The following is a 56,129-nucleotide window of genomic DNA, read 5'->3' on the forward strand; positions in this document are numbered from 1 at the left end:
GTCCATGTCGAGTAAACCCGGCAACAGTTCGGGATTGAACCAGCCGTCGTCCACGCTCACCGGCTCGCCGTCGGCAAGGCGCAAGCGCTTGACGTGGTAACCGTCGGAACCCGGTCGCATATTCAGTGCGGCAGCAGTGTTTTCGGGGACCGGCCCCTGTTCGCTGACCAGGACCACTGTCGTGGGGTGATGCCCCTGGGCGCGCATTTCCTCGGTGAAGGATGCAAGGTGCAGCTTGGATTGGACAGCACGGTGCGCAACGAAGGTTCCCTTGCCACGCACGCGAACGAGGTGTCCGTCATTGACCAGTTGCCCGATTGCCTCGCGAACGGTGATCCGACTGACGCCGTAGTCCTGCATCAGGTTTCGCTCGCTGGTCATCAAGTCGCCAGGCTGGAGTTCTTGGGTGCACTTGCGCAGGAGAATGGTGCGCAACTGTTCGTGTTTGGGTATTGCGCTGTCGCGCAAATGAACGGGCATCACAGCGACTGTCCCTCCGAGAAATGAATAGTCGTCTATTCGCCGACGACAACGACCTGAAATCGCAGGCAGGTCCCGACCGGACCGGTCCAATTAACGATACTGGAATTTACGACAGGAAACTAGCACCAGTCCGGAGTTGTCCGATTTCAACCGTCCAACCGTCGGTAGATGGACCGTATTTCGTCCAAGGCGACGTTCTGCTGAGCCATGTCCAATCCCAATGCCGCAACCGCCTCGCGCAACCGCCTGATATCCAGATCGTCGATCGCCGCGCGAAAAGGCACCTTCGGTAGCGCAGGAAGGGCAGCCGCGATTCCGAACCAATTCTCGACGTCCACCGAAACAGTCGACTCGTCTTCCACTCCCCCGATCAACTGCTCCAGGTCGACCCCGCGAAGTCTCAGCAACCTGAGCGGATCGGTGTCGATTCGCTCCGCGGTCAAGAACGCCACGGCCGCAGCGTGTTTGCACGGCCAGCCGACATCGGGGCAGGTGCAGTCGAATCGGAAAGCCGACGGGCCGTCCGGTATCAGTTGGGCAGCAAGCATGTCCGGGACAGTGCCGGACACCAGCGCGGCAAGGCTTCCCGGCACTCGGCGGATCTTGGTGATGATGTCGTCGATATCCGATTGATCAAGAGTGTCGATCGACAGCGTGGAAACGAAAGGTTGAAGTTGGCTGCCCTGAACCTCGGCCGTCACCACTCCCGGTTCGATGTCGAGCGCCAAAACCTGACCCGAACGCGCATACGTTCGCCCACGCGTGACACGAGGTTTGTCGCCGATCTCTTCGACGACGCGGACAAAAGCCTTGCCCCAGAATGTTCTCCCGAACGCTGGACGAGGTTTGACCGGCGCGGGTGCTCGCCGTCGGGACCCGGTGTACTCGCTGAAATCGGGGCCCTTGCCGCGCGGACTCATTCGCCCACCGCGTCGTCGCCGAGTCGCAACAACTCGTCCAATTGCTCGACGCTCATCTCCGTCACCCAGTTCTCACCGGTCCCGACTGCAAGTTCGGCGAGTTCACTTTTACTCGCGATCATCGAGTCGATTCGCTCTTCCAAGGTTCCGACGCACACCATCTTGCGTACCTGAACGTTCTTTCTCTGACCGATGCGGAAGACACGGTCCGTCGCCTGGTTCTCTACCGCCGGGTTCCACCATCTGTCGAGGTGAACCACATGGTTGGCCGCCGTGAGATTCAGACCCGTGCCGCCGGCCTTGAGCGAGAGCACCATGATGGGCGGGCCGCCTTCACCTTGGAATGCCTCGACCATGGCGTCGCGCCCGGCTTTCGACACTCCGCCGTGGAGAAACGGAACTTCGGTGGTGAACCGGTCGGCCAGGTACGGCACCACCAATTCGCCGAACTCACGAAACTGTGTGAACAACAGAACCTTCTCGTCGTCGCCGATGACCGACTCGACGATGTCCTCGACCAGTCCGAGCTTTCCCGAACGGTGTTGCCCGCGGCGCATCACCGGCGAACCGTCGCGCAGGAAGTGCGCGGGATGATTGCACACCTGTTTGAGTTTGGTCAGCGCAGACAGGACGGCGCCCTTGCGCTTCATCCCTTCCGTCCCCTTGATCTGCGCCATCATCTCGTCCACCACGGCGCGGTACAACGCGGCCTGCTCTTCGCTGAGATTCGCTCGAACCGTCATCTCCAACTTCTCCGGGAGATCCGCGATCACGGCGGGATCGGTCTTCACGCGCCGCAGCACAAAGGGGGACGTGACGGCTCGCAGTCGCGAGACGGCAACCTGATCTTTTTCCCGCTCGATCGGTACGACAAACCTTTTGCGGAACATCTGCTCCGAGCCGAGTACACCGCGATTGGCAAAATCGAGGATTGACCGCAGCTCGTCCAGTCGGTTCTCCACCGGCGTTCCGGTCAGAGCAACGCGATGATCCGCGGGGATGCTGCGAGCAGCGCGGGCCTGAGATGTCTTGGCGTTCTTGATGTGTTGAGCCTCGTCGAGCACTACGCGCCGCCAGTCGAGATCCTTGAGGGCCGCGACGTCGCGGGTCATGAGCGCGTAGGTGGTGATCACGAGGTCACTCTCACGAACTGCCTGTTCCAACTCCGCCCCGGTAGCGCGATCCGAACCGTGATGAACGTAGACGCGCAAGCTCGGCACGAATCGCGCCGATTCACGCTGCCAGTTACCCACAACCGACATCGGGCACACCAAAAGGGTTGCTGTCTTGGACTTCTCGTGCGCAAGTAACGCCAACAGTTGCAGCGTCTTACCCAGACCCATGTCGTCGGCCAGAACGGCGCCGAGCCCGAGAGCACTCATGTACGCCAACCAGTCGAGACCGCGTCGTTGATACGGACGCAAAGTCGCGTTGACCGTCGACGGTACCGCGACCTGCCGCGGAGCCACCGACTGGTCGAGCAGTGCAGAGGCCCATCCGGTTGCCTTCACTTCCTCGACCGGCAGGTCTTTGAGGTCGTCGGCGATCAAGTCCTTGATCAGATCGACGATCGCTCGGTCCCCGCTCGAATGCCGCTGACTGACAAAACGAGCCGCGCGGGCCAGGACGTCTTTGTCCGCCTGAACCCACTCGCCGCGCAACTGGACCAGATCGGACTTCGCATCGACCAGTCGGGTCATTTCCTCGGCGGTGAGTACCTTGTCTCCGAGCGCCAATTCCCAATCGTATTCCAGCAATTGGTCCATACCGACCGTACGATTCTCCGCAACGATCGGAGACGCCGCCGAGGTCACCCGCACACGCAGGGATGGAGACACCACGTTCCAGGCACGCGGAAGCAGCAGCGTGATCCCTCGCTCTCGCAGGACTATCGCGCCGTGTCCGACCAGGTCCATCACGACAGGAGTGGGCAGCAACAGGTCGAGACTGTCCTCGTCGCGCGGCACGTCGCGAAAACGTGGGTAAGCCTTGATTGCCTCTTCGAGTTTGCGGCTGCCGAGCTGGATACGTTTGGGATCGGCCCGGTGCAGTCGAACACGTTCGGGCGCTTCACCTTCAGGACGCAAACACACGTGCAGACGCCACAGCGCATCGTCGTCGGGATCGGAATTGTCGTCGAGTTCAGGCTCGATCAGCCGCAGAACCAGATCCGGCTCTCCGGCGGTGAACGTCGACCCCCATTCGGCGAGTCCCTCGGCCGCTCGTACCGACACGTCGTCGAAAGCATCCCCGGACAACACGGCCTGCCACAGCGGGGTCTGCACCACCGGATGCGAGTCCCCGAGAGCACGACGGACGATCGGGTCCGTGAGTTCGTTCGTGATGTCTTCGATCGTCGCCCTCGGCGAACCGACCGCCCGCTGCACCGGCGGCATCGCCACTACCAGTTCGCCGATCCAGGCGCGCTGGCGTTCCCCCACCGACAACTGCCAGCGTGGCCACCAACTTCCTTCAGCCCGCGTCAGTGCGGGGACCACCCGTCCGGCGCGCACCCACCGGTCTATTCCTCGCGCCACATGTACGAGAAAGTGCAGGTCTCCCGCAATTCGCTGATCGTCGGCCTTGAACCGCAGCAGGAGATCGACTGCGTCCGGCGGCGCTAACGCAACAGCTGCGTACTCACTCTGCAAAGGCCCGCCAGGTACGGGCGGCATAGCGACATTCACACGATGACGGAACTTGCGATGCAGGACAGCACTGACCGGATCACGGGGATCGTCGGTCCCGGCACTGTCGTGCCCGTCGACCCACAGTTTGAGCCCCGATCCCGGTGACCAGAGTCCATGCAGCATCCGACCATCCAATCAGGTGCCACCGACACCACTTCCCGCCTACCGGGCAATAGGCTGGCAGGCATGACGACGGCATACGGCTTCACCGAGTACGGCGGACCCGACACACAGTCCTACTTCGACGTCACCTTGCCCCCACCGGGTGCCGGCCAACTGCTGGTGTCGGTCCGAGCGGCGGGCGTCAACCCCGCTGACTGGAAAGTTCGCGCGGGTACTCGAAAAGATACTGTCCCGGTGACGCTGCCTGCGGTTCTGGGCCGCGAAGTGTCCGGTGTTGTCATCGGAGTAGGTCCGCGGGTCACCGAGTTCGAGGTCGGCGACGAAGTGTTCGGCGCTACCGCGACCGGCTTCGGCGGCTACGCCGCGTCGACATTGCTCAACGTCTCCTCGACAGCACACAAGCCGCCTACCGTGTCCTGGGCCGATGCCGCAGTGCTGACGGTTGCGGCAGGAACGGCCTACGACGCACTCCACGATCTCGGTCTGAAACCCGGGGCGACACTCCTGCTGCTCGGCGCCGGCGGCGGCGTTGGTCGCAGCACGATCGCGCTTGCACTGGCGCGGAGTATCAACGTGATCGGTGTCGCGAGCGAGTCCAAGAGAACCGCGATCGAGGAAGCGGGAGCACGTTGGGTTGCGTCGGGGGACGGCTTCGCAGACGACGTGTCCGCGTTGTCCCCAGTCGGAGTGGACGCGGTTTTCGACCTGGTCGGCGGGGACACTCTCACTCGCGGCGCTGAGCTCGCCCGACCGGACGCACCGATCCTGAGCATCGCCGATCCTCTGGCTGCGAGCCGACTCGGCGGCGGTGGTGTCGAACGCCGAAGAACTACAGCAGTATTCACGGAGGTCGCGGCGCTCGTGGCCGACGGGATCCTCGACCCGTCCGTGTCCGGGCGGTACCCATTCTCCCGCGCTGGGGAAGCGCTCGCTGCAGTCGAAGACGGCCATGCCGCCGGCAAAGTGGTGATCGAGTTCGGCTGATTCCTGTCGGCCCACGATGGTTCAATCACCGTCTACGACGGGCGGGGGCACAGGTGGTTGCACGGTTATCTGCGATCCTGTCGACGCTCGCGCTCGTATGTCTCGTCGCGTCCTGCGGATGGTTCGGAGACGAGCGTCTCGAGTCGGCCCCTGGCAGCCCCACGCGATCGGAACTGGAAGAGTTGCTGTCCCGGACAGCGATTGTCGACACCCGACCACATCCGGGTGGATACCAGCGCGGCTGCGGTAACGGCGAGGCCTGCGTCTTCGGCCCCGCGTGGTCCGACGACCAGGACGCTCCAGGTGGCCACGACGGGTGCGATACCCGCAACAACGTTCTGGCCCAAGATCTCTCGGACGTGGTGTTCAAACCGGGAACACGTGACTGCGTCGTACTGTCGGGCGCGATGACCGACCCGTACTCCGGTAATCGCATCGAATTCGAACGCAGCCAGGCCAAGTCCGTCCAGATCGACCACGTCTTCCCACTCGCCGCGGCTTGGGACTTCGGCGCGAACTCCTGGACGCCCGCGCTTCGGATGAGGTTCGCGAACGACACGTCACTGAACCTGTTGGCCGTCAACGGCCCCGACAACCAGTCGAAAGGCGACAGCACGCCCAGTGAGTGGTTGCCGCCCAATCCTGCATACCGATGCTTCTACGCCGGCAAGTACTTGACCGTCGCGATTTCCTACGGCTTACCGGTCAGCCGGGCGGATCACTCGGCGTTGACAGAACTCGCCACTCGCTGTTGAGCTACCGGCCGTCCTTCACCACTCGACCGCTCTGAATGACGAGTGCGATGCGCTCACGATCGGCGAAGATGGACGGATCCGTCAACGGATTGCCGCGGAATGCAACGAGGTCGGCGAACTTGCCGACTTCGATGGTGCCGACCTCGTCGGCGATACCGAGAATGTCGGCGTTGATCCGGGTAGCGGAAACCAATGCGTCCATCGGGGTTTCGACCTTGGCGCGCAGGACTAGCTCCATTCCCCGGCCCGTTTGATCGGTACCGATGAGGTCCGATCCCAAGCCCACTCTGACGCCGGCATTTCGAGCAGCAAGAAGCCCGTCGATCTGACCCTGCATCATCTGGCCGATCCGAGCCGAAATCGATTCGGGTAGACCTGCTGACGCCGCGCTGTCCGAGAGCGCCTGCACCACAGCCAACGTCGGCACCAACGCGACGTCGTGCTCGGCCATCAACTTGGCGGTCTCGTCGTCGATATCGGAGCCGTGCTCGACGCATTTTGCCCCGGCAGTGACAGCGTTACGGATTCCCTCGTTGTTGTGAGCATGCACCGTGACATAGGTACCGCGCGCATTGGCTTCCTCGACGGCAACTTCGATCTCGTCGACCGTGAACTGGGTATCGGTGAGCTTGTCATGAGTGGATACCACTCCCCCGGTAACACACAGTTTGAGGAAGTCCGCACCCCTGCGGAACGTCTCGCGAACGTTCTTTCGCATTTCGTGCGGACCGTCGGAAAGCAGAGACATACACCGTAATCCGGGGATGTCATGATCGGACCAGTCCGAAGTCGGCTCCCATTCGGCCGCCAGGTGCCCGTGTCCACCGGTCTGGCACTGGATCGGGCCGCACTGAATGATCCGCGGACCCGGAATCTTGCCCGAGGCGACAACTCCGGCGAGTCCACCGTCGATTCCGCCGCAGTCACGAACAGTGGTGAATCCCCCGTCGAGGGTCGATGCGCAGGTCGCGAACATGTCTGCAGCGAGCTCGGCTACCGAGATCTGACGCCGCAGACTCGGTGCGAGATCGCTCGATCCACCGAGATGAACGTGCGCGTCGATGAGGCCGGGCGTGATTGTCAGCCCGGTGCAGTCCAACACCTCCGCCCCCGCAGGTGGCGTGCCACCGAGTGCACTGATCCGCCCGTTTTCCACAGCAACAGCGCAGTTCTCGAACGGGTCGGCGCCTGTCCCGTCGATGATCGTTGCACCGGTCAGCCATACGACAGACATATTGAATGTTCCTCCGACGTGTACCGATCGCCGGAAGATTCCGCCGACATACCGAATAGGGTTCGGTTAGTATGATGCATATCGGCTCCCGAAATCAAGGAGTTGTCATCACTCGATGAAGTCCGAGATTGCTGACGAATCCCTCACCAGGAGAATCGATGCCGCGTCCCACCCAGCCGATACTGTCCACGCGAAACATCACCGACGCGGCTCTGGATGCTGTCGACGCAACCGGCGACTTCACCATGCCCGGGATCGCCAAGCAATTGAACGTGACTCCGTCTTCGCTCTACACACATATTTCGGGTCGATCCGAGATCGTCGAACTCATGCGCATCCGCGTGATGTCGTCGATCTCTGTCCCCCACCCACCGGCAGGGTGGAGCGAACGGATCAGCGCGTGGGGGTGGGCCTATCGCCGAGCTGCGGTCGAGCACTGGCGCCTCATCCCGCTGCTCATGACACGAAGTGTCCGCACAGAGGTAACTTTTGCTATCGATACTGCACTGGTTCAAGCATTTTCGGACGGGGGTTTCGATTCGACCGACACTCGTCACGCAATCTCCACGCTGGACAGTCTGGTTCTCGGATCCGTCGTGAAACTCTCGACGCCGGATGTCGCGTGGACTCAATCCTCCAACCCGAGCGAGATCACGCGCGAGGCTACGACCCCACTGCGAACCGACGACACCTTCGACTTCGGCCTGCGAACCCTGATCGCCGGATGGATGGCTCAGCGAGTCGTCCGCCTGTATACCGAACCCCATTCGGATTTTCCTGTCACTTCACGGTGAACGACCTGGTGTGCCATCCCGTGGCTCCACCGGGGATCGGCGGAGTGCGCTCTTCCACCTGAACGTTCCCGTCCAAATCCGTCGCTCTGACCTGCACGGTGTGCAAACCTGAGCCTGCATCCCACATCCACGACCATTGACGCCACGTGTCGATCGAGTACTCCTGAGCCAGCGTCGCCGGTTGCCATTCACCGTTGTCGACGCGAACCTCGACCTTCTCGATCCCGCGATGCTGAGCCCAGGCCGTTCCCGCCACCAGCACCTGGCCCGGCTCGATCGGCGCCAAAGCTGCCGGCACCTCGATACGCGACGACGTCTTGATCGGTGCCTGCGCACCCCAACCGCGCTGGGTCCAATAGGCCTCGACCTTGTCGAAACGCGTCAACTCCCACTCCGTCACCCACTTGGTGGCGGACACGAAACCGTACAGCCCCGGAACCACCTGCCGAACGGGATAACCGTGCTCGAACGGCAACGGCTCACCGTTCATCGCCACGGCGAGAATCGCGTCACGGCCGTCGGTGACTATCTCGACCGGGGTGCCGACTGTGAAGCCGTCGACGCTGGTCGAGAGGAGCATGTCGGCGTCGGGATGGACACCGACTTCGTCGAGCAGGTCCTTCATGGGATAACCGATCCACTTCGCGTTCCCGGCCAGAACGCCGCCCACCTCGTTCGAGACACACGTCAGCGTGATGACCCGCTCGATGGGCGTTCGCGCCACCAGATCGTCGAACGACAACGTCATCTCGCGGTCCACCATTCCGTGAATCCGCAGTTCCCACGAATCCGTCGTCAATTGCGGAACGAGGAGTGCCGTGTCGATTCGGTAGAAGTCGTCGTTGGGCGTGATGTACGTCGACGCACCCGCAATTGCGATATCCGCACCCGCCGGAATCGGCGGCGCCGGGTCAGCGGCGGTGGGCACGACAAAGTCTTCACGATTCGCTACTGCTCCGGCGATTCGCTGACCCACGAACTTCCCGGCGGCACCCGCTGCCGCAGCCACTGCCAACGCCGCACCTGCCAGCAGAAGGAACTGACGACGAGGCAACCACGAGTCGGCGACGCCCGGCGAGAGCGGCACTTCGAGTTGTGTGATCAGCAACCGCAAGGTTGCGACGCCCGCCACCACACCGACCAGCGTCGGGAACACGTACATCGCATCGGCAGTCGGGCGCTGCATCGCCGCATACACACCAACCGCGCCCAGAAGAACGAGAATGACGCTGCCGATCGGGCGGCGTCGCCGTTCCAGGAGCCCGGCCACCGCACCGAGCAGAACGATCAAGATCGACATTCCGATGAACAGCGCCGGCTTGTCATTGGTACCGAAAGTATCGATCGCGAACTCGCGAGCCCACGCCGGCGTTCGGTCGACGGTAGTCGCACCTACCGCGTAGAAGGGCGACGCGTCCGGGTTGATCGGCAACGCAACCAGTTCACCGACGCCCAGGACGACAGCCGCGGCCAAGACCCCGGAGATCGCGTGAGCAGCCCATCTACGACGCGGTGGACGAGATTCGGTGCTCGGGTGCTCGTCGATGTTCTGTGTGACCATGTCGTCTCGGCTCTGTCGGTGCGAGTGGTGCTTCGATCGGATACCCGACATTCGGCGCTGCGGGCCATCCGGATGGGTGCACTCCTCCATCAAGAACTACTCCGAACTCGCGATTAGAGTGGGAACGATGACCGTCGACCTCAACAAGGACACGCTCCTGTGCATGTCGCTCTCCGGGCGACCGAGCAACATCGGCACCAGATTTCACAATTACCTCTACGAAGAATTGGGCTTGAACTTCGTCTACAAAGCCTTCACCACCGAAGACGTGCCAGCCGCGATCGCAGGCATACGAGCACTCGGGATTCGAGGCTGTGGGGTGTCGATGCCGTTCAAGGAACAGGTCATCGAGCACATCGACGTCATGCATGATTCGGCCAGCGCCATCGACTCCGTCAACACGATCGTCAACGAGTCCGGAGTGCTGCACGCCTACAACACCGACTATCAGGCGGTGGCCGATCTACTGCGTGACAACAACGTCGACACGAGCCTGTCCGTCGCTGTCGCCGGCAGCGGTGGCATGGCAAAAGCAGTCGTCGCCGCGGTGCGCGACACCGGATTCACCGACGTCACCGTGATCGCCCGCAACCAGCAAGTGGGGTCATCGCTTGCGAAGCAGTACGGCTTCGACTGGCAGGCCGAACTCGGTGAGCTTCGTCCAGGTGTGCTGATCAACGCCACCCCGATCGGTATGTCCGGCGGCGCAGAAGCAGATGCACTGTCGTTCCCCGAGCACGCAGTGCGCGCAGCCGATGTCGTCTTCGACGTCGTCGCGATGCCCGCGAAGACGCCACTGATCGCGTTGGCGACCGAACTCGGCAAAACGGCGATCACAGGAGCGTCGGTCATTGCCCTTCAGGCCGCCGAACAGTTCGTGCTCTACACCGGCGTGCGTCCGAGCGCGGAGCAGATCCAGCGAGCGTCGGAATACTCACGGGCGTAGGAACCACGTCGCCGTGAACGAGACCGGGGAGACTCCACCTCAACAACTCGCGCGGAACTTCAACGAGTTGTTGCAAGAACTGCGCGTCGCGCTCTCTGGTGTTCAGATCCTGTTTGCCTTCTTGCTGGCCGTGGCATTCACCGAACGCTACGAGGAAGCGTCGGCGTACATCCGCGGCATCCACTTGGTGACGGTGATCCTTGTTGCCATCTCGTTCGGGTTCCTGATGGCACCCGCGGTCTGGCATCGCATGCTTTTCCGCCGTGGGCACCGCGAGAACATATTGCCCGTGGCCAACCGATTCGCCCTGTGCGGCATAGCCTTTCTGGCCGCCTCCATGACCGGCACGGTCCTGTTGATCGCCGAGGTCGCCGTCGGCGGAGTTGCCGCAAAGGTTTTGGCAGCGTGCGCCGCGATCATGTTCACGGCGCTGTGGTTTCTCGTGCCGTCATTCATCGATCGCACCAAGAGCTGACTCAGGCTCCGGTGTCGACGGCGCGAGTGCTGTCGTTGGACCACTGTGACCACGAGCCCGGGAACAGCGTCGCGTCGTAACCAGCGATCGCGAGCGCCGCGATCTCGTGCGCTGCAGTCACTCCGGATCCGCAGTACACCGCCACCTTGTCTCCGACGCCCAGTCCGGCGAATCGCTCACGCAGGTGGGTCGTATCCAGGAATCGCCCGTCGCCGGTGATGTTCTCCGCGGTCGGCGCGCTCACCGCACCGGGGATGTGCCCTGCGACGGGATCCATCGGCTCGACCTCGCCGCGGTACCGCTCCCCGGCTCGGGCGTCGAGAAGGACACCGCCCTCGCTCGTCCAGTTGCCGACACCGTCGATGTCGACAGTCGGCATGTTGCCGCCGGTGAAAGTCACGTCGCCCGGGCTGACGGACTCGCCGATACCGGCCGCCAACGGCAGTCCTGCGGACTCCCAGGCCTGCAGCCCGCCGTCGAGCAGTCGGACATCCGAGAGTCCGGCCCACCGCAGCAGCCACCAACCACGAGCAGAGGCCGTGTTGCCGGTGGCGTCGTAAAGCACCACCGAATCACCGTCGTCGATTCCCCAACGACGCGCCGCGGCCTGCAGGTCTTCGAGACTCGGCAGCGGATGCCTTCCCTTGCCCGGCGACGGCGGCGAGGCAAGTTCCTCGTCGAGGTTCACGAATACCGCACCGGGAATATGGCCGTCGCGAAAATGCTGCTCGCCGTTCGAATCACCCAGCGCCCATCGGACATCGAGCAATCGCGGCGCAGCGCCGGCCTCGATGAGAGCGGACAGTTCTTCGACGTCGATCAGCACGGGAAGTGTCATGAACCCATCCTGACACGACCACTCATGCAACCCCGAAGAAGGCACCGAGACCCACCAACAACACTCCCGTCACCACGTCGATTCGCTTGCCGACGCCAGGACGACGCAGCTTCTTGCCGGCTCCGGCCGCCAACACCACCACGATCGCCCACCACAGTGCCGCGGCGACCACCGTCGCGCCCGCCAACATCAACGTCCGCAGCCCTGCGCCTTCACCCGGCTCGATGAATTGCGGGAGTAGCCCGAGAAAGAACAACAGCGCCTTCGGATTCAGCAGGTTCGAGAGGAAGCCGTAGCGAAATGCCGTGGTGACCGCGATCGGTTCTTTCGCTGCCGGAATTCCCTCGTCCGAGGCTCGGGCTTTGAAAGCACTTCGAATCGCGGAGATGCCGAGCCAGGTCAGATATGCCGCCCCGGCGTATGTGAGCGCGGAGAGCAACTGCGGCCGTGTTGCCACAAGTGCGGAGAGACCAAGTGACGCGGCAGCGGTGTGAACGAAGAGCCCGGAAATCACACCGGCGGCCACCACCGCGCCGGTCCGACGATCTGCCAGAGAATGACGCAGGATCAGGACAAAATCCGGTCCCGGCGTGAACAGGACGATGGATAGCAGGGAGCCGAAAGCGAGCCATTGACCGACACTCATCCGAAATACCTCACACCCGAGCTGATTCGAGACACATGTTCATGCCAGGAGTGTGCAACTGGATCCGGGAAGTTCAAAACGACTCCGGATATAGTTCGGCAAATGACGAAGAATGAGCCTCTGGATCCGGTGGACTGGAAGATTTTGGCCGAATTGCAGAACGACGCGTCGATCACCAACAAGGTGTTGGCCGATCGAGTCGGCTTGGCGACGTCCTCGTGCCACGAGCGCGTACGACGCCTACGTGCCAACGGAACGATCAGCGGTATCCACGCGGTTGTCGATCCGGCAGCCGTTGGCCGGTCGATGCAGGCGATCATCGCCGTTCAACTGCGACCACACCGCCGCGACCTCGTCGACCGGTTCACCGCCGACGCCCTAGCACTGCCGGAAACGCTTGCGCTCTTCAACGTCTCGGGGCCCGAGGACTTCTTCCTCCACGTCGCGGTCCGTGACAGTGCTCATCTACAGCGAGTATTGATCGACCACCTCGCCGCACATCCCGAGGTCTGGCACGCCCAAACGCACCTCATCTACGGCAAAGCGGTCACCTCACCCATCCGACCGGACAGGTAAATCGGGTCTGGGGCGGGTCGGGCAGAATCACTGACCATGTCGGACTCCACAGATACCACCGAACCGGAAGCCGTTCGCAGCAACTCGCAACCGATGAGCGCAGGCATCGTCACGGCCCTCGTCGGCTTCACCAGTTCGTTCGCGGTGGTGCTCACCGGCCTCGCGGCTGTCGGTGCGGACGCAACCGAGGCGGCGTCCGGACTGCTGGTTCTGTGTGTGACCCAAGCGTTGGGAATGCTCTGGCTCTCACGCCGGTATCGGATGCCGATCACCCTGGCCTGGTCGACGCCCGGTGCCGCTCTGCTCGCCGGCGCCGGAGCGGTCGAGGGTGGGTGGCCGGCGGCGGTCGGAGCATTCATCGTCGTCGGAATCGCGATCGTGCTGACCGGACTGTGGCCGACGCTCGGAAGGATCATCTCGGCAATCCCGACGCCCCTCGCGCAGGCGATGCTCGCCGGGGTTCTGATGCCGTTGTGCCTGGCGCCGATCATCGCCGTCCGGGACGCACCGGCAGCGGTCGCGCCCGTCATCCTGGTTTGGCTTGCCGCGCAGCGCTTCTCCAAGCGATGGGCGGTTCCGCTCGCGTTCCTCACCGCAGCGGTCGTGATCGGGATCAGCCTCGTCACGTCGGATCGAGTGCTCGACGCCGGCGCCATGATTCCCCGCATCGATCTCACCGCGCCGTCGTGGACCTGGCAGGCAATGATCGGCATTGCGATTCCCCTCTACATCGTCACGATGGCTTCGCAGAACATTCCCGGTGTGGCCGTGATGAATTCGTTCGGATACACCGTTCCCTGGCGACCGTCGATGATCGTGACGGGTATCGGCACCATCGTCGGCGCACCGGCCGGTGGCCATGCGATCAACCTCGCGGCGATCAGCGCAGCCCTGGCCGCCGCCCCCACCGCACATCCGGATCCCAAACGTCGATGGATCGCTGCCTTCACCGCAGGCTGGGCGTATCTCGTTCTCGCTGCCGGCGCGGCCGCGGTGGCCGCTCTGGTAGCCGCCGCACCGGCCGGAGTCGTGGAAACTGTTGCCGGACTGGCGCTCCTGGCAACGCTTGCCGGCGCCCTCACGTCGGCGCTGAGCGAGGCGAGTGAACGTGAAGGCGCCGTGGTCACGTTTCTGATCGCCGCATCCGGGGTCAGTATCCTGGGAATCGGTTCGGCATTCTGGGCACTGTTGGTGGGGCTGATCGTGCGTGCAGTCCTACAGGGCACCACCCTGCCCTCACTCGCGCGACAGTCCTCACTACAGTCGAAGCCGTGAGCACAGCGCAGACGCCCCCGTCGATCAGCGAGTTTCCCGTTCTCTGGCCCGTCCCGACGCGGTGGGACGACAACGATCACTACGGCCACGTCAACAACGTGACCTACTACTCGTACTTCGACACCGCGGTCAACGCCTGGCTGATGTCTTCCACTGGAACCGACATCCGCACCCTGCCTGCCATCGGCGTCGTCGCCGAGACGTCGTGCCGGTACCTGAGCGAGCTGTCGTTCCCCGAGCAGTTGCAGGTGGGTATCTCCGTCGAGAAGCTGGGCACCAAGAGCATCGTCTACGCCCTGGCGATATTCCACGAGGTCGACGGTGGCAATTGGGAACCCGCTGCCACCGGCCGCTTTGTCCACGTCTACGTCGACGCCGACACCCGTAAGCCGGTGGAGATCCCGGCGGCCATCAGATCGGCAGCCGGGATCTTGACCGAAAACTAGCTCAGGCCGAGCTGATCTGCCGTCAAGACGGCGCGTGCAACGATTCCGTCGATCAGCGCGACCGTCGGGCCGCCGTGCTCGGCCTTGTTGCGCGGATCGTCGAGAATGCGTCGCAGCACGCCCTCTGCGATGATCGAGAGCTTCCACAGAGCGAGTACGTGCCAGTATCCGACCGCTGACACGTCGCGGCCAGTCGCCTCGACGTAGGCAGCGACCAGCTCGTCACGGTTCGGGAAGCCTTCCAGCGTGGACGCCATGAACGGACCGGCAACCTTGTCACCGGCTTCCGGCCAGTACGCGAGTAGCGCACCGAGATCCGCGAGCGGCTCCCCCAACGTGCACAGCTCCCAGTCGACGACGGCAACGATGCGCCCCTCGGCCGGATCGGTGATGACGTTGTTGAGGTGGAAGTCGCCGTGAACCAACGTCACTTCGTTCTGTTCCGGAATGTTTCGGTGCAGAATCTCGGCCAATCGGTCGACATCCGGAACATCGCGGGTCCTCGACTTCTCCCACTGCGCCGACCACCGCTTGAGCTGACGCTCGGCAAAGGGCTTGCGGCTGGCCAGGTCGTCCAGCCCGGTCTCTTCCAGGTCAACTCCGTGGATGCTGGCGAGGGTTTTGGGCATCGCCAAGCCGACCGCGCGACGCTCGTCCTCGGTCAACTTCTGAGCCACCGGAACGCCGTCGATCACAACGCCGTCGATGTAGCTCATGAGGACCAGCGGAGCGTCCGTGATCTCCGGATCTTCCGTGATGCCGAGGATCTTCGGAACCGGCACTTTGGTTCCCTGGAGCGAGGACAGGATGCGGTGCTCGCGAACGACGTCGTGCGCGGAAGCCAACAATGTTCCCAGTGGAGGTCTGCGCAGTACCCACCGTCCTCCGCCCGCATCCGTCACGGAGTAGGTCAGGTTCGATTGCCCGTTACCGATCCTCTCGAAAGTCAGTGGTGTCGTGGCGCCGACCCCCAGTTCGGCGATCCACGCGGAAACAGCTTCTTCGTTCAAACCGACTGCAGTCACCGCACCGATGCTAGCGGTTGAAGTCCGATCGGTTGGCCGTACCGACACGTTTGTTACTCGTCAGTTCGCAGCTCAGGTCTTGATACGGCAGTGAAAATACTTGCGAATTTCCCAATCAGGGGGATCCTGATGGTAGAGCGACAACTGCATACAACACATCGGGATTGTGCGGCGTACTCACGAGGCGCGCCGGGCATGAGCAGAAACCGAGGTGAGCGAAGATGGTCGACAACCTCGATTATCCGGTCCAACTCATCCAACCGAACGGCGCACGGGTGTGCCGTCCCGAATTCGACCGCCTGATAACGGACATCGGGCCTGACGAACTGCTGTCGTTGTATCGCGATCTCGTCGTGAGTCGCCGCATCGACACCGAAGCTGTTGCCCTGCAGCGTCAAGGCGAAATCGGGTTGTGGGCTCCGATGCTCGGTCAGGAAGCCGCGCAGGTCGGTTCCGCGAGAGCGCTCGCCCCAGGCGACTTCGCCTTCACCAGCTATCGCGAACATGCCGTCGCGTACTGCCGCGGAGTTCCCCCCGAATTGCTGACCACCATGTGGCGCGGAATCTCCCATTCCGGTTGGGATCCAGAACAATTCAACGTCACCAACCCGGCGATCGTCGTCGGCTCCCAAGGTCTGCACGCCACCGGATACGCACTCGGCGCCCACCTGGACGGCGCCGAGATCGCAACGATCGCCTACTTCGGTGACGGCGCAACAAGTCAGGGTGACATCGCCGAGGCGATGGGATTTGCCGCCAGTTTCCGTGTCGGCGTTGTCTTCTTCTGCCAGAACAACCAGTGGGCCATCAGTGAACCGGTATCCCTGCAGTCCCGTACACCCATCTCGCATCGGGCGATCGGTTACGGTATTCCGGCGATCCGCGTCGACGGTAACGACGTCCTTGCCGTGCTCGCCGTGACGCGCTCGGCGCTCAATCGCGCACGCGAAGGCAGCGGCCCGACGTTCATCGAGGCGATCACCTGCCGGATGGGCCCGCACACGACCTCCGACGATCCGAGCAGGTACCGCACCGATACGGATATGTCGGAGTGGAAAAGCCGCGATCCGCTCGAGCGAATGCGTCTGCTCCTCGGCCGTCGCGATCTTCTCGGAGAAAACGAACTCAGCACCATCGCGGCAGCCGCCGACGACGTCGCCGCTGGACTGCGACGCGCAACCATCGCGCTCGCCGATCCGCCCCCGTCAGCGCTCTTCGATCACGTCTACGCCGAGGCACACCCACTGATCGACGCTGAACGCGAAGAGCATCGCGCGTATCTCCGTAGCCTGGAAGGGGCTTCGTCATGACCGTCATGAATCTGGTGACCGCGCTCAACACCGGCCTTCGACGCGCACTCGAAGACGATCGTCGCGTTGTCATCATGGGCGAGGACGTCGGCCGTCTCGGCGGCGTATTCCGGGTTACCGACGCCCTGCAGAAGGACTTCGGCGACACCCGGGTGATCGACATGCCCCTCGCCGAATCAGGGATCGTGGGAACAGCTTTCGGTCTTGCCTTGCGCGGATATCGGCCTGTCTGCGAAATTCAATTCGACGGGTTTGTCTACCCGGCTTTCGATCAGATCGTCTCGCAGGTGGCCAAGATCCAGTACCGCACCCGAGGCGCTGCCTCTGCGCCACTGACGATTCGGATTCCCAGTGGCGGCGGAATCGGTGCGGTGGAACATCATTCGGAGTCGCCCGAAGCGTACTTCGCTCACACCGCGGGACTGCGGGTGGTGTACCCGAGCAATCCGATCGACGGTTTTCACATGATCCGCCAATCCATTGCCGGCGACGACCCGGTGATATTCCTCGAACCCAAACGGCGCTACTGGGACACCGCCGACGTGAATACCGATGCCGCGCCCGAGCTTCCGCTCCACCGTGCCCGCGTCGCCCGCCCTGGAGACGACGCGACAGTGGTTGCGTACGGATCCATGGTCACCACCGCACTCGACGCCGCGCGGATCGCCGAAGAAGAAGGCCACGATCTGGAGGTCGTGGATCTGCGTTCACTCTCCCCCGTCGACTTCGACACGATCGAGGCGTCGGTGAACAAGACAGGCCGGCTTGTCATCGTCCATGAGGCGCAGAAGTTTCTCGGCGTCGGCGCCGAAATCGCAGCACACGTCGCGGAACACTGCTTCTATCAGCTGGAGTCACCGATCCTGCGGGTCACCGGATTCGACATCCCCTACCCGCCCGCCAAGCTCGAGCGTTTTCACCTTCCGGACGCTGACCGGATCCTCGCGGCGCTCGACCGAACGCTGGCAGCATGAGTACAGGGCACGAATTCCGGTTACCGGATCTCGGCGAGGGCCTGACTTCCGCCGATCTGGTCGAGTGGACGGTCGGCGTCGGCGACACGGTGGCACTCAATCAAGTTCTCGCCCAGGTAGAGACAGCCAAAGCTCTTGTCGAACTGCCGTCGCCCTACGTCGGCGTTGTCAGAGAACTCCTCGTCGAACCCGGCACTACCGTTCCGGTGGGTACTCCGATCATCCGTATCGAGGAGCCTGCAGATTCACCGACTCCAAGTGATTCACAGTCTCCGAGCGTGCTGGTCGGATACGGACCCGCGACCGAGAGACCGAGCCGCCGACGGAGCAGGATCACGCCGTACTCGCAATCCGCGGCGAGCACCGAGCGTCGGCCCGCAACCCCCGCGGCGCGGCGCGCGGCCCGCGAAGCCGGCATCGATTTGAGCGAAATCACCGGCAGCGGATTCGACGGTGCCGTCACCGCGGCTGACGTCGCAGACGCGCTTACCGTGCAGTCGCCTTCGGATAACGCGACACGCCTGGCCTCGTCCGGCATACGAAAACAGATGGCGTCGGCGATGGTTGCCAGCACCCGCGCTCCGCAGGCCAGCGTCTTCCTCACCGCCGATGTCACGCCTTCGATGGAACTGCTCGGCAGGCTCCGTTCCTCGGAGGCGTTCACCGGACTGTCTCTCACTCCGCTGACACTCGCTGCCAAGGCAATGGTGGCCGCCATCGCCTCGCACCCGATGGTGAACGCGCATTGGGACGAGGCCCGCGGCGACGCCGCCGTCGACGATGACGTGAATCTCGGCATCGCCGTCGCCTCCGAACGTGGACTGTCCGTGCCCAACATCAAGAGCGCCGAGACACTGAGCCTGGTCCAACTCGCACGCGCGGTGACCGAACTGACCGTTGCTGCCCGTGAGGGAAAGACGGACGTCCGTCACCTGACGGGTGGCACCGTCACGATCACCAATGTCGGAGTCTTCGGCGTCGACGGCGGCATTCCGCTTCTCAATCCGGGAGAAGCCGTCATTCTCTGTCTGGGCTCGGTGAGCGAGCGTCCGTGGGTGATCGAGCGCAAGATCGAAGTGCGGAGCGTCGTGACACTGACGTTGACGTTCGACCACCGCGTGCTGACCGGTGAGCATGCCGCGAGATTCCTCTCATTTGTCGCAGAGATGCTCGCGAACCCGGACCTGTTGCTGACTCACCTGTAGAAAGGAACGAGTGAGCGTCAACCCCACCGACCGCGCAGTCCCCACCTCCGCCCTGGTGCGCGCCCGCGCCGGCATCTTCGGCATTTTCGGTATCAACGGATTTCTCCTCGCGATGTGGGTCGTCCACATCCCGTCCATCGAACACCGAGTGGGGATCAGTCACTCGACGCTCGGCTCACTTCTTCTCCTTCTTGCAGTCGGAGCCATCGCCGGCATGCAGTTGAGCGGCCCGCTCGCAGATCGATACGGCAGCAGACGCATGGTCGTCCTGGCGGGTAGCGGGCTGGCATTCGCCACTCTCGGCCCGGGGTTTGCCACGAACACCTGGCAACTGGGCGCTGCACTTGTCGTGTTCGGCTTTGCGAACGGCGCGTTGGACGTGTCGATGAACTCGCAGGCCGTCGAGGCCGAACAGCTGTACCGGCGCCCGATCATGGCGGCGTTTCACGGCATGTTCTCGGTCGGTGGCGTATTGGGGTCCGTCATCGGATTCGGCACTCTCGCACTGGATCTTCCGCCGTATGTCACGCTCAGCATCGCGTCGGCAATCGGCTTGCTGGCAGTCTGGTTGTGCTCGCGCCCCCTGCTCCCTCGCGTCGACGTTCCTGCCGAAACTGCGTCGACAACCGGAAAGACACACGGCAGATTCTCGGCTCGCGTACTTGCCCTCGGAACCCTCGCCTTTGTTCTGATGCTGGCCGAGGGAGTGGCAAACGACTGGAGCGCGCTGCAGGTCAAGGAGGATCTCGGTGTTTCGAATGCCGTTGCTGCACTGTCGTTCGGCGCATTCTCCGCCATGATGACCGTCGGCCGGTTCACCGCGGATCGGATCAGCGCGGCGGTAGGCCCGGTGGCGGTGGTTCGCTACGGTGCGTTGCTGTCGTCCGTCGGAATGCTGACCGTCGTGGTATCCGGCTGGCTACCACTGACGTTGCTCGGTTGGGCCCTGTTCGGCGCCGGCCTGTCGGGATGCATTCCGCAGATCTTCACCACGGCCGGAAATCTGGGCTCAGGTTCGGCCGGCACCAACATGTCTCGCGTCGTCGGCATGGGATACATCGGATTCCTCGCCGGTCCGGCAACCATCGGCTGGGTCACCAAGCTTGTGCCTCTCACCACAGCAATGTTGATCCCGTTTGCATGTGTCCTGGTCGCAGCGGGTTGTGCGGGTGTCGTTCGGCGCGATTCTCCGACCGCCTACAGACCTCACAGCTGATCCTCACGATCGGCACAGACTCAACAGGGATGCTGGTACTCGTGACCGTCTCGACCTCCACCCAGCACCCCGCTCCCTCCACAACCACTCGCTTCCTCGTCCTTGCCGCGATCGCCGTCGTAGCGCTGGGCGTCTTGTATTTCGTGCGACCCACCTCGCCCGGTTTGAGCGTCCCGGAACAGGTGCGCGCACTTGCCGAGTGGACGGTAGGCCGATTCGACGTCACCGCCGTACTCGCAGCCACTACCGCTCTGGCCGTCGTCTCGATGGTCCGCGGACTGCCATACGGCATCGGCGCGATCCTGCTCCTCGGAATGGGCGCCAATCTCACCAACGCGGCATTCGGTTCCTGGCTCCCCGATGTTCCCCAGGACCTATTGCCGAGCGGTCACGTCGCAGCGGCGACCGCGCTGTACTGCTCGGCGATCTTGATCTCCGCCCCGCAGTGGCGTCCGGTGGTCGCCGGGCTCGGATTCGTCGGAGTTGCTGCGATCGGTGCCAGCGCGCTCGCCGCCGAGCTGAGCGGCCTTTTCGGAGTGATAGCTGGCATTCTGATCACCCTGGTATGGGCCTGTGCCGCAGCCATTTTGATGGCACGATCGCCCATCGCCGCGAAACGTGAAGAGCTGCGCCCAGATACGGCAGCCATCGCGTTCTCCAGGCACCGGAGCATCCGACTTTAGTCCTAAATCTTTGGGATTCAGAGATTTTCGCCGATAGCTCTCCCGCCACGGTTGGACATGACGTATGTTCTGAAATGTCCGAATCAAGTAGTTCCACAGCGAAGGAGTCTTTACCGTGAGCCTCGAAGATCTGAACCCGCTCGAACTGATCCAGAAGTTGATCGAACTACTTTCCGGCTTCTCTTCCGACCCCGAAACCCCCGAGGTTCCGTAAAACGTCGCCAGAGGCGCCTGTTCCGAGTTTCGTCTCGGACCAGGCGCCTTTGTCGTTTCAGCACAAGAAGTCGTTTCAGCGCAAGAAGTCGTTGCAACACACGACATCTTTGCAACACACGGCCACGAAAAAAGGCGTCCACTCGCAGCTGCGAGTGGACGCCCCTTCCGAGTACCAGCGCTAGAGCGCCTTGAGTTCCTCGGTTACTTCGGAGACCGACTTCTTGGCGTCACCGAAGAGCATCGAGGTGCCCTCGGCGAAGAAGAGCGGGTTCTCGATACCGGCGAAACCGGAGTTCATCGAGCGCTTGAGCACGATGACGGACTTCGACTGGTCGACGTTGAGGATCGGCATTCCGTGAATCGGTGAGCTCGGATCGTTGCGCGCCGCCGGGTTGGTGACGTCGTTCGCACCGATCACCAAGGTGACATCGGTACGAGAGAACTCGTCGTTGATGTCGTCCATTTCCTTCATCGCGTCGTACGAGACATCCGCCTCTGCGAGAAGAACGTTCATGTGACCAGGCATACGGCCGGCGACCGGGTGAATGGCGTACTTGACCTCGACACCCTTCGACTCGAGCAATTTCGCCATGTCCTTGACCGCGTGCTGAGCCTGCGCGACGGCAAGTCCGTATCCGGGTACGACGATGACCTGGTTGGCGTAGGCCATCTGGATAGCCGCGTCGGCGGCCGAGGTCGCCTTTGCCGTGCGCACGACGCCGTCGGAGGATGCGGCTTCACCGCCACCACCACCGAAGCCGCCGGCAACGATGGCCGGGATGGACCGGTTCATGGCCTTGGCCATGAGGTTGGTCAAGATGGTGCCCGAAGCACCGACGATCATGCCGGCGACGATCATCGCCTGGTTGTTGAGCGCCAAACCTGCAGCAGCAGCTGACAAACCGGTCAGAGCGTTGAGCAGCGAGATGACGACGGGCATGTCCGCGCCGCCGATGGGCAGCACGACCATCAGTCCGAGGATGCCCGAGAGCACGAGCACGCCGACGATCCACAGTGAGCTGGTCGGGCCTTCCGGTGAGATCGCCTTGATACCGATGATCACCGAGAACGCGACGGCGGCAATGAGCAGCAGAGCATTGAGCGGCTGCTGGAGCTTGCCGATTCCGATCGGACGACCAGGCAGAGTTTCCTGCAGCTTCAGGAACGCGATCACACTGCCCCAGAAGGAGATCGATCCGATCACCGCGGCAAAGAGCGACGCGATGACGATGTGTACCGTCGGCGATTCGCCGTGCTGGAATGCGGTGAAACCGTCCGAGTCCAGGAACTCCGCGTACGCGATCAACGCGACCGTACCGCCGCCGACACCGTTGAACAGTGCCACCAACTGCGGCATGGCCGTCATCTTCGTCCGGAGCGCCGGCGGAACGCCGAGCACGACACCGATGACAAGGCCGGCAGCGATGAGGATCCAGTTCCCCATCTCCGCATCACGAATGGAGATCAGAGTTGCAACGACGGCGATGAGCATGCCGACCGCGGCGATCTGGTTGCCGCGGACTGCGGTCTTCGGGCCGGTAAGACCCATGAGGCCGTAGATGAACATCGAGAACGCGACAATGTAGAGCGAATTGACCAGGTATTCCATTACTGGTCACCATCCTTCGACACAGACTTGGCGGCCGGCTTGGCCTTGAACATCGCCAACATGCGGTCCGTGACCACAAAACCACCGACAACGTTCACGGTTCCGAAGACGAGCGCGACGAACAAGATGATCTGCAACCCGATCGAGGGATCGTGCACCTTGCCCAGGACGACCAACGCACCCAGGACGACGATGCCGTGGATGGCGTTCGTACCGGACATCAACGGGGTGTGCAGGGTGTTCGGAACTTTGGAGATCACAGCGAAACCGACGAACCCGGACAACACCAGGATCGCGATGTTCGCCAGAAGTGATGTGTACATCAGGCGCCCTTCTCTTCACGGGTGACGCACGCACCGGCCAGAACCTCGTCGGAGAAATCAGGCGCCAAGGCACCTTCCACCAACATGAGTTCGATCAGCGCGGAAATGTTCTTCGAGTACAACTCGGACGCATGCTCCGGCATGGACGCCGGCAAATTCAGCGGAGAGCAAATGGTCACGCCGTGCTTGACGACGGTTTGACCCGGCTCGGTCAGCTCGCAGTTACCACCGGTTTCACCCGCGAGGTCGACCACCACACTGCCCGGCTTCATGCCTTCGACCGCGGCAGCGGTCACCAGGCGCGGCGCCGGACGACCCGGAACCAGAGCAGTGGTGATCACAACGTCGAAGCCCTTGATCGCATCTTCGAGTGCCTGCTGCTGCTTCGCTCGCTCGTCGTCGGTCAACTCGCGGGCGTATCCACCCTCGCCCGCCGCATCGATTCCGAGGTCGAGCCACTGTGCACCCACCGAACGCACCTGGTCGGCGACCTCAGGACGCACGTCGTACCCGGTAGCGCGGCCACCGAGACGCTTGGCTGTCGCCAGCGCCTGCAGACCTGCCACACCCACTCCGAGGACCAGAACCGTCGCAGGCTTCACCGTGCCCGCAGCGGTGGTGAGCATCGGGAAGAACCGCGTCGACTCCGATGCTGCCAACAGAACAGCCTTGTACCCGGACACGTTCGCCTGCGAGGACAACGCGTCCATCACCTGCGCGCGGGAGATACGAGGAATCGCCTCCACGGCGTATCCCTCGATGCCGGCGGCCTTCAACTCGGCGATGCGGTTGTCCGCATTACGCGGATTCAGGAAACCGATGAGCTTCGCGCCGGTACTGATCCGGGCGATCTCTTCTGTCGACGGAGGCGCAACCTTGACCACCACGTCAGCAGTCCACGGATCGCCGATCTTCGCGCCGGCAGCGGTGTACAACTCGTCGGGAATCAACGCCCCGAGACCGGCCCCGGACTCGACGACCACGTCGACACCCTTGCCGATCAAAGCGGACACAATTTTCGGCACCAATGCGACCCGACGCTCACCATCACTCGATTCTCGAGGGACGCCGACCGACGGACGCACTTGTGCGCTCTTCGATGTTTCCATTTTCCATTACCTTCTGCGGTTGGTGGTTCGCCTGCTGCGACGAGCGGCAACCAGCATGTGATGAGCGGAAGATGACCCGCTTTTGGGTGAATGGTGACTGATAGTAGCCAGAGTTAACGCGGCGTAGGGAAACCGACGACGCACTTTCTCCATCTGAATCGAGTCCGAACAGTATGTTTGGACATCCCTGAAGAAGCCTACTGTGAGGCCGATCACACCGGAATGGCGGACTATTCCACTATTTGAAACGGCCGAAAGACGTAAAGGCATCAGAATGACGCGCCGAATAATCACCGTCGAGCGAGTTTACGAACCGGCTTCCGAATGTAACGCCGTCCGACTCCGCGTAGACCGACTCCGGCCACGCGGCCTCAAACGCGAAAACCTGCAGTACGCCTCGCACCGGCCTCGGATGCTCGACCCGTTGTTCTACTGACAGCAAGCAAGGACCTGCCATACGGTCACGCGCAGGTCCTTGCCGACTATCTCGCAGAATTACTCTGATGTCCTAGCATTTCACTAGAGCATCAATTGCTCACATATTGAGACCGCAACTTGTGCTTGACGAGCTTTCCTGTAGCGGTCCTAGGCAATTCGTCGGCAAAGTCAATGCTTCTCGGAGCTTTGAAATGTGCGACCTGACTGCGAACGTATTCCAGCAATTCCTCGGCGACATGGGCACCAGGCTCGATTCCCTCCGCTAGTTGGACAACCGCCTTGACCTGCTCACCCATTTCTTCGTCGGGAACACCGATGACCGCCACGTCGAACACCTTCGGGTGCAAAGTAAGGATGTTCTCGGACTCCTGTGGGTAGATATTCACACCACCGGAGATAATCGTGAACGCGGCGCGGTCGGTCAGATAAAGGAAACGCTCGGAGTCGATATAGCCGATATCTCCACTCGTCGTCCACGTCGGATGATCCGGATGCTGCGCGGCAGCCGTTTTCTCGGGATCATTGTGGTACCGGAACGGCAAAGTCTCCCGCTCCCAGAACACGGTACCGATCTCGCCGACCGGAAGATCGCGCCCGGCGTCGTCACAGATGTGCACGATCCCCATCACTCCGTCACGCCCGACGGAACCCGGATGCGACAAGGCCTGCTCACTGTTGATGAAGGTAGCGCCCGAACCCTCGGTCGAGGCGTAGTACTCGTAGATCACCGGCCCCCACCAGTCGATCATTGCCGTCTTCACTTCGGGCGGGCAGGGAGCAGCAGCGTGAATGGCGACCTTCACCGTCGAGACGTCGTAACGATCACGGGTCTCCTTCGGAAGTTTCAACATTCGAACGAACATCGTCGGTACCCACTGACTGTGCGTCACAGCGTATTTACCGATCAACTCCAGCGCGGTTTCGGCTTCGAATGCATCCATCAAGATCACGGTTCCGCCGACCGAATTGATCACGCCGCAAAAACGCAGGGGCGCCGCGTGATAGACCGGAGCCGGGCACAAATAGACTGTGTCGGAATCGAACCCGTACATCGGTGCGAACACCGCGGTGTACGGATCCATGGTGGTGTTCACCTCACCCTCCGGGAGATCTCCTTTGATCCCCTTCGGCCTGCCGGTCGTTCCCGACGAATACAGCATGTCAGCCCCACGCGGCTGCGAGTCGAGTGGAGCAGTGGACTGCGCATCGACCGCGTCTTCGTAGTCGTCGAAGCCCTCGAGGGCGCCGCCGTACACCAATCGGTGCCGCACGCGTGGAATCAGCTTCTCGTCCAACGGAACTGCTGCGGACGCCTGCCCCGACGCCACCAGAATTGTCGCCTCGCAGTCGTCGACGATGTAGGCAGCCTCCGAAGCCGTGAGATGCCAGTTCACCGCGGTGATGTAGAGGCCGGATCTCAACGCTGCCCAGTACACCTCGAACGCCCGGAGATCGTTGTTCGAGATGAGAGCGACGTGGTCCCCAGGCTTGGCACCGACACTTCGGAAGTATCGCGCCAACTGCGTCGACCGTTCGTCGAGTTCCCGATAGGTGATGGACTCACCCGTCGCAGGGCGAATGACGGCGGGCTTGTCCGGCGTGGACTGGACAAAATTTCCTGGAAACACGAAGACTCCTCTGTCGGTGACGACAACGCCGCGTGAGCCTGCTTCGGCGTCGACAATCCTGGTCTACCACAGGAACTCTGCCTCCCTCGGAGGTTTGACGACACCGACTCGAAGCATGGGAATGCCCGCTCACTTATCCGCCGGGACATACAGTGAGGAGAACCGCACCGCCCGAAACAGGAGATGTCCACATGAGTGGTTGGCCCCAGGACTCAGTAGTCGACGCATTGACCGAGGAATGGAGAGTCATCGACGCACTGCTGGCCGAACTCGACGGCGATCAGTGGTTGGCACCGTCGAACCTTCCGGGGTGGACGGTTCACGACATCGTGTCCCATCTGATCGGTACGGAATCACTGCTCTCGGGCATCAATCCGCCGTCGATCAATCTGGACGTGCACGCATTGCCCCACGTCCACAACGAGATTGCGGCGTTCAACGAGCGCTGGGTCGAAGGCCTGCGGCGGACACCGCACTCGGACCTGCTGACCCGATATCGCGAGATCACCGCCGAACGAACCGAAGCGCTGCGCTCGATGACCAGCGCGGACTGGGACGCCGAGACACAAACACCGGTCGGTCTTGCGCCCTATGGCCGGTTCATGCGTATTCGGACCTTCGACTGTTGGATGCACGAACTCGACATCAGAGATGCAGTTGGCATTCGGGGTGAGGAAGGCGGATTGCGCGCGGAGACTGCATTCGGCGAAATCACCAGCGCGCTCGGATTCGTCGTCGGAAAACGAGGAAAGGCGCCAGAGGGAGCACGGATCACTTTCGAACTCGAAGGGCCACTTGCCCGTTCACTTCACGTCTCGGTCGACGCGCGAGCAACACTCGTCCCGGAGCTGGACGGTCCGGCGACCACAACCATCTCGATGAGCTCACCACTCTTCACCCGAATTGCCGGTGGCCGCGTCCACGCTTCGGATCACCGAACCGACATCTCGCTTCGCGGTGACACCACGGTGGGCACACGCGTCGTCGACAATCTGGCGTTCACGATTTGAGGGCTGGGTGGGTAGGTCGCGAAGGTACTGAGAAGTGAAACTGTTTCTCTCGTCCTACCGATTCGGCGACCACCGCGAGGCCTTTGTCGATCTCGTAGGCCGCGGCGCTCGCATCGCAGTCATCGCCGCGGCTGCAGATTCGTGGCCCGTCAATGCCCGCAGTTCAGCAGTCACCAGCGAACTGACTCCGCTACGGGCAGCGGGCTTCACCGCAGAGGAAGTGGATGTCCGAGACTTCCTGGGTGCACCGGAAGCACTGGAACTCCGGCTCCGCGATTTCGACTGCCTGTGGGTTCGCGGCGGAAACACGTTCGTCCTGCGAGCTCAGCTAGCTCGAAGTGGCGCTGACCGGGTCATCGAGATGCTGGTTCGTTCAGGCGTCGTGGCCTATGCGGGATACAGCGCCGGAGCGTGCCTGGCGACTCCGACTCTGATCGGGCTGGACGCGTCGGACGACCCCGCTGAAGTCATGCCAACGTGCGGTATCGACCCGATTTGGTCCGGGCTCGCGCTGATCGACTTCGCGATAGTGCCGCACGGCGGCGATTCGCTACTCGAAGATCCACAGGTGACTGCGCGGACGGTTGCGGCCCTGACCACGGCGGGCGTGCAATTCACCGTGCTCACCGATTACGAGGTGATACTCGTCGACCGTTGATGTAACGCAGACGGTTGATCTTGACGCAGACTGTGCAGTCGACTCGGCCCGACCGGATCAGCCGTGCTCTGCCACCGCGGTTCCGGCTGCCGGCGACTGACGCTCGAGCCTCGTCCACGCGATCTCCCAGCGCTTGACAGAGACCTCGTCAGCGTCCTCGAGAAGGGCGTCGAGGAGCAGGCGTGGATTTTCGCGCCATGCCAGTTCAGCGGCATGAACTTCCGCAGCCGAGAACAACCCGGAAGCCTCGAGATCACGAATCCATTCGCAGATCTCGCCTCGGTGAATCCGTGCGATGGTCTCGTATCCCAGACCTTCGTCAAGGAAGTCGTACGAAAAAATTGCGGCAAAGTAACTGTTCGACTCACGCTGCCCGAAAATCATGTGCGTTCCTTCCTCGAAGTTGTCCGACGAAGACTCGAAATCGAACCGTTGAGCAGCGACGCCAAAGTTTTTTTGGCGAAGTTGTAACGCTTCTTCTATCCCCGACGATTCAAACGCTAACCCCCCGAGCGGGTCTTTGGGATCACGTCCGAGAAACGATCTGATGACCAACGCAATACCCCTGGGGTTTCCGGCCGCTCGCACCCATCATCGACACGCAACCAGCGCGCCGCTGACCTGCAATTTGCCCGTTTCAGGCCCTCCACTTAATCCATCCGAACAGACGACAAAAAACTTTGTGACCGGTCCCACATATTGGGATGTTTACGATCGTGATGCATATGTATCACCCGTTGTGGGCACAAAAGTACGGGCAAATCGGCACGTACAGACCAGTTTTGTTCGTTCTCCATGGCGACGAAGGTCCCTTGAACGGTCGTCCAGTTGTAGTTGCGCTAAGTAACGGATCCCACGTCGGCAACCGATATTGCGGACGGCCTGCCAGGTAGCGTGCTCCAGAGAACGTAGACGCGGCGCGGCGCAACCGGCCGCCCTTTCGAAACGGAGCCCGAAGATGACCGAGACAGTGGCGCACAATCCCGCGGAAACGCGTTTCGAGATCCGAGTCGACGGCGAACTCGCCGGTTTCGCCGAGTACTCGGACCATTCCGGCGTCCGTGATTTCCACCACACGGTGACCTATCCGCAGTTTCGTGGGCGCGGGCTTGCCGCCATCGTGGTGCGTGAAGCGCTCGATCAGACCCGGAACGAGGGATTGAAGATCCTTCCGACGTGCTCGTACGTCGAGAAGTTTGTTGCGGAGAACCCCGTCTACCAGGCATAACCGAACGAGAACGGCCAGGGAAAAACCAGTCGCGAACCTGCAGACCCCGCTGCTAGCGTCGATGGTGCCGTCGTCGAAATCCTGGGCGGCACCATCTCGGGGAAGGAAAGAACGTGGTCGCCTCAGCAGATCGGCGTCCACCTGCGTCCACGGACGTAGCTATCCCCAGCTATCTCCCTCTCGTACTGGTCAATCTCGCGACGCTGTTCTCGGCGATCGGCAACGGTATCGCCATCGTCGTGCTCCCCTGGCTGGTTCTCGAACGAACCGGTAAGGCTACCGACGCGGCGATAGTTGCCGGCGCAGCAGCCATTCCGCTACTCGTGTCGAGCCTGTTTTCGGGGACATTCGTCGACAAGTTCGGACGCCGTCGAACGTCGATGATTTCCGACGCTCTCTCCGCGATGTCCGTTGCAGCGATTCCGATCATCGCGGCCACCGCGGGCTTGACGATCCCGGTGATCGCGGCGTTGGCAGCACTCGGCGCCGTGTTCGACCCCGCCGGAATGGCGGCGAGGGAGTCCATGCTGCCTGCAGCGACTCGGACCGCCAAGTGGAAGCTCGATCGAACCAACAGTGTGTACGAGGCCAACTTCAACGTCGCGTATCTGATCGGCCCTGGCATCGGCGGTGTCCTCATCGCAACGATCGGAGCGGTGAACACGCTCTGGGTCACGGCGGCAGGTTTTGTGTTCTCGATAGTCGTGGTCGCCTTCATCCGGCTTCCCGGCGCCGGAGTGCCCGAACACGAACACCGTCCGAAATCGATCTGGCACGGCACACTCGACGGTCTTCGGTTCGTCTGGAACAACAAACTGCTGCGCACCCTGGCGCTGATCGACATGGCAGTCGTCGCGCTCTACATGCCTGTGGAGAGTGTCGTGTTCCCGGTGTACTTCACAGAGTTGGATCAACCGGCCCAACTCGGATCGGTGTTGATGGCCTTGGCGATCGGCGGCATCATCGGCTCTCTCGCCTACGCCCCACTGGCGCCGATCATGTCCCGGCGGCTGATCATGATTTTTGCCGTCGCCGTTCTCGGCATAGCGATGCTGGCCATGGCGCTCCTACCTCCGCTGTGGGTGATCCTCGTACTTGCCGGACTGCAGGGCCTCGTCTACGGACCAGTCGGCCCGATCGCCAACTACGCCATGCAGACGCACAGCCCGGAGCACATGCGTGGACGCGTCGTCGGTGTCATGACGTCGACGGCCTACGCCGCAGGCCCGCTCGGCTACCTCGCGGTCGGCCCGCTGCTCGATCAACTCGGAATCGCGTCGACCTTTGTGGCCCTGTCGATTCCGATCATCCTGATCGCCGCAGTATGTGCCTCCCTACCGGTGCTTCGCGAACTCGATCGTCCGCGGCACTCGACCGACGTCAGTTGAACCCCATCACGTCGTTGCCCCAGGCGACGCGCAGTCCGTGATCGGGGTCGCTGACGAGGGTGTCGGCGGAGTCGATCAACAGCGTCGACCGCTTCTCTTCCTCGTACGGCGCCCAGTGCTTCGAGCCGTCGAGGGCCGCCGGCACGGCATGCCTGGCGAAGGCCAACCATCGCCGTTGGATACGGCCGGCCACCTCCATCGCGGCCTTCCGTCCGCCGAGCCAGAACGTGGGGTCGACGTTCAGGGTTCCGAAATTGCCGAATACATAAGGTAATTCGGTCGCGTGGCCCGCGCCGATCCGCGCCGCCTTGAGCATCGGCGTCGCGTGATCGAAGCGGTAGACCCACGTAGGGGAATGCCTGCAGTGCGCGTCGGCGATCCACAGGGTCGGCATGCGAAACGCCGCGTCCCGTGAAAGCGCCAGCGCGCCACTCGGTTTCGCATGGTCAGGGTAAGCCGACATGATCTCGGCAAGTTTGGTCGCCGAGATGTCGGGGTGATCGTCGGCCAGTAATTGGAGCATTGCCTCGACGGACTGCGCACTCACCGGCATCAGCGGAGACTTCATGAACTTGAAGATCGACGCCTCGTCCTTGTTGGAACCGATGATCAGTGGGATTCGGTGCGCGTAACCCTTCTGGAAAGCCGCAACCGGGTAGTGCGGCACCAGATCGCGATCGACAACGGGTGCCATCGCCAAAGTTCCCGGAATCCGGGTCGGAATTTCGTTGACCAAATCATCGCTTGCCTTCACGAGCAGTTCCAGATCTGTGGTCAGCAGATCGCCTGCGTCTTCGGGGTCGATCGAGAGCAGTTCGAGAAACCGCTCTGCAACGGTCTTGGCGCGCTCGGCCCCGTAGACGGAGGTCGCGGGCGGACTCTGGGCAATCGCACGATGGAACAGACCTTCGGCGCTCGGACAGGTCATGAGCGTCGTGATGGATCCTGCGCCGGAGGACTCCCCGAACACGGTCACCGCACTCGGGTCACCACCGAAGGCGTCGATGTTGTCTCGAACCCATTCGAGTGCCGCAATCTGGTCTCGCAGACCACAGTTCGATTCGAAAACAGTATCCGCGGTGGAGAATGCAGACAGGTCCAGGAATCCGAGTGCGCCGACGCGATAGTTGAAGGAGACGAGAACGACGTCGCCGGTTTCAGCCAGATGACGGCCGTCGTAGATCGTTTGGGCGGCGGATCCGAGGCAGTAGGCGCCGCCGTGAATCCACACCATCACCGGTCGCGGCGTGCCGTCGGGTCGCGGGGCCCAGACGTTGATCGACAGGCAGTCCTCGTCGATTTTGAAGGCCCGATCGATCGGAACCGCCGGACTCTGGCCTTGCGGCGCGATCGGCCCGAACTCACGACAGTCGCGCACCCCGTCCCACGGCTGTGTGGGTTGTGGCGCTCGGAACCTCCGCTCACCCACCGGCGCCGCTGCGTAGGGCATGCCCTTCCACGCGAATACACCGCCATCCGGATACCCGCGGGCTTCTCCGCCTCGCGCCCGGATCACCAGAGTTCCGTCCTCGCCGAGATTTGGTCGAACGTCGGTCTCCATGTCTGAATCCCCTCCCGACCCGCGCGTGTGGCAATCAAGACCAAACCTACCAATCTCGGACGGGTGTGCGCCGAGTACGCAACCCCTCGGTGTTAAGGTCGCCTAGTTCTGACACGGGGTGCTCCGCATGGGCGGGGCTGAGAACACACCCGGGAACCTGATCAGGTAATGCTGACGAAGGGATGTCATGGCTACTACGCAGCCTGCATACAATTCTGCCGAAAACTCGGTGGCCACAGCGCCGTCGACGGATCGGTTCACAGATCGACTCTGGGCCGAGACGAAGGCCCTCCGCGAGTCGATCGACTCACTGGAGTTCCTCCGCCGCCTCGGCGACGGAACATTGCCTCTCGACGCGTTCCGCACGTACATCGAGCAAGACAAGCTTTATCTCGAGGGGTATTCGAAAGCGTTGTCCCTGGTCGCGGCCCATGCCCCGGATCCGCAGTCCGCGGGCTTCTGGTCGAATTCCGCGTCCACGGCAGCGACAGTGGAATCTGCGCTTCACGACGGACTTCTCACCGGTGGAATTCTTCCAGCGGGATCGGGAAGGCTCGAGCATTCGCAGGCCTGCCTGGGATACGTCTCGTATCTGACGGCGACTGCAGCAACTGCGCCTTACCCGGTCTCCGCAGCGGCAGTACTCCCCTGCTTCTGGATCTACGCCGAGGTCGGCCGCGATCTTGCCGCTTCAGCGCGCGAGGTACTCGACGCCGATCCGTCGCATCCGTACGCACAGTGGGTCACGACCTACGACGCACCCGAATTCCACGAGTCGGTGGCGCAGGCCCGCGTACTGGTCGATGCTGCGGCCGAAGCTGCCACCGAGACAGAGCGTGAGGCGATGAGTGAAGCATTCCGCATCGCCAGCCGCTATGAGCTGATGTTCTGGGATTCCGCACTCCACCAGCAGCCTTGGCCGGCGTCGTGATGTCGTTTGCGGCGCTGCGCCGCACGCTTGCCACGTCTGCCGCGATCGCAGCCGCGTTCACAGTTCTGACCGGATGCGCCTCTCACACCGGCTCTTCCGACGGGACCATTCGGTTCGCACTCGACTGGACACCGAACACGAACCACACCGGTTTGTACGTAGCACTCCAAGAGGGCTACTTCGAGGACGCCGGCCTGGACGTCTCGATCCTGCCGTACAACAACACCTCGCCCGACACCCTGGTCGATGCCGGCAATGCCGAGTTCGGCATCAGCACACAGAGTCAGGCCACGTTCGCCCGTGCAGCCGGCGCCGCCACGACGTCCGTCATCGCGCCACTTCAGCACCGCGCCACCGGCATCGGCGTGAAGGCGGATCGTGCGGACATCACGCGCCCACGTGATCTCGACGGGAAGACGTACGCCGGGTTCGGTGATCCCGGCGAAGTCGAAACGCTGCAGCAGATCATCCGCAACGACGGCGGGACCGGGAACTTCACGACGGTCACGCTCGGAACTTCCGCGTACGAAGCCGTGTACTCGGGCCAGGCAGACTTCACCGTCTCCTACTTTGCTTGGGAAGGCCTCGAAGCGGAGCGAAACGGAACTCCGATGCGGTACTTCCAGTACACCGATTACGGCTTCCCCGATGCGTATTCGATCGTGATCAACGGCAACCAGCAGTGGTTGAAGGACCATCCCGACGAGGCACGCAAGTTCGTCAAAGCCGTTCAACGCGGATATCAGACTGCTGCCGACAACCCGGACCAGGCCGCGCAGGATCTCATCGACGCGAACCCCGGAGCATTCACCGACGAAGACCTCGTGCGTGAGAGTCAGCGGATGCTCGCCGCCGACTACATGAAAGACGCCAACGGTGTTGTGGGCGCCCAGAATCTCGAAACCTGGTCGGGTTATTCGGGATTCCTCTTCGAGAACGGATTGCTCGCCGGACCCGACGGGAAGCCGTTGACCCAGAAGCCGGACTGGTCGGAGTACTTCACCAATGAGTATCTCGACGCGTCCTGACGTGAGCGGACGGTTGGTCTCGACCATGCGGCGGGCGCTTCCCGCGCTCGCCGTGGTGCTGCTCCTCGTGGCGGCGTGGCAGATCTACGTCGAGATCAGTGGGATTCGGCCGCAAGTACTTCCGTCTCCGGGGCGCGTTCTGTCCCAGGGGTGGGACAACCGCGAGATCATCTCCGGCCACGCCTGGTCGACATTGCAGGTCACGTTGGTCGGCTTCACTGTTTCATTGGTGTTGGCCTGGATTCTTGCTGTGGTCGTGGACTTTTCGCCGTGGTTGTCACGCGCGCTGGTACCACTTTTCGTCGTCTCGCAGACGCTGCCGATCATCGCCATCGCGCCGCTGATGATCATCTGGTTCGGCTTCGGGTTGTTGCCGAAGGTGTTGGTGATCGCCCTTGCGACGTTCTTCCCCATGACCATCGGACTCATCGAGGGATTTGCCGCGGCCGATCGGGAAGCGGGCGCTCTCCTGCGCAGTATGGGCAGCACTCGCTGGCAGGAGTTCCGATACGTTCGCCTTCCTTCGGCAATTCCGCGATTCTTCACTGCCCTGCGCATCGGCATCACGTATGCGGTCGTGGGTGCGGTGTTCTCCGAATACGTCGGCGCTACTTCCGGTTTGGGTATCTACATGAGCACCCAGAAGAACTCCTTCCGCACCGACCTGGTGTTGGCGGCCGTACTGGTGACCGCGTTGATCAGTGTCACGCTGTACTTGCTGACGTTCGCCATCGAGCGCATCGTTGCACCATGGGCGATGAACGAAAGGTCGCGGACATGACTGACCCGATGGTCGAGGATGCAATGGTCGAAATCCAGGACCTGACCAAGAGGTTCGACACGGCCGGAGAATCGCGTCTCGTGCTCGATTCGGTGTCCTTTGGCGCCGACGCGGGCGAATTCGTGTCGGTGATCGGGCCGAGCGGCTGCGGCAAGAGCACGATCTTCAACGTCCTGGCCGGGCTCGAATCCCCGACCGCGGGTTCGGTCCGTGTGGGCACGCGCGCAACGGAATCCGAAGCAGCCGCCGAGGTGCACACCGCGTACATGCCGCAGAAGGATCTTCTGTTCCCTTGGCGCTCGGTACTGGACAACACGGCCCTCGGTTTGGAAGTGCAGGGAGTCGGCAAGAAGGAAGCACGCGAGCGCGCTCGCGAGTTGTTCCCGGCGTTCGGACTGTCCGGATTCGAGGACGCCCGGCCGTCACAGCTGTCCGGCGGCATGCGCCAGCGAGCGGCGATGCTGCGCACCGTTGTTCAGGGCAAACCTGTCCTGCTGCTCGACGAGCCGTTCGGCGCACTGGACTCGTTGACCCGCACCGAGATGCAGGCCTGGCTGCAAGACGTGTGGCAGCAGTACCGGTGGACCGTGCTGATGATCACCCACGATATTCGTGAAGCGATCTATCTGTCCGATCGCGTGGTCGTTCTGTCGGCGAGGCCGGCAACGGTCAGGTGCGTCGTCGACGTTCCCTTGCCGAGGCCACGCGAACTGGACATGATCACCTCGCCCGAGTTCGCCGACGTCGAGCGTGAACTGCTTGCCGTTCTCCACGACGAGACGCGCAAGTCGCTACACCCCTAGCGGTTACTGACAATGCGCTGAGAGCGCGCCGATTTCACCTGCCGTTCAAGAGAAAGTGCATCGCAACGGTGCAACTTCGCGTAGGATGTCGCGGCGCTTTCGCCCAAAACGCCTTAATATCAGCAAGATCCGAACGCTCGACACGCAATCCGTCAACGCTGCACAATTCTCTGTACTCTTCGGTAACGTACACTCGGTCGCCTACGAGACCAACGGCCAGAAGGTAACTGGACGGTAAAGCGGAATCGTGGAGGCACAGTCATCGCAACAGATTTGGAAAGGGACAGCGTGAGCACACTGCAGTCAGGTCAGAGCCTCGGAGTCGGCCAGGAACTCAAGTCCGACAACGGCGCATACACCCTCACCTTGCAGGACGACGGCAACCTGGTTCTGTCCGAGGGCGGACAGGCTGTTTGGGCCGCAGGCACCAACGGATCCGGCGCCAACCGCGCCGAGGTGCAGGCTGACGGAAACTTCGTCATCTACAAGGACTCCGACGCCGTGTGGGCATCGCAGACCGCAGGCAACGACGGTGCCTCCCTCTCGGTTCAGGACGATCGCAACGTCGTTCTGTCCGCCGGCGGAAATGCTCTGTGGTCGTCGGACACTGCAATCGCAGCGCCGGCCGCCGAGGCTGCCCCGGAGCCCGCTCCGGCACCCGAGCCCGAGCCTGCCCCCGCCGCTCCGGCAGCGCAGAGCTACACCGTCGAAAGCGGCGACACCCTGTGGGCGATCGCAGAGCGTTTCTACGGTGACGGCAACCAGTACCAGCGCATCGCGGATGCAAACGGCATCCCGAACCCGGATCTCATCAACGCCGGTCAGGTACTGACGATCCCCGCCTGATTCACTGCTTGACCTGGCCCTGGGTGCCGACGTCCGCGTCGGCACCCAGGGCCTTTTGTGTTCTACGCCACACAGATTCGCGTCCCGCCCAGCAGACCCTGATACTCCATTGCGGCATCTTTTCGCCTACAGTACTTCCGTACTGCTCCCGAAGGACAGGTGTGCATGAAAGACAGAACAGTCATGATCGGCGCTGTCGCAGTGGCCGCTCTCTCTCTGACATCAGGCCTCGTTTTCGGCGGAGCAGCCGGCGCATTCGGTGCCGGCGGCCCTGTGGTGAAGCCTCCCGCTCTGGTCTCGTCGGTTTCCGTGGAGTCCGTCGCCGGGATCGAACCGGCCGCGTTCTACAGCTCGGTGGCAGTTCCTACCGTTGTCATTCCTCCGACGCCGACCTGGCGAATCGCCGACGAGACGACTGCTCCTCGCAATCAGCCGCTGGTGGTGACCGCGACAAGCACGAGTTCTGCCACCTCGACCACTACTGCAACGAGCACGACAACACCGGTCTCGTCCACGACCTCCGCGTCGGCCACCGCGACCTCGTCACCGACCGCGACAGCCACGACCACCAAGACCAGCACCACCCCAGTGGTCACGACCGGGTCCACGCCGCCCGTCGTCGAGGTCTCGCCCGTTCTCGCCGGATAGTTCTCGCTCATTCGGCTGCATACCGCCTGGCGTGACGGCGGTTACAGACACACTTCAGTCGCCGCTCTCGAATAGCCGATCTACCTGCGACTACCTTCCTCGCCGTCACGGTTCGTGGTCCGCTGCAATCCGGTCGACCGGAAAAGGACAGCAGCATTGTCGGAGCCTCGCGATACCGTATAGGTCTGAGCTTTTGCGGAAGGAGGTGGCTGATGAGCGCAATGGGCTTCGATCTCGATGTCAGTGTCGACCGGGCGTGGGCAGAATTTCAACGTCGCCTCGGCGATCACATTTCCATCATGGTCGACGGCGACGTTCTTGCCGTGGAATCGTCCACCGGCGACTTCGATCCAGCTGACGGCGCAGCGCCATGCGTTCAGTTCCTCGTGTGGGACGAGAACACAGTCCGCTGCGAGGTTCCTTCCAACGACTTCCTTCATCCGCGCTATCGACTCGAAGATGCCGACGAACAAAAGTTGATCGCACTCGGCTGGAATCCGCCTTCCGAGAATCTGGAGGATCCGAACAACTCCCCCGCCTTCTGCGTCGACAAGGCGCAGAACTGGGCCGATCAGCTCGCAGCGATGACTGTCGCTGCATTCCGTGATGTGTTCGGTGTGCAGCACCCGGCTTTTCTATCCAGCGATCTCACCGGCAACGAGCAGACTCCGGATTTCGATCCGTCGGTCGTCGAGTCGACAGAACTTCCGACCCTCGACCCCACCGCGGCCTACATGCCCAACGACATCGACCATCTCAAGGAGTTGGTCACTCTCGCTTTGCTTCCCATGCTCGGCACTCTTCCCGAGCGAGACAGCGACGGCGACATACCCATTCGTGTCGGTTCGACTGTCATGTTCGTCGGTCCACTTTCCGAGTCCATGGACGTGCAGTTGTTCTCGCCGCTCGTTCAGGACATCAGCAACCGCACCCGTGCAGCCGAGGTCATCGCCGATCTCAACCGCAAGTGGTCGCGCATCAAGTTCGTCTTGATCGACGACCGTCTGTCGGTGTTCCTCGAGGTGGCGGGTTCACCATTCGTTCCCAAGCAACTCACCGATACGTGCGCAGCCTTGACGTCGTTCCTGCGTACCGTGGACGACGAGTTCGCCGCACGCGTCGGCGGAGACCTCTTCTTCGCGAGCAAGAGCGGTGACTCCTCCTCGCTGCAGCCTGATCTGACGGCCGAGGACCTGCCTCCCGAACTCGAGACCCTGCTGCATCTCGATCTGGACGTGGCCGAGGATCTCGACGCGGTAGCCGATGTCTGCGGGCGCGATCGCGATCTGATTCTTCAGCTCCTCCACATCAGTAACGAATGGCAGATTCAGCTCCGTAGTCAGGCGGTGGACGCCCACAGTCGCGGGGACGCCGAAGAGGCTGCAGGATACGAGGATCAGGTCGGCGGGTGGGAACTCATGGTCGACCGTCTGCGCGGGGCTTTGCGACTGGTGGTCCTGCCCAATTCTCGAACCGAGACGCCGGCAAAGCCGCAACCTGAGCAGATGGGCCTGTTTGCCGATCCCTTGCAACAGAGTCTCTTCGACGATCCGTCCTGACACGACGGATCGCCTTTCCCGCTATTCGAAGTGGGATTTGAAGATCTGTCCGTGGACGCCCACGGTTCGATCGACTACCTGTGAGACCGTGAAATCGGCTGCGGCAGAAAGATAGGCGTAGGCCGTCGCTCGATCCATACCGCGATCGTGCTCGAGGAAGTCGAGTGCGTTGACCACCGCGCGCCGCATGGCGCCGTTGAGGTCACTGTTCTGCCCACCGACCGAACCGTTGGGGTCGGACAGGCCGATCGGAATCCAGGCCTCCTCGGTCTCGGCGAACGGGTATCCGAAAGCCACCGATGGAGCGTCACCGGAATCCTTCTTGCACACGCTGAGTCGGAACGTGCCGCGCAGCGATCCTTCCATCGCCGTCAGCGCCGCCTCACCGTCACCCATGGCCATGTGGGGGTCACCGACGTAGAAGAGGGCGCCTTCAGCGAATACCGGCAAATAGAAGGTTGATCCGACACCGAGATGCCTGATGTCGATGTTTCCGCCGCCCAGGGTCGGAGGAATGGAGTTCGACGACGGGGATGTCGGGTCTGCATCCGCAGAATAGGCAACTCCCATCATTCCCATGAAGGGCCGCAGGGGAAACCGCACCTTCGACTGTCCGAAAGGCATCACGCCCTTGCCGTCTTCGATCGCCGTGAAAGTGGAAACACCGCCGTACTTCAACGGGTCCTTTGTTGCGCGCCCGTCTGTGGCGACCGGCGGCATGACTTCGTCCAGAGTGATTCCCGCTGGAGCGGTTCCGTCTGCTGTGACGGCGAGAGCGCCCTTGCCGTGTCTGCTCGACACAACGCCGTACGGCACGCGGGGAATGGCTTCGAGAGTCTCGATCTTGAGTACGTCTCCAGGCTGGGCGCCTTCGACGAAGACCGGGCCGGTGACGACGTGCGGTCCGTCCTTGTCGAAGTTTCGTTCGGTTCGGTTGTATTCGGCCGCAACGGCAATCGCATCCTCGAGCACGTCCTTCTCGGAAACGCCTTTGCTACCGAAGTATTCGAGAGGATTGCGCCCTTGATCCTCGAGAATTCCCTCGTGCGAGAGGGCGTCGATCGTGACGGTCTGGCCCGACTTCATCCGCATCACCTCGCGGGTGTGGATGTTGGGCACATAACCCCACATGACGTCCGACGGATCCGAACTCAGATAGTGATCGCCACTGACGTTTCCGCTGCCCGGTTGCAGAATCGGAATGCCATCGGCGAACGGTAGTGCAGAGGAGGACGATCCAGCCGGTGACGCGTTCGAGTGCGCGCATCCCGAAGCCACACCGGCAACTCCTACGCCCGCACCGAGGGCAGCGACTGCCCTCATGAATCCGCGTCGGCCAAGACCTTTCGTCAGGTCTTCGGCTGCGTTGCGGGCAAGAGTGTATTCCATCGAGTTTCCTCCGGAGTGCGTGACGATGTGCGACTGCGAAGAAAGCTAGACCCGATTTGTTACTCGTTCATTACCATTTCATGGCAAGGAAATACCGCTGACTGAGAATGAATTCAGCGACGGCGAAGCCGCCACAGCGACGTCGTCTCTCGTGCCCGGGCAGCGTGAAGCGCATCGGTTCGGTCACTGACCTTTGCGTGCGTCGGTTTGACGTCCATGCGATCGACAACAGTGAGCCCACCGGCCGCAATCAGATCGTGCAGTTCGGATCGCGTTCGGAGACCGAGGTGTTCGGCAATGTCCGAGAGGATCAGCCACGCTTCTCCCCCGTCGTCCAGATGCGCTGCGACACCAGTCAGGAAGCCCTTCAGCATCGCTCCAGCGGGGTCGTAGACGGCGTATTCGATGGGCGAGGTGGCCTTGGCCGGAATCCAGGGAGGATTGCAGACCACCAACGGAGCGATGCCTTCGGGAAAGAGGTCTGCTTCCACCACATTCACCTGATCGCCGTAGCCAAGCCGCGACAGGTTGGTGCGCGCGCATTGCAATGCCCGGGGGTCCTGGTCGGTGGCCGTCACCGTCTGAACTCCACGCAGCGCCAGGACGGCAGCAAGAACGCCGGTGCCGGTGCCGATGTCGAAAGCCGATTCCGTCGACGGCAGTGGCGCAGACGCGACAAGATCGACATACTCCCCGCGGACGGGTGAGAACACTCCGAAGGCGGGATGCACTCGTGCGTCGAGAGCCTCGATGAAAACACCTTTGCGGTGCCACTCGTGAGCGCCGATCGCGCCGAGGATGTCACGCAACGAGCGAACCGAAGGCTCACCGGTAATCCCGAAAGCTTCGGTCAACGCGACTTGCGCGTCCGGGGCTCGCCGGAGTGGAATCGACAGATCTGCATCCAAGGGAATGAGCAGCATGCCGAGGATCTGCGCGCGGCGTCCTTGGGTCTGCCGGTGGAGATGGAAGGCTTTGGCTGGGTCGTCGGACGCTCGGCGCGGCTTGCGGTCGATGCGCGACGCGACGGCCTTCGACAGTTGGCGAGCGTTCTGAAAATCTCCGCGCCACAACAACGCCGTGCCTTCGCATGCCAAGCGATAGGCGTCGTCGGCCTTCATCGTGTCGTCGGCGACAACGATGCGCTTGGGCACCGGGGCATTGCTCGTCGAACCCCAACGGGCCGATTGCTCGACGTCGTTCTCGGTCCACACTGCGAATTGTTCAGTCATGTAAGCCCTTCCGGCGTCCGACGCATAGCGGCCGGTCTACCGGCTGATGTGGTCCAGATCTGCAAAATCTGCTCGTCTGGTGTCCACACTAGTCGGGACCGGCCGCGCTACATGACTGCGAGAGGGATGTCAGCCCTTGGCTACGCGAGCTGCCTCGGCGATCCGAGCCTCGGCGACCGCGTCAGCAGCCTCGCCGGCGAGGATTCCGTCGTTCTTCGACTTCGCGAAGATCTCGGTGACCGTGTCGAAGATCTTCTCGACCTTGAGCTTGACCTCTTCGGCCGAGTTGCCCTTCAGCTCGCCGGCAACCTGGATGAGGCCGCCGCCGTTGGCGACGTAATCGGGGGTCCAGGTGATGCCGCGGTCGCGGAGGATGTTCTCGACCTCGGGCACGGTGAGCTGGTTGTTGGCAGCGCCGCAGACAACCTCGGCCTTGATCGAGCGTGCGGTCGTGTCGGTGAGTGTTGCGCCCATCGCACACGGTGCGTAAACGTCGAGATCGGCGTCGATGATGCTGTCGACGATGCTCACCTGCGGGAAGTCAGCCTTGACACGGTCGAGCGCTGCGGCGTTGACGTCGGTCGCGAGAACGGTTGCGCCGTCTGCGAGGAGGAGCTTGATCAGCTCGTAGCCGACCTTGCCTGTGCCCTCGACACCAACAGTCTTGCCTGCGAGCGACGGAGTGCCCCAATGCGACTGTGCCGCGGCGCGCATCGACTGGAATACGCCGAGGGCCGTCATCGGAGCGCTGTCGCCGGAACCGCCGACCGTAGCGTTGCGGCCGACGACGAAGTCGGTGTTGCGACCGATGATGTCGAGATCGTTGGAGTTGGTTCCGACGTCACCAGCGGTGATGTAGCGGCCACCGAGGGTCTGGACGAATTTTGCGTAGGCGCCGAGCAATTCGTCGGTCTTGGCCGTTGCGGGGTCGCCGATGATGACAGCCTTGCCGCCGCCGAGGTCGACGCCGGCAACCGCAGCCTTGTAGGTCATGCCGCGCGAGAGGCGCAAAACGTCTGTGACTGCGGCAGATTCGTCGGAGTACGGGTAGAAGCGCGTTCCGCCGAGCGCGGGACCGAGCGTCGTGGAGTGGATGGCGACGATGGCCTTGAGGCCGCTCGCGGGATCCTGGAAGAAGCTCACCTGCTCGTGGGGGTAATCGCGCAGGTAGTCGGCGCGATCGAACACGCCCGCAGTGTCGTCATGGGAAACAACAGAGTTCACGGGCTCGGCGGTGAGAGTCATTGTGGGATAGACCTTTCCGAAGGATAAACGGGGTGCAGTCGAAACATTGGGACGAAATGGGCGTTGGGTACCATTGGGGACATATAACCCAAAGAGAATCCCGCTGAGCAATTCGTGGAACCAATGCTCTGCCTGAGCTACGATTTGGTCAATGCAAATCTCTTGAACTAGTCAATTCGATCATCCAGTGACCCATATCACTGAGGAGAGGTTCACAAAGTGCTCAGCATCGACAAGCTCGACGTCCAGTTGCTCGGACTGCTCAGCAAGGACTCGAGGATGAGTGTGGCCGAGTTGGCCAACTCGTTGGGCGTCGCCCGCAACACCGTCCAGTCGCGAATGAAGCGCATGGAATCCAACGGACTTCTCACCGGGTTTCGGCCGAATCTCAATCTCCCCGAGGTCGGTATCCCGATTCAGGCATTTGTCGGTCTGGAACTCGAGCAGGGCAAGATCAGCGCAGTCGCTCGGAGTCTGACCGAGTTGCCCGAGGTGATCGAAATTCACGCGACGACCGGTCGCGAGGATTTGCTCGTTCGCGTCGCCACCTCGACGCACGCGGCCCTGCAGAAGTTGGCCGAGCAGATCGTGTCACTTCCAGGCGTCACGCATTCGACCACGACCATCGCTCTGACCAATCCCCTTCCGTATCGAATTCAGCCTCTCCTCGAGCACCTCACCAATGACGCCGGCTGGGGTCGTTCGACCGCCTTCCCCCGTCAGCAGGACTAGGACGGGTGGTCGCGTCGATGCTTCCCAGTGCGCTAGTTTCATGGTTATGAGTGAGATCCAGGGACAGCGCATCGCGTTCATTCAGGCGACGTGGCATCGCAACATCGTCGACCGTGCACGCGACGGATTCACCGACGCGATCGTCGAGCTCGGCTACCCCAAGGACACGGTTGATTTCTTCGAGGTACCGGGAGCCTTCGAGATCCCCCTGCACGCCCGGCGGTTGGCCAAGACCGGCCGCTACCAGGCGATCGTTGCCGCAGGTCTGGTCGTCGACGGCGGTATCTACCGGCATGACTTCGTGGCGACGGCTGTCATCGACGGTCTGATGCGCGTGCAGCTCGACACCGACGTTCCGGTCTTCTCGGTGGTCTTGACGCCGCATCACTTCCACGAGCACGCCGAGCACGTCGACTACTTCAGCACGCATTTCGTGAAGAAGGGCGCCGAGGCTGCTCGCGCGGTCGACGCCACCGTCAAGTCGTTGAAGGCCCTGCCCACCAGCTAGTCGTTACCCAAGTCTCGCTGAGTCGAATGCCATCGGCTCAGCGAGATTTTTTGTGTCTATCGAGGGGTGTCGACGCTTGCCAGTGCGGAGGCATTCGAGTCGTCGACTTCGCCATAGCGGTCGACGCATTGCTGGAAGAAGTCCCGCAGCTCGGTGATTACAAGCGCATGACTGAGAAGAGACTTTTCGAGTGAATCGGCACCACCGGTGGCCTTTTGCGCAAACTTGCCAGCCATGTCTTTTCCCGACTGAAGTGTCCCAAAGCAGTCCAAGGCAGTAAGTCTGTTCAAGTTGCCTGCCATGTCTTGCAACTCGGCAAGAAGCCCCTCACACGCGACGGCAAGCTGTGCTGCAACATTTGGGTCGAGGTCAATGCTGTGGGCACTTGGAGTTCGAGAGGTATGGGTCTCAGACATTAGATCCTCAATTCGGCCGATAGAACACGTGTTTAACTGGGGAGACGTTGATCGAGGAGGTTCGCGTAATGTTGCGTGAGCTCGCATGTCGACCCTTCGGGCTTAAGAGCAAGTTTGGTATCGACGCTGAGCCAAATCGCCCCCTGCGCAGCAGGCAAGGCGACGAAACATCTGACAAGGTCGGCATCCGCCTGAAGATGGAACTCGACGCCGTTTCGCTGGCCGATCGTCACGGGCTTGAATCCCACGTAGTTCGGATTCTGTTTGGTGGTCTCGATGGAACTTTCGGTCGAAAAAATCGACAAGTAATACCAGGACTCAGTCCACGAACAGATTTTCCAACCCGGTTGCTCGACGCCGGCGATGTCAACTTCCTCGGTAGTCGGATCAAGCCCGACTTCTTCCAACACTGAGTCCGGAATGTCCTTGCATGGATCGAACAAACCCTCGTGGCCGGATGCAGGCTCAGCCGCCCCCTCCACGACTGAGCTGCATCCTGCCGCAGCCCACACCAACACCCCAGCCATGAGCAGTCGCCCAACCCCCACCGACCCCCGCATGACACCCCCTGTTGATGTGGACCCACTGTATTGGATGCACCGGAGGCTCGATCGGTTCCCGCAATCTTGAAATTCCCAGTTCAGGTTCGCCGGTTCACTCAGAGCGCATCTTCAGCGATTTACGCTCAGCTCAGCAGTCGCATACTGGAGAGGTTGACTACGACTTCGGGAAGGCACCGAGTGAGCGCACCGAAAGCCCCGGCCAAACCAGCGATCCTCAGCGTCGACGACGATCCTGGTGTTTCGCGTGCCGTCGTTCGAGACCTTCGCAAACGGTACGGAGAGAAGTACCGAATCATTCGTGCGGAGTCCGGCGACCAGGCTCTCGAGACCTTGCGTGAAATGAAACTTCGCGGCGATGCAGTCGCTGTCATCGTCGCCGATTACCGCATGCCTGGTTTGAGTGGAATCGAGTTCCTCGAACAGGCAATGGACCTGTATCCCGTAGCTCGGCGCGTTCTACTGACCGCCTACGCCGATACTGATGCTGCGATCGACGCCATCAACGTAGTCGACCTCGACCACTACCTCCTCAAGCCGTGGGATCCCCCGGAAGAGAAGCTGTACCCCGTCATCGATGCGCTGCTCGATGCCTGGGCAAGCTCGAGTCATCACCCCGCCGAGGAAACAAAGGTGATCGGCCATCGTTGGTCCGAGCGATCATCCGACGTTCGAGAGTTCTTGGCACGCAACCAACTTGCCTATCGCTGGTACATGTCGGACGAGCCGGAAGGCCAACGACTGCTCTCGGCTGCCGGTACCGACGAACTGCGGCTTCCCGTCGTCATCGCATCCAATGGGGATGTCCTCGTCGAGCCCACTGACGCCGAACTCGCCGACAAACTCGGGTTGAGTACTACTCTCTCCGAAGACTTTTACGATCTCGTTGTCATCGGCGGCGGCCCTGCGGGTCTGGGAGCTGCCCTGTACGGCGCTTCGGAGGGACTTCGGACGGTCCTCATCGAACGGCGAGCGACCGGCGGTCAGGCCGGCCAGAGTTCACGAATCGAGAACTACCTCGGCTTCCCCGACGGAGTTTCCGGCGCACAGTTGGCCGATCGGGCGAGGCGCCAGGCGACCAAGTTCGGCGCCGAGGTCATCACCGCTCGCGACGTCACCGGTTTGGAAATCAACGGCTCGGCCCGCACAGTACGTTTCGACGACGGTTCGTCGGTCGACGCCCATTCGGTCATCTTGGCGACCGGTGTTTCCTATCGCCAACTGTCGGCGCCGGGGCTCGATACCTACACCGGCCGAGGGGTTTACTACGGATCGGCCGTCACCGAAGCTGCACGGTGCAGCGAGCAGGATGTGTACATAGTCGGCGGCGCCAATTCGGCAGGGCAAGCTGCGGTCTATCTCTCCCGCGGAGCTAGGTCCGTCACCATTCTCATTCGCGGCAACTCGCTCGAAGCCTCGATGTCCTACTACCTGATTCAGCAGATCGAAAAGAATCCGAAGATCACCGTGCGCACGTGCACGGAGGTAGTCGGCGCTGAGGGTGACGATCACCTCGAACGAATCACACTGCGTAACAGAGCCACCGGAGAAGAAGACACTGTCAATGCTCAGTGGTTGTTCATCTTCATCGGTGCCGCTCCACTGACCGACTGGCTCGGAGACGTGGTGGTCCGCGACGGAAATGGCTTCGTTCTTGCCGGCCCGGACCTTCCGTCCGAAGGCGTCACCCCGGACGGGTGGCCGCTCGACCGCGCACCACATCATCTCGAAACCAGTGTCCCCGGAGTGTTTGTCGCCGGGGACGTACACGCCGAATCGGCCAAGCGCGTCGCGTCGGCCGTCGGAGAGGGCGCGATGGCCGTGATGTTCGTCCACCGCTATCTCGCTCAACAATAGGGAGATTCGATGTCCATTCCTGAATGCAGCCCAGACTTGCTTCGCACCCTGTTCCTGTTCGAGAAGCTCACCGACGATCAGCTCGAATCACTCTGCCAGGCAGGCCATATCACCGAGATCGATCGAGGTCAGGTCTACCTCGAAGGTGAGCCTGCCACCTGCTTCTACGTCCTCATCGAGGGCGAGGTGGTGCTGTCCAAGCTGTCGGGCGGCGAAGACATCGAGATCAACAGGACCACCCAGCGCGGCGTCTACTCGGGAGCCTGGACGGCGTATCTCGGCGATCGTGTACCGCAGGTCTACGCGGGGTCGATGCGAGTGACGACTCCTTCGACGTTTTTCGTCCTGGACGCCGACAAGTTCGGCAACGCGATGCGCGAGTGGTTTCCAATGGCGGTTCACCTACTCGAAGGTGTTTTCTTCGGCAAGAAGAACACTCAGCAGATCATCGATCAGCGAGAGCGACTCCTTGCACTCGGATCACTTTCGGCCGGGTTGACTCACGAGCTCAATAACCCTGCAGCCGCAGCGGTTCGAGCGACAGCCTCTTTGCGCGAGCGTGTCGCAGGCATGCGTCACAAACTGGGGATGGTTGCATCGGGCACCTACGACCGCGATGCCCTCGTCACTCTCATGCGACTTCAAGAGGAAGTTGCAGAAGTTGTCGCCAAGGCGCCGACGCTCACTCCCCTCGAAGCCTCGGATCGAGAGGATTCGTTGGGTGAATGGTTCGAGGATCATTCGATTCGAGAGGGTTGGGATCTGGCTCCGACCTTCGTGCAGGCTGGTCTCGATACCGCTTGGCTCGAGAATGTTGCTGCAGCCGTAGACGAGTCGGTGCTAGAAGGCGCAATTCGCTGGCTGAATTACACCATCGAATCCGAACTACTGATGAACGAGATCGCCGACTCCACAACGAGAATCTCGACGCTCGTCGGTGCGGCGAAACAGTATTCACAGATGGATCGCGCTCCCTTCCAGACCATCGATGTCCACGAATTGCTCGACAGCACGTTGATCATGTTGGGGCAAAAGATCGGAAGCGGAATCGAAGTCGTCAAGGAGTACGACCTTGCGTTGCCTCCGATCGACGCCTACGCCGCCGAACTCAATCAGGTGTGGACCAACCTGATCGACAATGCGGTGTCTGCCATGGACGGATCGGGAACACTCACCGTTCGGACAAGCCGCGATGGCGACCGCGTGTGCATCGAGATCTGCGACACCGGCGCCGGGATTCCCGATGACGTCATCGACAGGATCTTCGAACCCTTCTTCACGACTAAGCCTGTCGGTGAGGGAACCGGTCTCGGCCTTGATATTTCGTGGCGAATTGTGGTCGGCAAGCATCGTGGTGAGCTACGGGTCACGTCTGAGCCCGGTAACACCCGGTTCAGAGTTTTGTTGCCCATCGCGGGCCCACCGCGGGATACGCGCGACGACTAGCCACCTTGCACGGCCGGTAGGCAAAGCGCACGATGAAATGACCGACTTCAGTCAGCGAGAGGGTGGACCATGACCGACGGACTTCCAGCGGGGATCGATCCGAGCGTGCCGCCCAGTGGCGCGGGATGCGTTGAATGCGATGCGAGCGGCGGTTGGTGGGTGCACCTGCGTCGATGCGCGCAATGCGGTCACGTGGGGTGTTGCGACTCCTCACCGTCACAGCACGCAAGCAAGCATGCGGCCTCGACGAAGCATCCGTTCATGCAGAGCTACGAACCCGGTGAGGATTGGTTCTGGAGCTTCGAAACCAACGAGGCGTACGACGGACCTGAATTGGCGGCGCCCACTTCACATCCCGTAGATCAGCCGACCCCAGGGCCTAAGGGTCGTGTCCCGGCCGATTGGCAGCAACACATCCACTGACTCAGTTCGGTTGGTCGATCGACCTCAAAGTCGAGACGTTCGACGACTCCTGCTCGAATGCGTTGTCGATGCAGGCTTGAAACTGAGCCTGCATTGCCTCCACGACCGCGATATGACTCGCCAACACATCGACGAGCGCATCCGGGCCGCCAACCGCCTTTTCCTCGAACTTAACCTGCAGTGCCCGGGCGGATCCGAGAGTGCCGAAGCCTCCCACTTGCCCGAGATAGTTCGCATCGTCCGACAGTGACCTGAACAGCGAAATTAGATCATCACACGCCTTCGCCAGATCCTCTGCGACCCTCTTCTCCAGATACAAACCGGACATCACATACTCCAATTCACTACGAGTCGAATCTCTTCCGAGCGTTATTCGGGAAGCAGCGGTAACACGGTCAGACCGACCCGCTCAACCAGTTCACACGGAGTTTCGGGGCGCTGGTCACCGACTTTCGCACCCACTCGAATCATCGCCGTGGACTGAGCAGTCGCGAAGGCGATATTGCACGCGGTGTCCGCCTTGTCATTGTGTTCCTGGAACATCAGGACCTGTCGGCCGGCGAGTTGAATTCGATGTAGATCGCGCATCACCGGATTTGCTTCGACTTCCGCAAGCGAGTGTGTTGTGGAAGTCAGACGGAGGAAGAACCAAGATCCTTCCCACTTGCATATATTGAACCCATCGATATGGGTGTTGACTATGTCAACCTCTTTTGTTGCCGGGTCAACTCCGACTCTCTCCAATTCCTCATTGCTGAGAACCTCACACGGATCAAACATCCCAATCACATCGACAGGGAAAGCCTCGCCCTCGACGGTCGAGGAACAACCCCCAACCAACAGCGCGGCCGCGACCAGGACCACTGCAACCCTCACTCCCACAGCACTCCCCCTCGTTCGCGACCCGCTCACAGTATTGGACGCTCCCCAGCACAGATCGGTTCCACGACATTGCATTCCGTTGCAACCCTTCACCCACGCCGATAATCGGCCTAACGTCGATCTACCAGGGGATTCACAACGAAGTGAGGTGCGGATCAATGAAGGCAGCACGGTTCCACGGGCAGAAAGACATCCGGATCGAAGAGATCCCTGAGCCCGAATTGCGGCCAGGAACAGTCAAGCTGAAGGTCGCATGGTGCGGAATCTGCGGCACCGATCTCCACGAGTACCTCGAGGGACCGATCTTCATCTCCGCACCCGGACACCCGCATCCACTCTCACACGAGAATGCGCCGGTCACGATGGGCCACGAGTTCTCCGGCACCGTCGAAGAGGTCGGCGAAGGTGTCACGGACGTCGAGGTCGGCGAAAATGTTGTCGTCGAGCCGTACTTCGTCTGCAACGAGTGCGCCCCGTGCAAGGCGGGCAACTACCACCTGTGTACGAAGATGGGGTTCATCGGCTTGGCCGGCGGTGGTGGCGGGCTCAGTGAGAAGGTCGTCGTCGACCGTCGCTGGATCCACAAGATCGGCAACATCCCGCTCGATGAGGCAGCTCTCATCGAACCGTTGAGCGTCGCCCATCACGCAGTCGTACGCAGTGGTGCCGAAAGCGGCAACGTCGCCATCGTGGGCGGAGCCGGACCAATCGGACTCCTCGTTGCGGCAGTCCTCAAGGGTCTGGGTGTCACGACGATCGTCACTGAACTCAGCGAAGCCCGCAAGGCCAAGGCCCTCTCCAGTGGCGTGGCCGACTACGTCATCGATCCCACCACCGAAGACGTCAAAGCGCGCGTCCTCGAACTCAGCGGAGGCATCGGCGCAGACATCGGCTTCGAATGCGCAGGCGTCAACGCGGTCCTCGACACCATGCTCGACACGGTCAGGCCTGCTGGAGTTGTTGTCAACGTGTCGATTTGGGGCAAACCCGCGACCATCGACATGCAGAAGCTGGTCCTCAAGGAAATCGACCTACGCGGAACCATCGCGTACGTACGCGACCATGAAGCGGTCATCAAGATGGTCCAGGACGGTGTCGTCGATCTGGCGCCATTCATCACCGGTCGTATTCAGCTCGAAGAATTGATCTCCGAAGGATTCACCACTCTGATCGAGCACAACGACACTGCAGTCAAGATTCTCGTCAGGTCGTGACCGGACGGGGCACCTCCGGGCCCACCGCAGTCAGCGACCCAGGTGCCCGCCCCTTGCCCCATCCGATCTTCTCTCGGTAGCGGCCGATGTGATCGTCCTCGATCACATCGGCCGTTTCCAATGGTGTGGATTGCGGATGCACATACAACGCATCCGTCGGGCAATATGCCTCGCACATGAAGCAGGTCTGGCAATCCGATTGGCGCGCAATCACCGGGACACCCGACGGCGTCCGGTCGAAAACATCTGTGGGACAGACGTCTACGCACTTGTCGCAGCCGATGCAGTCAGGCGCAGAAACCAGCTCGATCATGACGCCACCAGTGCAGACCCGGCAGATTCAGAAGTTCGGGTCCACACCGCATCCAAACCGCCGGTAAGAACGTGATGGTGCTGCGTCACATCGAGTTCAGGATAATCGTCCCGCTTGCTCATTCCCCGAGTCTCGGTCCGCGCCAACGTCGAGTGATACATCCAGCGACCGACGGCCGTGATCGCGGCAGCCTGCCGCGCTGCCATCCGCCCTGCAGAATCCGCGCCCAGATCCGCACTCACTGCACCCCACAGCGATTCGAGCTCACCGAGCGCTGCGGATACTCGATCACCGCTGCGGAGGTAGTTCTTGTCGAAGGGAATCAGCTGCGCCTGAGCAGCTTTCACCACATAGTCGGCAGCAAACCCGGTTCGTGCCGGCTTACGCAATCCGACGGTTCCGGCTCCGCGTAGACCACTGGTAGCCCCGCGTCCGACCGACAGCGCATAGCGCGCAGCACCGGTTCCCGCCCACGAACCAGAAGACATCGCCCACGCGGCGTTGTGACTTCCCCCGCCGGTAAACCCTCCGCAGATTCGCTCTCGGGTCGCAGCGTCCCCGGCGGCAAACAGTCCTGGAACGGATGACGCGCAATCGTCGTCGACGACGTTGATTCCCCCAGTGCCGCGCACCGTGCCTTCAGCGAGCATGCCGACCTCGAATTTGTCGGTGAAGGGATCGATTCCGCGGCGATCGAATTGCAGGAAGAAGTTGGGTTGCCCCAGCCTCATTCGACGCTGCACCTCGGCGTCGGCCCGATCGATCTGCGCGAAGACCGGCTCGTTCCGCAACGTGCTGGCGATGACGGACCTCCCCTTCGCCGAACCGGCACCTTCGAGCACGCTTCCGTCTGCGTGAAAGAACGTCGCGTACGCGTAGTAAGCCGTCTTGGTGATCGTCGATCCGGCCGCCGCGATCCCGTACGCGTTCGAGAACTCCATTCCGGAGAACTCCGCTCCGACTTCCGCTGCCATCAATGCACCGTCACCGGTATCGACGTTGGTACCCAGCGCACCGGACAGAAACGCACAACCTCCGCTGGCGACCACTACCGCGCCTGCTGAGACGCGGTAGTCCTGATGTTCGTGACGCTGGTATCCGGCGACTCCGCGAACTCGGCCCTCACCGTCCACCAACAACTCCAGTGCCGGCGAATGGTCGAGGATCCGCACCCCGGCTCGACGAATCCAGGTGCGCATCCGTCGCATGTACTCAGGTCCCTGCAAGCCGGTACGGATCTGCTTGCCCGTGCTGGGGTCGACGGGGAACGGATATCTGCCCTCCACCGCGAGGAGATCCATGTTGGAGTAGGTCTGCTCGAGGACGCGGTCCATCCAATGGTGGTCGGCAAGATATCCGCCGAGCGCCTCACGACCGGCCTTCGCCCGCTCACGGGCAGTCGTATCCGGTTCGACGTACCAAACACCTGTTCCGGAGGGGGCCGTTGCGCCGCTCGTTCCGCAGTAGCCCTTGTCGACCAGGACGACGTCTGCACCGGCCTTGGCCGCGCGCAACGCTGCCCATGCGCCGGCGGGGCCACCACCGATCACCAATACATCGGTGGAGAGTTCGAGGACGTCCGTCACTGGCCAGCTCCTGTCAGAGGTCTACGCAACACTTCTGTTGCCGCAATATTCCTCGAACGAACTACCCAGCGCCACAGTCAGAATCACTGTGAACTCAACCAGTCACCGCCGCATCGACAGAGCGCTACGACGCTTCCCGCTCCTCGTCGGTGCACAACGCGGAGTACTTGGCGAAGGCTTCCTGCAAGGTCAGCGATTTACGTCGCTCGGTGATGTCGCGGGGCTTTCCCTGCACAACACATCGACGAGCATGTTCGATCACAGCTTCACGTATGACGCTGGAAATGTCCGCGCCCGTGAGCTCTTGGAGGGTCTCTAGGGCCCTCAGTTCCTCTACGTCGAATCTCACCGTTACCGATCGTCTAGCCACGCTCAGGATGTTACTTGCGGGTACACCAAATTTGGTGAGTTACATATGCGTCGAGTCGAATATCTTTGGGCGCCAAAACCTTCGAATTCCGATCTACGTGGGTAAATAGTTTCCCACTCACGGCACTCATGTAATGCAACGCACACGGCGCTAGCCAGCGTGCCGACGGACACTGTCGCTGTCTATGCTTGCGAAACACTGCCTTCGATCGGAGATATACCGCGTGAGCATCGACCACATCGTTTCCGCAGTCGACGGCGACGCTGCCGAGCGAATCAAAACGGCCCTGGCCGAGAGAGCCGCAACCTCGACGGACACGACCACGCTGGTGTTCGACGGCGTGAGCATCGAGATTCCGCCATCGGTCGGCGACGCCGTCGTGCAGCTCCTGACCTACCTCGCTGCCGGCGACAGCGTCGCCCTCGGGCCCGTCGCAGAGCTCCTCACCACCTCGCAGGCAGCAGAGATCCTCGGCGTTTCGGACACGTATGTACGCAAACTCGCCGACGCCGGGAAACTCCCGATCGAACTACGCGGCACCCACCGCAGGTTCCGCCTCGACGACGTGATGGCTTACCGCGAGCAGTTCCCCAAACGCGCCTAGCTCTTCGCGTACATTCCTTCGATCTCATTCGAGAACCGATCGACGACGACATTGCGCTTGATCTTGAGCGTCGCTGTCATCTCACCGTCTTCCTCGGTCAGATCGCGATCGAGAATGACGAACTTCTTGATCGACTCCGCATGCGAGACAGCGGCATTGGCGTCGTCGACGGCCTTCTGAAGCTCCGCGCGAAGGTCCTTGTCATCGCGCAGCTCAGCGACGGTGGCGCCGGAAGGTTTGCCGTTCTCCGACTTCCACTTCTCGAACACCTCAGGGTCGACTGTTAACAGCGCCGTGATGTAGGTCTTCCCGTCGCCGACGACAACTGCCTGCGAGACGATGGAATGCGAACGGATACGGTCTTCCATCGGGCCGGGCGAGACGTTCTTGCCGCCCGCCGTCACCAGAAGATCCTTCTTGCGTCCGGTGATGGAAAGGTAACCGTCGCTGTCGAGTTCACCGAGATCCCCGGTGCGCATCCAGCCGTTGACGAACGTCTCTTCGGTGGCCTTGTCGTTCTTCCAGTAGCCCTTGAAAACAACCCCGCCGTTGAGTTCGATCTCGCCGTCCTCGGCGATGCGAACCCCGTTGCCGCCCATCGGCTGTCCGACGGTTCCGATCTTCTGAGCACCCGGGACGTTGACACAGTGCGCCGCAGTGGTTTCGGTGAGACCGTAACCCTCGTAGATCGGAACTCCCAGCCCGCGGAAGAAGTGCCCCAACTCAGGAGTGAGGGCGCCGCCGCCGGAGATCGCGAACCAGCATTCGCCGCCGAGAGCTTCACGAAGCTTCGAGTACACCAGCTTGTCTGCCACTGCGTGCTTCGCCTTCAAGATCAGCGAGGGACCGCCTTTGTCGAGAGCTTGGCTGTACTTCTTCGCGGTGGCTTCGGCGAAGGCGAAGATCGCGCCGGGAATCTTTCCACCGGATTCCGCCTTGCGTGCTGCGCCGTCACGAACTTTTTCGAAGACACGCGGAACACCGAGGATGGTGTTGGGCTTGTACCGCTCGAATTGAGTTGTGATGGTGGCAAAGTCAGACCAGTGCGCCTGCGACGCACCAGCTTCGAACGTCGCGAGGGACACCGCGCGGGCCAGTACGTGCGCGAGCGGCAAGAAGGTCAGGACTCGGTTTCCCGGAACCGCCACCTTGCCGATCGATGCCGTGAGAATCCCGCGCACCTCGGACAGGAAGTTGCGGTGCGTGAGGATGCATCCCTTGGGACGGCCTGTCGTGCCGGAGGTGTAGACGAGTGACGCAAGATCGTCGGCCTTGATGCCCGCGAGCCGCTTCTTCAGCTCGGTGTCGTCAACGTCGGCACCCTGTGCGGTCAACTTCTCCACAGCGCCGTCGTCGATCTGCATGACGGCTTTGAGCGTGCTTGGCGCGTCCTGAAACAGCTGCTCGTGCGCGCCGGTTTCGACGATCGCGATGACGGCCTCGGAGTCTTCGAGGATCCAGCTGACCTGGCCCTGAGACGACGAATCGTAGATCGGGACGGTAGCCGCGCCGGCAGCCCAGATGGCGAAGTCGAAGAGCGTCCACTCGTATCGGGTCGCGGAGAGGAGTGCGACGCGGTCGCCTGCCTGCACGCCAGCGGCGATGAGACCGTTTGCGACGCCGGTGACCTGCTCGGCGAACTCTTTGGCTGTGACGTCTACCCAACCCTCGCCCTTGGGGCGGGAGAACACCGTCAAATCTGGTGTGCGCTCGGCGTGCGCGAAGACGGTGTGCACCACGGACTCGTTGTCGGAGATGGTGAACTGGGCTTTGGCGCTGTACTCACTCACAGGGTGTCATCTCCGTTGGTCTGCGATTCGATGCTGATTCTGAAGCGGTGGAGTGCGCGGGCGAAGTCTGCGACCTCGGACTCGGTCCAATCGTGCAGCCTGCCGGCGACTTGGTCGAGCCGACGCGCGTCGGCGGCGTCGAGGTATTTGCGGCCAGCCTCCGTGAGATGCAGCGGATTGCCCTGACGAACGGATCCCGGATCGGCATACACCCAGCCAGCCTCGATGCACCCGCGCACTTGGCGCGAGATGGTCGAACGATTGACGCCGAAGACTTCGGAGATCTCCGTGGCCTTACAGCCGTCGTTGCGGCCGATGAAGGAGAGGAAGGAATGCTGCGCGATCGACGGGTGGTCATCGGAATGCCGATCCCCCGTCATCAGCTGCCGCGTGAGGTGCACCAGCTCGTCATGAACAGCTGGTGGACCGGTGAGCGCCATTGCTCCGTCGTGTTGCACTGGGCAACTATAACGCTGCCCCCAGTCCCGATTGCAATATGACCGCCGCCACCGACAAGAAGTCCGTCGGTGGCGGCGTGAAAAGTTAGACCAGGTCCTCACCGTTGCGGCGAGCAGTTGCCCAATCCTTGAAGAATCCCTTGCTGATGACTCCCAGCACGACCAAGACCAACGCCGGCCA

58 protein-coding genes and 1 riboswitch (1 of these 59 running past the window's edge) are annotated in these 56,129 nt (G+C 61.9%); of the genes, 31 read left to right on the forward strand and 27 right to left on the reverse strand.

Annotated elements, in window-relative coordinates; translation table 11 throughout:
- From ACYP01_RS05025 to ACYP01_RS05035, 3 genes are all read right to left on the reverse strand, one after another.
- Positions 1-483, reverse strand: a 483-nt coding sequence (locus ACYP01_RS05025; RefSeq protein WP_459678820.1) for a GntR family transcriptional regulator, incomplete at its 3' end; no start/stop codon positions are given.
- A gap of 146 nt (positions 484-629) precedes the next feature.
- A complete protein-coding gene (locus ACYP01_RS05030; protein ID WP_081558094.1) occupies positions 630-1,403 on the reverse strand; it encodes an SWIM zinc finger family protein in 774 nt (257 codons plus the stop codon).
- Positions 1,400-4,216 (reverse strand): DEAD/DEAH box helicase, encoded by a 2,817-nt coding sequence (locus ACYP01_RS05035; protein WP_256519480.1) that lies wholly within the window; start codon positions 4,214-4,216, stop codon positions 1,400-1,402. Before ACYP01_RS05035 ends, ACYP01_RS05030 begins: the two co-directional genes overlap by 4 nt.
- A gap of 63 nt (positions 4,217-4,279) precedes the next feature.
- Between ACYP01_RS05035 and ACYP01_RS05040 the strand changes: the two genes are divergently transcribed.
- Positions 4,280-5,200 (forward strand): NADP-dependent oxidoreductase, encoded by a 921-nt coding sequence (locus ACYP01_RS05040; RefSeq protein ID WP_054827462.1) that lies wholly within the window; start codon positions 4,280-4,282, stop codon positions 5,198-5,200.
- Between the two features lie 53 nt (positions 5,201-5,253).
- Positions 5,254-5,955, forward strand: a complete 702-nt coding sequence (locus tag ACYP01_RS05045) for an HNH endonuclease family protein (protein WP_158170806.1) — start codon at positions 5,254-5,256, stop codon at positions 5,953-5,955.
- A 1-nt stretch (position 5,956) separates the two neighbouring features.
- On the opposite strand, the gene ACYP01_RS05050 is transcribed toward ACYP01_RS05045, so the two are convergent.
- Positions 5,957-7,189, reverse strand: a complete 1,233-nt coding sequence (locus tag ACYP01_RS05050; protein WP_459678822.1) for a metal-dependent hydrolase family protein — start codon at positions 7,187-7,189, stop codon at positions 5,957-5,959.
- Between the two features lie 158 nt (positions 7,190-7,347).
- Between ACYP01_RS05050 and ACYP01_RS05055 the strand changes: the two genes are divergently transcribed.
- Complete coding sequence (locus ACYP01_RS05055) at positions 7,348-7,983, forward strand: TetR/AcrR family transcriptional regulator C-terminal domain-containing protein (RefSeq protein WP_459678824.1); 636 nt, start codon at positions 7,348-7,350, stop codon at positions 7,981-7,983.
- Here ACYP01_RS05055 and ACYP01_RS05060 read toward each other — a convergent pair.
- The gene (locus ACYP01_RS05060) at positions 7,970-9,544 is read right to left on the reverse strand and encodes a molybdopterin-dependent oxidoreductase (protein WP_020908339.1); all 1,575 of its coding nucleotides are present in this window, start codon (positions 9,542-9,544) and stop codon (positions 7,970-7,972) included. The genes ACYP01_RS05055 and ACYP01_RS05060 overlap by 14 nt on opposite strands.
- 127 nt (positions 9,545-9,671) lie before the next feature.
- On the opposite strand from ACYP01_RS05060, the gene ACYP01_RS05065 reads away from it, so the two are divergent.
- Positions 9,672-10,490 (forward strand): shikimate 5-dehydrogenase, encoded by an 819-nt coding sequence (locus ACYP01_RS05065; protein WP_042447990.1) that lies wholly within the window; start codon positions 9,672-9,674, stop codon positions 10,488-10,490.
- A 13-nt stretch (positions 10,491-10,503) separates the two neighbouring features.
- The gene (locus tag ACYP01_RS05070) at positions 10,504-10,965 is read left to right on the forward strand and encodes a DUF6328 family protein (RefSeq protein ID WP_003941357.1); all 462 of its coding nucleotides are present in this window, start codon (positions 10,504-10,506) and stop codon (positions 10,963-10,965) included.
- A 1-nt stretch (position 10,966) separates the two neighbouring features.
- Here the strand turns inward: ACYP01_RS05070 and ACYP01_RS05075 are convergent, their stop codons facing one another.
- Positions 10,967-11,803: a sulfurtransferase gene (locus ACYP01_RS05075; protein ID WP_209922717.1), complete on the reverse strand. Its 837-nt coding sequence runs from the start codon at positions 11,801-11,803 to the stop codon at positions 10,967-10,969.
- Positions 11,804-11,825: 22 nt separating this feature from the next.
- Entirely contained in the window at positions 11,826-12,449 is a 624-nt protein-coding gene (locus ACYP01_RS05080) for a LysE family translocator (protein WP_003941342.1), read from the reverse strand.
- A gap of 102 nt (positions 12,450-12,551) precedes the next feature.
- On the opposite strand from ACYP01_RS05080, the gene ACYP01_RS05085 reads away from it, so the two are divergent.
- From ACYP01_RS05085 to ACYP01_RS05095, 3 genes are read left to right on the forward strand one after another with little or no spacing between them, the layout of a single operon-like run.
- The gene (locus ACYP01_RS05085; protein WP_003941284.1) at positions 12,552-13,025 is read left to right on the forward strand and encodes an Lrp/AsnC family transcriptional regulator; all 474 of its coding nucleotides are present in this window, start codon (positions 12,552-12,554) and stop codon (positions 13,023-13,025) included.
- 36 nt (positions 13,026-13,061) lie between these two features.
- Positions 13,062-14,300, forward strand: coding sequence for a benzoate/H(+) symporter BenE family transporter (locus ACYP01_RS05090; RefSeq protein WP_116056446.1), 1,239 nt, complete (start codon positions 13,062-13,064; stop codon positions 14,298-14,300).
- Positions 14,297-14,746 carry an acyl-CoA thioesterase gene (locus ACYP01_RS05095; RefSeq protein WP_054826357.1) on the forward strand — a complete coding sequence of 150 codons (450 nt, stop codon included), beginning with the start codon at positions 14,297-14,299 and terminating at the stop codon, positions 14,744-14,746. Before ACYP01_RS05090 ends, ACYP01_RS05095 begins: the two co-directional genes overlap by 4 nt.
- Here ACYP01_RS05095 and ACYP01_RS05100 read toward each other — a convergent pair.
- A complete protein-coding gene (locus ACYP01_RS05100) occupies positions 14,743-15,771 on the reverse strand; it encodes a phosphotransferase family protein (protein ID WP_459678826.1) in 1,029 nt (342 codons plus the stop codon). The two genes, ACYP01_RS05095 and ACYP01_RS05100, sit on opposite strands and share 4 nt — an antisense overlap.
- Before the next feature lie 221 nt (positions 15,772-15,992).
- Here ACYP01_RS05100 and pdhA point away from each other — a divergent pair, with 221 nt between their 5' ends.
- The 5 genes from pdhA to ACYP01_RS05125 are packed head-to-tail and all read left to right on the forward strand — an operon-like array spanning position 15,993 to position 21,159.
- Positions 15,993-17,081, forward strand: a complete 1,089-nt coding sequence (pdhA, locus tag ACYP01_RS05105) for a pyruvate dehydrogenase (acetyl-transferring) E1 component subunit alpha (protein WP_459678827.1) — start codon at positions 15,993-15,995, stop codon at positions 17,079-17,081.
- Entirely contained in the window at positions 17,078-18,055 is a 978-nt protein-coding gene (locus ACYP01_RS05110; protein ID WP_073512890.1) for an alpha-ketoacid dehydrogenase subunit beta, read from the forward strand. The genes pdhA and ACYP01_RS05110 overlap by 4 nt, the downstream gene beginning before the upstream one ends.
- Complete coding sequence (locus tag ACYP01_RS05115) at positions 18,052-19,260, forward strand: dihydrolipoamide acetyltransferase family protein (protein ID WP_459678828.1); 1,209 nt, start codon at positions 18,052-18,054, stop codon at positions 19,258-19,260. Before ACYP01_RS05110 ends, ACYP01_RS05115 begins: the two co-directional genes overlap by 4 nt.
- 10 nt (positions 19,261-19,270) lie before the next feature.
- Positions 19,271-20,476, forward strand: a complete 1,206-nt coding sequence (locus ACYP01_RS05120; RefSeq protein ID WP_064689480.1) for an MFS transporter — start codon at positions 19,271-19,273, stop codon at positions 20,474-20,476.
- 29 nt (positions 20,477-20,505) lie between these two features.
- The gene (locus tag ACYP01_RS05125) at positions 20,506-21,159 is read left to right on the forward strand and encodes a hypothetical protein (RefSeq protein ID WP_007726101.1); all 654 of its coding nucleotides are present in this window, start codon (positions 20,506-20,508) and stop codon (positions 21,157-21,159) included.
- A gap of 394 nt (positions 21,160-21,553) precedes the next feature.
- Here ACYP01_RS05125 and ACYP01_RS05130 read toward each other — a convergent pair whose 3' ends face one another.
- The 4 genes from ACYP01_RS05130 to ACYP01_RS05145 form a co-directional block, all read right to left on the reverse strand.
- Complete coding sequence (locus tag ACYP01_RS05130) at positions 21,554-22,984, reverse strand: NAD(P)(+) transhydrogenase (Re/Si-specific) subunit beta (protein ID WP_218695621.1); 1,431 nt, start codon at positions 22,982-22,984, stop codon at positions 21,554-21,556.
- Complete coding sequence (locus ACYP01_RS05135) at positions 22,984-23,307, reverse strand: NAD(P) transhydrogenase subunit alpha part 2 (protein ID WP_003941319.1); 324 nt, start codon at positions 23,305-23,307, stop codon at positions 22,984-22,986. Before ACYP01_RS05135 ends, ACYP01_RS05130 begins: the two co-directional genes overlap by 1 nt.
- Positions 23,307-24,416, reverse strand: coding sequence for a Re/Si-specific NAD(P)(+) transhydrogenase subunit alpha (locus tag ACYP01_RS05140; RefSeq protein WP_003941381.1), 1,110 nt, complete (start codon positions 24,414-24,416; stop codon positions 23,307-23,309). The genes ACYP01_RS05135 and ACYP01_RS05140 overlap by 1 nt, the downstream gene beginning before the upstream one ends.
- Before the next feature lie 527 nt (positions 24,417-24,943).
- Positions 24,944-26,482: an AMP-binding protein gene (locus tag ACYP01_RS05145; protein WP_165639720.1), complete on the reverse strand. Its 1,539-nt coding sequence runs from the start codon at positions 26,480-26,482 to the stop codon at positions 24,944-24,946.
- Between the two features lie 191 nt (positions 26,483-26,673).
- Between ACYP01_RS05145 and ACYP01_RS05150 the strand changes: the two genes are divergently transcribed.
- Both ACYP01_RS05150 and ACYP01_RS05155 read left to right on the forward strand, forming a co-directional pair.
- Positions 26,674-27,492: a maleylpyruvate isomerase family mycothiol-dependent enzyme gene (locus ACYP01_RS05150; RefSeq protein ID WP_221742690.1), complete on the forward strand. Its 819-nt coding sequence runs from the start codon at positions 26,674-26,676 to the stop codon at positions 27,490-27,492.
- A gap of 34 nt (positions 27,493-27,526) precedes the next feature.
- Positions 27,527-28,150, forward strand: coding sequence for a Type 1 glutamine amidotransferase-like domain-containing protein (locus ACYP01_RS05155; RefSeq protein ID WP_003941379.1), 624 nt, complete (start codon positions 27,527-27,529; stop codon positions 28,148-28,150).
- A gap of 57 nt (positions 28,151-28,207) precedes the next feature.
- Here ACYP01_RS05155 and ACYP01_RS05160 read toward each other — a convergent pair whose 3' ends face one another.
- Complete coding sequence (locus ACYP01_RS05160; protein WP_003941297.1) at positions 28,208-28,534, reverse strand: hypothetical protein; 327 nt, start codon at positions 28,532-28,534, stop codon at positions 28,208-28,210.
- Positions 28,535-29,108: 574 nt separating this feature from the next.
- On the opposite strand from ACYP01_RS05160, the gene ACYP01_RS05165 reads away from it, so the two are divergent.
- Together ACYP01_RS05165 and ACYP01_RS05170 are read left to right on the forward strand one after the other, a co-directional pair.
- A complete protein-coding gene (locus ACYP01_RS05165) occupies positions 29,109-29,378 on the forward strand; it encodes a GNAT family N-acetyltransferase (protein ID WP_007726096.1) in 270 nt (89 codons plus the stop codon).
- 161 nt (positions 29,379-29,539) lie between these two features.
- Complete coding sequence (locus tag ACYP01_RS05170; protein ID WP_039972654.1) at positions 29,540-30,766, forward strand: MFS transporter; 1,227 nt, start codon at positions 29,540-29,542, stop codon at positions 30,764-30,766.
- On the opposite strand, the gene ACYP01_RS05175 is transcribed toward ACYP01_RS05170, so the two are convergent.
- Positions 30,759-32,327, reverse strand: a complete 1,569-nt coding sequence (locus ACYP01_RS05175; RefSeq protein ID WP_322942860.1) for a carboxylesterase/lipase family protein — start codon at positions 32,325-32,327, stop codon at positions 30,759-30,761. The genes ACYP01_RS05170 and ACYP01_RS05175 overlap by 8 nt on opposite strands.
- Positions 32,328-32,431: 104 nt before the next feature.
- Positions 32,432-32,527: riboswitch (TPP riboswitch) on the forward strand.
- Between ACYP01_RS05175 and ACYP01_RS05180 the strand changes: the two genes are divergently transcribed.
- The 7 genes from ACYP01_RS05180 to ACYP01_RS05210 all read left to right on the forward strand — a co-directional run bounded on the left by ACYP01_RS05180 (position 32,515) and on the right by ACYP01_RS05210 (position 38,923).
- Positions 32,515-33,258 (forward strand): TenA family protein, encoded by a 744-nt coding sequence (locus ACYP01_RS05180; protein ID WP_007726090.1) that lies wholly within the window; start codon positions 32,515-32,517, stop codon positions 33,256-33,258. (Overlaps the previous riboswitch by 13 nt.)
- Positions 33,258-34,286: an ABC transporter substrate-binding protein gene (locus ACYP01_RS05185; protein ID WP_322942861.1), complete on the forward strand. Its 1,029-nt coding sequence runs from the start codon at positions 33,258-33,260 to the stop codon at positions 34,284-34,286. Before ACYP01_RS05180 ends, ACYP01_RS05185 begins: the two co-directional genes overlap by 1 nt.
- Positions 34,264-35,067, forward strand: a complete 804-nt coding sequence (locus ACYP01_RS05190) for an ABC transporter permease (RefSeq protein WP_322942862.1) — start codon at positions 34,264-34,266, stop codon at positions 35,065-35,067. Before ACYP01_RS05185 ends, ACYP01_RS05190 begins: the two co-directional genes overlap by 23 nt.
- A gap of 8 nt (positions 35,068-35,075) precedes the next feature.
- Positions 35,076-35,870, forward strand: a complete 795-nt coding sequence (locus tag ACYP01_RS05195; protein ID WP_039972652.1) for an ABC transporter ATP-binding protein — start codon at positions 35,076-35,078, stop codon at positions 35,868-35,870.
- Between the two features lie 288 nt (positions 35,871-36,158).
- Positions 36,159-36,716: a LysM peptidoglycan-binding domain-containing protein gene (locus ACYP01_RS05200; RefSeq protein ID WP_003941373.1), complete on the forward strand. Its 558-nt coding sequence runs from the start codon at positions 36,159-36,161 to the stop codon at positions 36,714-36,716.
- A 165-nt stretch (positions 36,717-36,881) separates the two neighbouring features.
- A complete protein-coding gene (locus ACYP01_RS05205; RefSeq protein ID WP_378449265.1) occupies positions 36,882-37,364 on the forward strand; it encodes a hypothetical protein in 483 nt (160 codons plus the stop codon).
- A 212-nt stretch (positions 37,365-37,576) separates the two neighbouring features.
- Complete coding sequence (locus ACYP01_RS05210) at positions 37,577-38,923, forward strand: T3SS (YopN, CesT) and YbjN peptide-binding chaperone 1 (protein WP_459678832.1); 1,347 nt, start codon at positions 37,577-37,579, stop codon at positions 38,921-38,923.
- Positions 38,924-38,944: 21 nt separating this feature from the next.
- Here ACYP01_RS05210 and ACYP01_RS05215 read toward each other — a convergent pair whose 3' ends face one another.
- From ACYP01_RS05215 to ACYP01_RS05225, 3 genes are all read right to left on the reverse strand, one after another.
- Positions 38,945-40,312, reverse strand: a complete 1,368-nt coding sequence (locus tag ACYP01_RS05215) for an acetamidase/formamidase family protein (RefSeq protein WP_270923163.1) — start codon at positions 40,310-40,312, stop codon at positions 38,945-38,947.
- A 113-nt stretch (positions 40,313-40,425) separates the two neighbouring features.
- Positions 40,426-41,544 (reverse strand): methyltransferase, encoded by a 1,119-nt coding sequence (locus ACYP01_RS05220; protein ID WP_007726077.1) that lies wholly within the window; start codon positions 41,542-41,544, stop codon positions 40,426-40,428.
- 129 nt (positions 41,545-41,673) lie between these two features.
- The gene (locus ACYP01_RS05225; RefSeq protein WP_007726076.1) at positions 41,674-42,789 is read right to left on the reverse strand and encodes a Glu/Leu/Phe/Val family dehydrogenase; all 1,116 of its coding nucleotides are present in this window, start codon (positions 42,787-42,789) and stop codon (positions 41,674-41,676) included.
- 219 nt (positions 42,790-43,008) lie between these two features.
- Between ACYP01_RS05225 and ACYP01_RS05230 the strand changes: the two genes are divergently transcribed.
- Together ACYP01_RS05230 and ACYP01_RS05235 are read left to right on the forward strand one after the other, a co-directional pair.
- Entirely contained in the window at positions 43,009-43,521 is a 513-nt protein-coding gene (locus tag ACYP01_RS05230) for an Lrp/AsnC family transcriptional regulator (protein ID WP_003941343.1), read from the forward strand.
- Between the two features lie 46 nt (positions 43,522-43,567).
- Positions 43,568-44,029: a 6,7-dimethyl-8-ribityllumazine synthase gene (locus ACYP01_RS05235; RefSeq protein WP_003941401.1), complete on the forward strand. Its 462-nt coding sequence runs from the start codon at positions 43,568-43,570 to the stop codon at positions 44,027-44,029.
- Between the two features lie 56 nt (positions 44,030-44,085).
- Here ACYP01_RS05235 and ACYP01_RS05240 read toward each other — a convergent pair whose 3' ends face one another.
- A complete protein-coding gene (locus ACYP01_RS05240; RefSeq protein ID WP_459678833.1) occupies positions 44,086-44,265 on the reverse strand; it encodes a hypothetical protein in 180 nt (59 codons plus the stop codon).
- Between the two features lie 212 nt (positions 44,266-44,477).
- A complete protein-coding gene (locus ACYP01_RS05245; RefSeq protein ID WP_082893221.1) occupies positions 44,478-44,972 on the reverse strand; it encodes a DUF3558 domain-containing protein in 495 nt (164 codons plus the stop codon).
- Between the two features lie 213 nt (positions 44,973-45,185).
- Here ACYP01_RS05245 and ACYP01_RS05250 point away from each other — a divergent pair, with 213 nt between their 5' ends.
- From ACYP01_RS05250 to ACYP01_RS05260, 3 genes are all read left to right on the forward strand, one after another.
- Positions 45,186-46,862, forward strand: coding sequence for an NAD(P)/FAD-dependent oxidoreductase (locus ACYP01_RS05250; RefSeq protein WP_003941369.1), 1,677 nt, complete (start codon positions 45,186-45,188; stop codon positions 46,860-46,862).
- Between the two features lie 9 nt (positions 46,863-46,871).
- On the forward strand, positions 46,872-48,308 hold the full coding sequence (locus tag ACYP01_RS05255; protein ID WP_459678835.1) for an ATP-binding protein: 1,437 nt from the start codon (positions 46,872-46,874) through the stop codon (positions 48,306-48,308).
- A 69-nt stretch (positions 48,309-48,377) separates the two neighbouring features.
- On the forward strand, positions 48,378-48,731 hold the full coding sequence (locus tag ACYP01_RS05260; RefSeq protein ID WP_003941317.1) for a UBP-type zinc finger domain-containing protein: 354 nt from the start codon (positions 48,378-48,380) through the stop codon (positions 48,729-48,731).
- Between the two features lies 1 nt (position 48,732).
- Here the strand turns inward: ACYP01_RS05260 and ACYP01_RS05265 are convergent, their stop codons facing one another.
- Positions 48,733-49,059 (reverse strand): hypothetical protein, encoded by a 327-nt coding sequence (locus ACYP01_RS05265; protein WP_003941339.1) that lies wholly within the window; start codon positions 49,057-49,059, stop codon positions 48,733-48,735.
- Positions 49,060-49,100: 41 nt separating this feature from the next.
- Positions 49,101-49,607, reverse strand: coding sequence for a DUF3558 family protein (locus ACYP01_RS05270; protein ID WP_037129494.1), 507 nt, complete (start codon positions 49,605-49,607; stop codon positions 49,101-49,103).
- A 164-nt stretch (positions 49,608-49,771) separates the two neighbouring features.
- On the opposite strand from ACYP01_RS05270, the gene ACYP01_RS05275 reads away from it, so the two are divergent.
- The gene (locus ACYP01_RS05275) at positions 49,772-50,827 is read left to right on the forward strand and encodes a 2,3-butanediol dehydrogenase (protein WP_003941279.1); all 1,056 of its coding nucleotides are present in this window, start codon (positions 49,772-49,774) and stop codon (positions 50,825-50,827) included.
- On the opposite strand, the gene ACYP01_RS05280 is transcribed toward ACYP01_RS05275, so the two are convergent.
- The 3 genes from ACYP01_RS05280 to ACYP01_RS05290 form a co-directional block, all read right to left on the reverse strand.
- Positions 50,817-51,140, reverse strand: coding sequence for a 4Fe-4S dicluster domain-containing protein (locus tag ACYP01_RS05280; protein WP_007726052.1), 324 nt, complete (start codon positions 51,138-51,140; stop codon positions 50,817-50,819). The genes ACYP01_RS05275 and ACYP01_RS05280 overlap by 11 nt on opposite strands.
- Positions 51,137-52,726, reverse strand: coding sequence for an FAD-dependent oxidoreductase (locus tag ACYP01_RS05285; RefSeq protein ID WP_003941355.1), 1,590 nt, complete (start codon positions 52,724-52,726; stop codon positions 51,137-51,139). Before ACYP01_RS05285 ends, ACYP01_RS05280 begins: the two co-directional genes overlap by 4 nt.
- A 124-nt stretch (positions 52,727-52,850) precedes the next feature.
- Positions 52,851-53,096, reverse strand: a complete 246-nt coding sequence (locus tag ACYP01_RS05290) for a hypothetical protein (protein ID WP_223257939.1) — start codon at positions 53,094-53,096, stop codon at positions 52,851-52,853.
- 223 nt (positions 53,097-53,319) lie between these two features.
- On the opposite strand from ACYP01_RS05290, the gene ACYP01_RS05295 reads away from it, so the two are divergent.
- Complete coding sequence (locus ACYP01_RS05295; RefSeq protein ID WP_003941392.1) at positions 53,320-53,700, forward strand: helix-turn-helix domain-containing protein; 381 nt, start codon at positions 53,320-53,322, stop codon at positions 53,698-53,700.
- On the opposite strand, the gene ACYP01_RS05300 is transcribed toward ACYP01_RS05295, so the two are convergent.
- The 3 genes from ACYP01_RS05300 to ACYP01_RS05310 all read right to left on the reverse strand — a co-directional run.
- Positions 53,697-55,490: an AMP-dependent synthetase/ligase gene (locus ACYP01_RS05300; RefSeq protein ID WP_003941315.1), complete on the reverse strand. Its 1,794-nt coding sequence runs from the start codon at positions 55,488-55,490 to the stop codon at positions 53,697-53,699. The genes ACYP01_RS05295 and ACYP01_RS05300 overlap by 4 nt on opposite strands.
- Positions 55,487-55,930 (reverse strand): MarR family winged helix-turn-helix transcriptional regulator, encoded by a 444-nt coding sequence (locus ACYP01_RS05305; RefSeq protein WP_007726042.1) that lies wholly within the window; start codon positions 55,928-55,930, stop codon positions 55,487-55,489. The genes ACYP01_RS05300 and ACYP01_RS05305 overlap by 4 nt, the downstream gene beginning before the upstream one ends.
- 103 nt (positions 55,931-56,033) lie before the next feature.
- Positions 56,034-56,129, reverse strand: partial view of a putative transporter small subunit gene (locus ACYP01_RS05310; RefSeq protein ID WP_003941363.1) — the 3' portion only. 36 nt of this gene lie beyond the right edge of the window; 96 of the gene's 132 nt are visible here — the last part of the coding sequence; the start codon falls outside the window, past its right edge; the stop codon is at positions 56,034-56,036.

The organism is Rhodococcus sp. no. 34 (assembly GCF_054589475.1).

Excerpts from the sequence above, each read along its gene's own strand:
- ACYP01_RS05265 (WP_003941339.1), bottom strand. The coding sequence starts at position 49,059 with ATGTCCGGTTTGTATCTGGAGAAGAGGGTCGCAGAGGATCTGGCGAAG.
- ACYP01_RS05075 (WP_209922717.1), bottom strand. The coding sequence starts at position 11,803 with ATGACACTTCCCGTGCTGATCGACGTCGAAGAACTGTCCGCTCTCATC.
- ACYP01_RS05030 (WP_081558094.1), bottom strand. The coding sequence starts at position 1,403 with ATGAGTCCGCGCGGCAAGGGCCCCGATTTCAGCGAGTACACCGGGTCC.
- ACYP01_RS05175 (WP_322942860.1), bottom strand. The coding sequence starts at position 32,327 with ATGGAGACCGACGTTCGACCAAATCTCGGCGAGGACGGAACTCTGGTG.
- ACYP01_RS05130 (WP_218695621.1), bottom strand. The coding sequence starts at position 22,984 with ATGGAATACCTGGTCAATTCGCTCTACATTGTCGCGTTCTCGATGTTC.
- ACYP01_RS05080 (WP_003941342.1), bottom strand. The coding sequence starts at position 12,449 with ATGAGTGTCGGTCAATGGCTCGCTTTCGGCTCCCTGCTATCCATCGTC.
- ACYP01_RS05185 (WP_322942861.1), top strand. The coding sequence starts at position 33,258 with ATGTCGTTTGCGGCGCTGCGCCGCACGCTTGCCACGTCTGCCGCGATC.
- ACYP01_RS05305 (WP_007726042.1), bottom strand. The coding sequence starts at position 55,930 with ATGGCGCTCACCGGTCCACCAGCTGTTCATGACGAGCTGGTGCACCTC.
- ACYP01_RS05245 (WP_082893221.1), bottom strand. The coding sequence starts at position 44,972 with ATGGCTGGGGTGTTGGTGTGGGCTGCGGCAGGATGCAGCTCAGTCGTG.
- ACYP01_RS05225 (WP_007726076.1), bottom strand. The coding sequence starts at position 42,789 with ATGACTCTCACCGCCGAGCCCGTGAACTCTGTTGTTTCCCATGACGAC.
- ACYP01_RS05165 (WP_007726096.1), top strand. The coding sequence starts at position 29,109 with ATGACCGAGACAGTGGCGCACAATCCCGCGGAAACGCGTTTCGAGATC.
- ACYP01_RS05055 (WP_459678824.1), top strand. The coding sequence starts at position 7,348 with ATGCCGCGTCCCACCCAGCCGATACTGTCCACGCGAAACATCACCGAC.
- ACYP01_RS05180 (WP_007726090.1), top strand. The coding sequence starts at position 32,515 with ATGGCTACTACGCAGCCTGCATACAATTCTGCCGAAAACTCGGTGGCC.
- ACYP01_RS05035 (WP_256519480.1), bottom strand. The coding sequence starts at position 4,216 with ATGCTGCATGGACTCTGGTCACCGGGATCGGGGCTCAAACTGTGGGTC.
- ACYP01_RS05240 (WP_459678833.1), bottom strand. The coding sequence starts at position 44,265 with ATGGCTGGCAAGTTTGCGCAAAAGGCCACCGGTGGTGCCGATTCACTC.
- ACYP01_RS05090 (WP_116056446.1), top strand. The coding sequence starts at position 13,062 with ATGTCGGACTCCACAGATACCACCGAACCGGAAGCCGTTCGCAGCAAC.
- ACYP01_RS05190 (WP_322942862.1), top strand. The coding sequence starts at position 34,264 with ATGAGTATCTCGACGCGTCCTGACGTGAGCGGACGGTTGGTCTCGACC.
- ACYP01_RS05150 (WP_221742690.1), top strand. The coding sequence starts at position 26,674 with ATGAGTGGTTGGCCCCAGGACTCAGTAGTCGACGCATTGACCGAGGAA.
- ACYP01_RS05215 (WP_270923163.1), bottom strand. The coding sequence starts at position 40,312 with ATGGAATACACTCTTGCCCGCAACGCAGCCGAAGACCTGACGAAAGGT.
- ACYP01_RS05160 (WP_003941297.1), bottom strand. The coding sequence starts at position 28,534 with ATGATTTTCGGGCAGCGTGAGTCGAACAGTTACTTTGCCGCAATTTTT.
- ACYP01_RS05115 (WP_459678828.1), top strand. The coding sequence starts at position 18,052 with ATGAGTACAGGGCACGAATTCCGGTTACCGGATCTCGGCGAGGGCCTG.
- pdhA (WP_459678827.1), top strand. The coding sequence starts at position 15,993 with ATGGTCGACAACCTCGATTATCCGGTCCAACTCATCCAACCGAACGGC.
- ACYP01_RS05110 (WP_073512890.1), top strand. The coding sequence starts at position 17,078 with ATGACCGTCATGAATCTGGTGACCGCGCTCAACACCGGCCTTCGACGC.
- ACYP01_RS05040 (WP_054827462.1), top strand. The coding sequence starts at position 4,280 with ATGACGACGGCATACGGCTTCACCGAGTACGGCGGACCCGACACACAG.
- ACYP01_RS05140 (WP_003941381.1), bottom strand. The coding sequence starts at position 24,416 with ATGGAAACATCGAAGAGCGCACAAGTGCGTCCGTCGGTCGGCGTCCCT.
- ACYP01_RS05260 (WP_003941317.1), top strand. The coding sequence starts at position 48,378 with ATGACCGACGGACTTCCAGCGGGGATCGATCCGAGCGTGCCGCCCAGT.
- ACYP01_RS05210 (WP_459678832.1), top strand. The coding sequence starts at position 37,577 with ATGAGCGCAATGGGCTTCGATCTCGATGTCAGTGTCGACCGGGCGTGG.
- ACYP01_RS05060 (WP_020908339.1), bottom strand. The coding sequence starts at position 9,544 with ATGGTCACACAGAACATCGACGAGCACCCGAGCACCGAATCTCGTCCA.
- ACYP01_RS05135 (WP_003941319.1), bottom strand. The coding sequence starts at position 23,307 with ATGTACACATCACTTCTGGCGAACATCGCGATCCTGGTGTTGTCCGGG.
- ACYP01_RS05065 (WP_042447990.1), top strand. The coding sequence starts at position 9,672 with ATGACCGTCGACCTCAACAAGGACACGCTCCTGTGCATGTCGCTCTCC.
- ACYP01_RS05280 (WP_007726052.1), bottom strand. The coding sequence starts at position 51,140 with ATGATCGAGCTGGTTTCTGCGCCTGACTGCATCGGCTGCGACAAGTGC.
- ACYP01_RS05205 (WP_378449265.1), top strand. The coding sequence starts at position 36,882 with ATGAAAGACAGAACAGTCATGATCGGCGCTGTCGCAGTGGCCGCTCTC.
- ACYP01_RS05050 (WP_459678822.1), bottom strand. The coding sequence starts at position 7,189 with ATGTCTGTCGTATGGCTGACCGGTGCAACGATCATCGACGGGACAGGC.
- ACYP01_RS05255 (WP_459678835.1), top strand. The coding sequence starts at position 46,872 with ATGTCCATTCCTGAATGCAGCCCAGACTTGCTTCGCACCCTGTTCCTG.
- ACYP01_RS05195 (WP_039972652.1), top strand. The coding sequence starts at position 35,076 with ATGGTCGAGGATGCAATGGTCGAAATCCAGGACCTGACCAAGAGGTTC.
- ACYP01_RS05235 (WP_003941401.1), top strand. The coding sequence starts at position 43,568 with ATGAGTGAGATCCAGGGACAGCGCATCGCGTTCATTCAGGCGACGTGG.
- ACYP01_RS05125 (WP_007726101.1), top strand. The coding sequence starts at position 20,506 with ATGCTGGTACTCGTGACCGTCTCGACCTCCACCCAGCACCCCGCTCCC.
- ACYP01_RS05085 (WP_003941284.1), top strand. The coding sequence starts at position 12,552 with ATGACGAAGAATGAGCCTCTGGATCCGGTGGACTGGAAGATTTTGGCC.
- ACYP01_RS05220 (WP_007726077.1), bottom strand. The coding sequence starts at position 41,544 with ATGACTGAACAATTCGCAGTGTGGACCGAGAACGACGTCGAGCAATCG.
- ACYP01_RS05275 (WP_003941279.1), top strand. The coding sequence starts at position 49,772 with ATGAAGGCAGCACGGTTCCACGGGCAGAAAGACATCCGGATCGAAGAG.